The sequence below is a fragment of the Pseudoalteromonas sp. Of11M-6 genome (genome assembly GCF_022347905.1).
Classification (GTDB): Bacteria; Pseudomonadota; Gammaproteobacteria; order Enterobacterales; family Alteromonadaceae; genus Pseudoalteromonas.
This window is the reverse complement of the sequence record NZ_JAKRFW010000009.1, coordinates 57,672-112,369: the sequence shown is the minus strand read 5'-3', so window position 1 is coordinate 112,369 and position 54,698 is coordinate 57,672. Positions and strand designations below refer to the sequence as shown.

Here is a 54,698-nt window from a genome sequence, read left to right as displayed (position 1 = left end):
GAACTTAGCCGCGTGCTTATTCGGGTACCTGGTTGGGGTGGTCAAGGCGGTGTTGCTATTATCGGCATGCCAGACTGGGATGAGCGAAAACGCTCTACTTGGGAAGTCATGGATGAGATCAGCGGTAAAATGCAAGATGTTACAGATATTCGCGCCTTTGCTATTATGCGCCGTGGTATTGGCGGCGGCGGTAACTCACGCCCCATTGAGTTTGTACTACAAGGCAACGACTATGACGAATTGGCCGCATGGCGTGATCGCATCCTAGAACGCGCACGAGAAAATAAAGGACTGGTTCGCCTCGATCACGATTACAAAGAAACCTTCCCACAGTTTTTGATAAGCATTGATAAAACCAAAGCCGCAGATTTAGGCGTGTCGGTAAGTGCCATCGGCCAAACGCTAGAAACCATGCTGGGACAACGTCGTGTTACCACCTTTATTGACCGCGGTGAAGAATACGATGTGATCTTAAAAGGCACCAAAGCCGACTTCTCTGCCCCAGATAATATTTCTGATATTTATGTGAAATCTCGTAGCGATGAGCTCGTGCCGTTAGACAGTTTGATCACCATAAAAGAAGAAGCCACAGCTTCTCGATTAAACCGCTACAACCGTATGCGCGCAATCACTATCACGGCAAACCTCGCTGGCGACTATACACTGGAGCAAGCGCTCGACTTTTTAAATAAAGTTGCCGCCGAAGAGAATGATATCGACGGTGCCATCGACTACAAAGGCGAGTCACAGCTGTTTTATGAAGGTGCATCAGCGATGACCTATGTATTTATTCTGGCGCTCACCGTTACTTTCTTAGTATTAGCCGCACAGTTTGAAAGCTTTGTCCATCCACTGGTTATCATGCTCACCGTACCGCTGGGCTTAGTCGGTGCGATGTATGGATTATTTATCACCGACAGCACGCTAAACATTTATAGCCAAATTGGTATTGTCATGTTGATTGGCCTTAGCGCCAAAAACGGTATCTTAATCGTGGAATTTGCTAACCAATTGCGTGACAAAGGCATTGCCTTCGAACAAGCCATTGTTGATGCTGCTGCGCAGCGATTAAGACCTATTATTATGACCTCGCTAACAACCGTGATGAGCTCTATCCCGCTTGTGTTTGCAACAGGCCCTGGGTTCGAAAGCCGCATGGTGATCGGTGTCGTGATTTTTGCCGGTGTCAGTGTTGCCACCATTTTAACCTTGTTTGTTATCCCAACCGCCTATACTTTACTAGCTAAGCAGACGCAATCTCCAGAAGAGACGACAAAACGTCTTGAGGAGCAGTCGAAACAACATCCTGAGCAGGAGGTATAATGGCAACTTTACAAACCGCAACTTTTGGTGGTGGTTGTTTTTGGTGTATTGATGCGGCATTTCGCCGCGTCAATGGTGTTGAGTCAGTGCAGTCAGGTTACGCAGGTGGCCACACAGATAATCCCACCTATCAAATGATATGTCGGGGAGACAGTGGTCATGCTGAGGTAGTCCAACTGCAATTTGATGCCGATATTGTCAACTTTGATACTTTGCTTAATATGTTTTTTACCCTGCATGACCCAACGCAGTTGAATCGCCAAGGCAATGACATTGGTACTCAGTACCGCAGTGTAGTGTTTTATCATGACCAGCAGCAACAGCAGCAAACTCAAGATTGTATTGCGCAGCTTCAAAATCAGTTGAGTGAAAAAATAGTGACTGAGGTTAGCCCAGCGCCTGAATTTTATCCTGCTGAGCACTATCACCAAGATTATCACACTGAAAACCCAAATCAAGGCTATTGCAGTGTGATGATTGCCCCTAAAATTGCAAAATTTGAAAGCTATTTTGCGGCAAATTTAAAGCACTAAACTTGTGTGCCGAACGCAATAGATTGCGTTCGGCTTACGCCTTACGGCAACATAGGTATAGCAAATACATAAAAACTAGTGCGGCCATCTTTAATCCGCAAATGCCCACGCGTTACTTCCATTTCTAAATTCGCAGTATCACCAGGTCTTAAGGTATCTAAGCCTTTAAGCGGAACAACACCTGAATTGATTAACTGGGCATTGTGTTTAATGACCTGCGGAATATCTTCGCTCATATCCACACCTAAGAATTCAAACACATCAATCACAACACGGCTAAATTCTGTATAAAGCTTGTCAAAAATCCCCGGAGTCAAGGTATCTATCAAATCGAGGATCCACGGCAGCTCTACTTTTGTCGTCACCACAGGCTTAAAGCTAGAAATTAAAGGATCTAACTCAAGCTGCTGGGTACGTACATCATACTTACCTTTGATGGTGACATTTTCGTTGTTAATATAGACATGGATATAAATATTCATCCCAAGCTGCTTCTTACGGAACTTAGCGTAAGACTTCAAATCGAAACCATCGATCAACACCGGTACTTTATTTTGCGCATCAACTCTACCTGCGATTTTCATATGCATAGTGCCGTAGAGGCTAGTCGTGTGGCTCACTTTATTTGAACTAGATTGTGCGGCAATATTGTTGACGATATCGGTCGTCAACTCTTTGTAGTTATGTTCCACATTCGAAAATTGCTGATGAATAATATCTGAAACCTGCGTATACATTTCCTGTGGACCTTGGCTAGATGTTGTCCTGCCAGTAGACCAACACTCGCCACCGGTATAAATCACAGGCACAGATATAGGCGTTAGGTGATCGTTGCCGGGGTGACGATAGTACATCATGCTGCGGATCCGACTACAGGTTTGCGATGGCGCGTTAAACCAAGCGAAATCGCCCGTCATTGATTGTGTTGAAAATTGAGGTTCAAGCTGGTTTTCAGGTAGCGAAGCTTGCGCTGATGTGACAATCCCAAGCGTGAGTAACCCAAATAATAGTGACTTCATGTTCTTTTCCTTAAGGTAGTAATAATACAAATCAAATCTATTATCAACTACACGTAAGGCAGAACACCTGTTACAAATGTAATGCAACTAAATGATAAATAAGAAAAGTGATCCATTACTCACGATGGATCACTCTGGGTATTGAAAAGCTTTCAACGTATTAGAAGCTGTAGCTCACACCAACGTAGGCTTGTCTACCTAGTGGCTTATAGCCCAGTAAAGAGCCATCTTTTGCTTCGCCCGCTGTGGCATTGAAATAACGCTTATCGGTTAAGTTTTCAATACGGCCATTTAACTTGAATCCGTCGAAAAACGTATAGTTAGCAGCTAAGTTAAACAGCGTATATGACGGTAAAGTCACTGTATATGCACCTTCAGCTCCCCATACTTTATCGTCGCGATTACCTCTATGGACTAAGGTCAGTGTTGCGTCGACATTTTCCCACTCTTTACTGACTGAATAAGTTAAGGTACGTCTCGCTCTGCGCTGTAATTGCTTATCGGTATCAGCGTCTTTAGCACTCACATAGCTCGCATTTACTGTATGCTCGATACCAAAGTTGTCTTCAATTTCAACAGAAAGATCAGCACCTTCAAAGTCAGCGCGCTGAACATTGTAAGGGACATATTTCCATTTATCATTTTGCTGATTAACGATTTTATCGGTAATACGGTTATCGTATACCGCAGCTTCCACACGGAAGTTCTCGCCGCTCCATGTAACAATAATTTCGTTATTAGTAGCTTCTTCTGGCTTAATATTTGGGTTAGGTAAATAGTAAGGACTATCAATCACAAACGCCTGTGATAAAGAAGGTGCTCTAAAGGCAGTACCATGATTCAACTTAACACTTAGGCCATCCATGAGTTGCTTGCCTACAGCAACCGTGTAGGTGTTTGCACGACCATGAAAATCATAATCATCCGTTCTCAGTACAACCTCTGCCAGCCAATTTTCATCGTTGTAAAACCCACCGAGTGCTAAAGATAAATTATCACGCTCAGGCTCTGAAAAAGAGGCGGTAGAATCACCAACATCTTCATTTAGAAAGGTAAAGTTACCAGTGAAGATCAAAGCTTCAGTTAAACTATATTGCGACTGATATTCAAATTGACTGCGTTTGGTGACATAAGCGTTATCGTCAGCACTATTACCGATTTGAACATTTTGTTCCTTACCTAAGCTGTATGACGCACTTTGGCTAAACTTATCAGTACGTCTTTTCCACGCCAACTTATTGGTGTAGTTATGGAAACGGTAAGCATCACTACCAAAAGAGTCATACTCCCCCTCACCCTCACTGTACTGTGAACGTAAGCTAAAAATGCCACTTTCTTCATCACCATACTGCACATTTAAACCGGCATTACCGTTATAATATCCATCACGGTCATGGTTTTTTGTGATTGCAGCTTCAGGGTCTTTCTCAATCACATCATAGCCATCGGTATGAGTGTAACCCGCATTAGCTGCAATACTAAACTTGTCTTTTTTGTAATTTACCGTCGCTTCGGTCTTGGAGTAATTGTTACTCCCAGTCGTAAACGCGATAGTATTGTTATTCCCTTCGCGACTAATAATGTTAATCACGCCAGCAATGGCATCTGAACCATAAATCGCAGCTTTGGCACCACGAATGATCTCAATTCTTTCGATGCTATTAAGTGGTAAATTAGTGAGCGAATTGTCACCGGAGTTTGCATCCGTCACTCGAACCCCATCGATTAACACTAGCGTATGCTTAGCGTCATTACCGCGTAGGAATAAACTCACGCTTTGGCCAAAGCCACCGTTTCTAACAGCTTGAATACCAGCGACATTATCGAGTAGCGATACGACATCTTGAACATTGCTTTTTTCAATTTCAGCGCGACCTATAACCGTAATGGCAGACAATGCGCTTTCTAGAGATTGTTCAAATTTATTAGCAGTAACAGTGATATGTTCAACATTTTGATCCGCAAATGCTGAAAAAGAGAGCGCCGTCGCTATCGCCGCGCTTAGAGCAGTTTTATTTAACATGGTTTCCCCTAACTTGTACCCACCGTACAAGAACACAAAGTGACTGTTTCAAGGCCGGTCTCCGGGCTCAGTAAATCTGCAGATTAGCAGTTCACTCTACCGTTGCGGGGGCAGCGCTGGCATAGAACCGATCCAAGCTAATCATGTGTAATAAACTGTCTTACTCAATTTATTATTGATTCACGCAATTAGATGTTCCCTTGTGTTCGCACCAGTTTCCCGATTATCTATACACTTAGCAACCACACTAGGTTGTGTACAGCACCTTGAAAATGCGAGGCTATTGTCTTGGGTTTCGGAATGATTGTCAATGGACGTCTAGAAATCCAAAAGTGCAATCTATGCACTTTTGGAATGAAGTAAAGCGTAATTAGTCGCGGAAGTTTTTGAATTGAAATGGTTGGCCAAGCTCACCGGTACGAACCAATTGCATCGTTTCTTGCAAATCGTCACGCTTTTTACCCGTTACACGCACCGTATCGCCTTGAATTGATGCTTGAACTTTAACTTTTGAGTCTTTAATAAGCTTAACCAGTTTTTTCGCCATCTCTTTGTCGATGCCTTGTTTTAACGCCACCTTGCGCGATACGTATTTGCCTGAGCGTTCAATGTCTTTTAGCTCGAAGCTTGCCACATCAAGGCCACGCTTTGCCGCTTTACCCACTAACATATCAAACAACTGCATAACTTGCTGTTCTGCTTCCGCTTTAAGGTTGATCATTTCACCGTTAAGCTCGATTGATGCATCTACGCCACGAAAATCAAACCGCGTATCAAGCTCGCGAACCGCGTTGTCTACGGTATTTTTTGCTTCTGTCATATCAATTTCAGATACAATATCAAATGAAGGCATGCTTCTCTCCTAAAGTCATTTTGGCTCGATTATAGCAGTTTATGCCTAATTTGAGTTACTTTAAGTTTTTAAACAGCGTATTAGGATGTTCACCCAATGGACAGTTTTCGATGGTATACTGCTCGCTTAGTCATACAGAAGTAGGATGTATTGTGACACGGCGCGTTTATAAAGCTCTTTTGATTATCTCTTTAATTATATGTACGGTGCTATTCGCAAAGGAAATTAGCTTGTCTCCAAAGCTGTTCCCAAATATCGATAAAGTGGCACATTTTGGTGTATTTTTTGTGCTTGCGTTTATCTCTCACCATGCTTTTAAAGTAAAGGTATGGACACACATAGTGCTACTGTCCTTGTACGGTGCAGGAATTGAGTGGATGCAGCATTCATTACCGTACCGCCAAGCATCTACCGCTGATTTTTTAGCTGATTTAGCCGGTGCGGTCAGTTATTTTGTTCTATTTTATATTTGGACAAGTTGGCGCAACAGAAAACATGGCTAACATACATATTTTAGGTGAAGGGGCGATAGGATTACTGCTCGCCCAGCACCTTAGTCAATCTCATCAAATTACGCTGATCACTCGAAATAAACGCGCGGCGACTTATCGCTATCAAACAGCAAGTATTCAACAAACCATCCCATGCAGCACCAAAACACTTGCAGAACTCCCTGCCAACAGTATAGATACGCTAATCATTCCCGTTAAAGCATATCAGGTCATCGAAGCACTCCGAGCGCTTCGCCCTGCACTTTCAAAAAATGGCACGCTAATCCTTAGTCATAATGGCATGGTAGATTGGTCTGGTGAGTTAGCAGCGCTTGAAAAAACACAATCCGCCTACTTCTTAAGCACATCCATTGCTGGCTATAAAGTCGCAGACACTGTGCACCATACAGGACAAGGTGCAACTTGGTTTGGGCCGTTAAATGCACCAGCAGAATGCCACTACCAGCGCGTATTCTCGCAACTGTTTAGCACATTTGACAATGCTCAAACCACGTTTGACATCATGCCAACACTTTGGAAAAAGCTGGCGGTTAATATTGCCATTAACCCGTTAAGTGCATTGGAACAAGTCGCAAATGGTCAGCTAAGACAGCCCAAATACGCGGCCCAAATCCTTAATTTAATGAATGAAGTACAACTTGTGGCCACAAGTACAGGCGTGAACTTAGCGCTTAGCGAGCTAGTCACGCTTGCTTACACCGTAATGGCGCAAACTGCAAACAATCGCTCTTCAATGAATCAGGATATCACGAATAACAGACGCACAGAAATTGACGCCATGTGCGGGTATATTTGTGAGCTAGCAGCGAAGCAAAATATCGATGTGCCGTTTAATCAACAGTTACTTGAGGAAGTGAATAAGCGCTGGCAGCTAGCGCGACAATAGACTTAACTTCTCGGCGGGTAAACCGCCCCCCACAAAACTATTTACACAGCGATTCCTTTAGAAACTCAATCATCTTTTATTCATAGCCTTATGATAAACATCACTACGTTCACGCTTTCCCACTGCTAGCACAGTTACAACGATAATGTCGCCTTCAACTTTGTAGACTAGGCGGTAACCTGATTGGCGTAGTTTTATTTTGTACATGTTGTCAGCACCAGATAGCTTCGACGCTGGCACATGGGGATCCTTGAGGCGTTCAATTAACTTTTTCTTGAACTGTGATTACAGGGTAGAGCCTAGTTTACTCCATTCTTTGAGTGCACTCTTTTTAAATCGAGTTTATAAATCATTAATATTTATTGAGATACTTTCTTCAGATTCACGCTCTTTAGCAATAGCGAGTAGCTCAAGGTCCTCGAGTCTGTCCATCATTATCTCGTATGCTTCTGCAGGCACACAATAAAAAGCAGGTTCATTTCGATTAAGCACAGCGACAGGTTCTCCGTCAGCACTTGTTGCAACTTTCATAGGGTTTGCTTTTAGTTCAGTAATGCTCGCAGCAACATCTGCTAATATTCTAGTGGTCATAAAATCAGTCTCTTAACTGGTCTTTATATCGACTATATTAGTCGTATAAATAAGCAATAACAAGCGCCCTCTTGCCTCCCCACAAGACGTACGTTGGGTAAATCCTAAAGTCTCACCCAACGCTTGTTAACACGCTTTTTAAGGACGGTACACCTTGACGTTTGCATAGCCATTTTCATGCAGAATAAGTGCTTGTAACTGGCTCATTACGCCTTTCGAACAGTACAAGTAGTATGCTTTGTCCTGTGGTAAGTCGCCAAACTTAGTGGCTAATCTAAAGAAAGGTAAGTGGATCACTTGTGCACCATCTAGCTCTAGAGGGTTTGCATCTTCCTCTTCTGGAGAACGAATATCCAGTACCACCGCGTTGTCCGGTAATTCACTTACCGATTCCGCTTCTTTCACCTCTTCTTTTGCTTCAGCTTCAATGTCGCGAATATCTTTTACCGTCGCGTTAGCTACAACCGTATTCAATACATCAAAGTCAAACTTTTCTTCTTCAGCTAATATCTTGTGAAGCTGTGCTTTTACCGTTGGTTTTTGAGAGATCACACCACAATATTCAGGCATTGCTTCTGCCATTTCATTGGTGCCAATCGCTCTGGCAATACGAATGATCTCTTCTTTATCGTGTTGAATAAGCGGTCGTAATATCAGCATCTCTGTGACACGGTCAATCACGTTAAGGTTAGCCAAGGTTTGGCTCGATACCTGACCAATACTTTCACCAGTTACCAGCGCAGGGATCCCTAAACGCTCTGCAACCACAGCACCTGCACGCATCATCATGCGCTTTAGTACCACGCCCATTTGTCCGCTTTCGATATTTTCAAGAATTTCTGCAACAACCGGCTCAAAGTCAATCGTAATAAATTTAACTTTGTGGGTAGAGCTAAATTGTTTCCACAAATAGTGGCTCACTTGCTTAACGCCAATTTCGTGGGCTGCGCCACCTAAGTTAAAGAACAAAAAGTGCGTTCGCGCGCCTTTTCGCATCATTTGATAAGTCGCAACACCCGAGTCGAATCCGCCAGAAACCAAAGACAGCACGTCTTCTTGCGTTGGTAGTGGGAAGCCACCTAGACCAAAGTGCTGGTGACGAACGATGTAGGCTTTATTGTCTTTGACTTCGATTTTAACCGTCACATCAGGTTTTTTCAGCCTTACGCTGGCACCCTCTACATTTTGGTTTAAACCGCCACCAACATAACGCTCCACGTCGCTTGAAGTAAACTCATGCTTACCTTGGCGCTTTACACGCACGCAAAACGTTTTGCCCTTGATCAATGGCTCAACCAAAGCAATCGTTTGTTGGTAGATATCATCAAGCGTGTCGAACTGTGTTTCTTGCACCTCAATAAACTGCACAATACCTGGCGTGCGTTTAAGGTGGTCAATTAGACCAAGACGGGTTTTCTCGTCACTTAGCTCGCTCGTCACTGAGATATTGTCCCAGTTATTTTTAACTTTTACGTTTTCGTCAACGCGAACCAACAGCATTTTGATGTTTTTCTCTAATACTTTGGTAAAACGCTTACGGACGGATTTGCTCTTAATAGCAATTTCGGGATGTAATTTGACGATAAATTTAAGCATAAAAGTCACTCTACTACAGATCGATTATCGGTTGCGATGACGCACTGATTTGACCTAAGCGGACTTTATCGTGGCGCACACTGACCGAGGACAGTTCGGGCGCGCGAGTATATCAAACTCAGAGCCGATTAGGAAATAAACAAACCTTTTCCCTTTGTGCTCTACAAAGCCTTTTGCCGTGCTCAGCCAGGCAAAAGGCCCGCTTAATTATTTCAGGCTAAGCAATACTCGGTAAGCTCGCCTCTGCTAGTGCTTGATAATGCTGCTGAAGTTGTGCCACTTTCGGTGCGCTCATGGGCGTCGCGTAAGGTTTAAAAATCATCAGAACTTTAACAATACCATTGTATATATCTTGTTGCTCAAGGACGCCTGTCATTCTTCTGGCTTTAACATAGGGAGTCCAGAAACTAACGGTCATTTTCAACATATGCGCGAGCTCTTTAGCATCGTCATCATCTATGGTGATCACGCCTGTATCTCTTAGGCCAATTACCACAGCTTTTACTTGCTCAAGTAAGCGTGACTGAAAAGCAATGTAGTTTTTTTTCAATTCATCATCACGAGCCAAGATGTCTGTCAGATTGTCGTAGAAAAAGTGATAACGCCACATCAGGTCGAACAAGGAGTCTAAATATTGAGTTAGCTGCTCAAGCGGCTCATTGTGCTGCTCCAGTGGCTTAAAGTGCGTATTTAAATGCTCGCTATAAAGCGCGAATATTTGCCGAATGATGTCTTCTTTATTTTTAAAATGATAGTACAAATTGCCAGGACTAATCCCCAAACTGGACGCTATATGGTTTGTCGTAATCGCGCGCTCTCCATGCAAATTAAATAACGCGATGCTGGTACGTATTATTTTTTCCTTGGTATTCATTACGATTCTCTATCTTTGTTGATAACGTGGTCGCGCTATTGCTAGTGTTAATAGGCTATTGCTCGCTCCATGTGAAAAAATAGCACTAATTTTACCTCTAGATAAGCTTAGATCCGACAAAGCTGACCAGTGTTTTTTCAAAAAAACCTTGTTACCATACAAAAAAATTCAACATAATTACGCTTATGAAAGTCATCGCCCTCTACCCTGGCACATTTGATCCCCTCACTAATGGACATGAAGACTTAATCAAACGTGCAGCAAAAATGTTTGATACCGTGATCTTGGCAATTGCCCATAACCCAAATAAACAGCCTTGTTTCTCACTAGAGCAACGTGTTGCTTTGGCTGAAGAAATTTTAAAGTCACATAAAAATGTAAAGGTGATTGGGTTTTCAGGATTACTCGTTGATTTAGCGAAAGAGCAAAAAGCCAACGTGCTGATCCGCGGTATTCGCGCGGTGTCTGACTTTGACTATGAGTTCCAGCTGGCCAATATGAATCGCCGTTTACATCCCGATTTGGAAAGCGTATTTTTAACGCCATCTGAAAAGAATTCATTTATCTCGTCAACTTTAGTAAAAGAAGTTGCACTTCATAAAGGCAATGTCAGTGAATTTGTTCACCCGCTGGTTGCCAAAGCTTTAGAGGAAAAACTACACGGATGAAAAAGTGCCTATTATCCCTAGCCGTATTGGTTGGTACTTATGCGCATGCTTCACCTTGGATAGAGGTGTCACAAAGTGAGCTTAAACACAGCATAGATTTACTGGTTGCAGAAGGCGTGATAAATCGCCCAGTTAATCAATATCCTCTGTTGTGGAGCGGCATTGTTAATGACCTTGCCGCTATTGATGACAGCAATCTCTCTGAAACCGCAAGCTTTGCATTGGCACATTTACGCCATGCGCTAAAACAAGCAAAAAGAGAAAGATACAGTAGTGTAAAAGCACATTTTAACGGTGCTGAAGAGCGCTCAACAGGCTTTGGTGAACGTCAAAATGAACGTTCAGGCTTGCGTACTTATGGCGTTATTACAGGTGGTGCTGTTAGCGCTAAAGTTGCGGTTAACTACGCAGATGAAAGCCAAGATGGAAAATACGTGAATCACCACGGCAGCCACCTTGCAGTGTTGTTTGGTAATTGGTCTCTCAGCGCTGAGCGACTGAGTTACTGGTGGGGCCCGAGCAACGAAAATGCGCTGATGCTTTCAAACAACGCAGCCCCCATGAAGGCGGTTCGTTTAAGTCGTGCCAATAACAACTATATTGGACCGAGCTTTTTCTCTTTCGTTGGTCCTTGGCAAGTGACGGCCATTATGGCAAAACAACGCCCAAATATAGCCAGTAAAAAGGATGGCGACTTTTGGGGGTTTAGAGCGGCTGCTTTTCCAATTCAAGGGCTAGAGCTTGGCTTTAGTACAACATCCAGCGACTTTGTTTATCAACAACAAAACCTTGAAAGCGAAAAGCAAACGCAACGCCTCACCAGCGTTGACTTCAAATACTCCACTCGGATAGCAAGTCAACCACTCGCTTTATACGGTGAGCTTGCAGGCAATAACGACAGTGGTGCATTACCAAGCAATCCAATGTACACCCTAGGGATTGAAAGTTATTGGGGTGGTAAAGACTATCGCCTTAAAAGCTTTATTGAATATTCAGATACAAGCATTGATTGTAAAGACGAGCTAAAGCTCGCGCTTTGCCCAAGAGACAATACCGTGGATTCAGCGAACTACCGTGAACGCGACCTCTGGCTTGGAGCAAGCTCGGGATTGGACGCTAAAAACCTCACTTTCGCGTTAGATTACTTCAGCACAGATGGCATTGGTGCTTATGCCAAACTGAAGCGAGTTGAATTTGACACATTAGACGTTGAGCGAAACCAGCTCGAGCTCGGTTACCAACAAGGTGTGTTTGGCGCGCTTGCTAAAATTGGCGTAAAAGCATGGCAAGATAAGTCTCAGGAAGAAGACGAAAGCCACGCAGCACTCACGTTGAGCGTGGAATATCAGTTTTAACGAGTGGCCATCGCCGCTCTTTTATTATGGCGTATAATCCAAGAAAGTCCTTAGGAATAAGCCAAACGACAATTAAAAGCCAATCGGTTATATACATTTCGACAATGTATAACCAGCAAGCACGAAAAAGCGGTACAAACACAAAACTCTGATAAATAAGTAAAAATTACAATTTAAATCGACTAAAGTTTCAAGCTACCTTAGCTCTCACTCTACTCATAGCCCATTTAATACCTAACCAATCTTTATTAACTAATAGAGAAGTAACCATAATAAAGTCTACAAAAAACACTGTATATGAGTATAAATACCATAAGAACCAGCGCGTTATGTTCTCATAAATATATGTATCAATATACATAGAGAAGAACATAACCGTATTAATAGCCAAACCTATCATAGTATATAAAACGCCAACTTCGAGCTTTTCATCTTTAAAAAAAGTATACGCGACTAGAAAAAGAACTAATAAGGTAAAGAGATCAAACAAGGCGAATATTCCGTGAATAGCCGTATTGTAGCTATCAGAAGCAATGATAAAATCACTTACAAAGTAGGAGGTAAATAACAGGATAGAGGAAAAGAGTAGCTGTAAATTTTTCTGGACTTTTAGTATATAAAAAAATAGATGTAGCAGTGTGGCCATCAAGAAGCCCCATATTACAAGGGCTCCTATACTCATTCCAAAAAAGTCATAAATTAACATTAATCATTAGTACGGTTCTTTAGACCCTGGTGGAGTAATTGAGCTTCCACGTGCGCCAGATACCATCTCAAGTTTACTTCCAGATTGAATTACCTTATCAGAAAGTGACTTTGTTTGACCAGTTGTTTTGGCTTGATTTTTTCTCGCTAAGATTGTTTTTATCATGAAATTTCCCTCAAAATTTACACTTGGAACCTTGTTCCCAAAAATGAACTACCTAAAAATTATCGGGATTAATTAAGCACAGGGTATGCCAATATTTATTAAGATAAATTCAATCGGTTGATTTACATACAGAAAGAGCGCTTGTTAGCGCTCTTTTTGATTCTATAAAAGCTTGGTGTTAAGCCACAAATTTACATGGAATACTTAAGCTAGATGTTTGTTTTATAATGAAATCCATCGCAATTTCATCACAGTTATCTTTGCGTAAACACAACTCGCAATCTTTCATCACTTTTTCAGGCAAGCTATCTTTGGTACAATTGTTAAAACCTTGTTTCATAAAGAAGCCAGGCACTCTAGTTAGTACAATAATACGATTGAGTGCCAATTTTTTGGCTTTCATCAGTAAATGCTCGACTAAAAGTTGCCCTTGTCCCTTTATTTCGCTCTCGGGATTTACACCCAAAGAGCGAATTTCAGCAAGCCCAGTGTCGTAAATATACAAAGATGCACATCCTGTTACTTTGCCATCGACCTCTGTCACCGCAAACTCGTTGATACTATGGATCATGTCACTTTTCGCTCGCGGTAGGTTCTCACCTACTTTAGCCCAATATTGGATCAGTCCGGCAATGGCTTCAACATCATCTAAATTGGCATCACGCACTAGGATTTTTTGCTTTTTTTTTGCCGTTTTAATGGCATTGGTCACTTGTGGCAATGAGGTGCCGCCTAATGCTTTACGAGCGGCAATACAAGCGTCAATTTCTAGTACTGGGTAGACATCCTCTGCAATTACTGCGCTGACTTGCTGGAATTCTTCTAAGCTCAGATCCTCGAGGTTTTGCCCCTTACTAATTGCTAACTGCACTAATTCACCGACGATGTGATGGCCTTCCCTAAACGGTATTCCCTTAGCAACGAGATAATCAGCAAGCTCTGTCGCATTGGCGTGACCACCTTTTGCAGCCGCTAACGTCTTATCACCATTAACCTTAATGCCTTTAACGCATGCTTCAGCCATATGAATACACGCAAGCCAAGTTGGCATGGCATCAAATAGGCCTTCTTTATCTTCCTGCATGTCTTTGTTGTAGGCCAAGGGCAAAGCTTTAAGCGTCATCATCATGCCGCTAAAGGCGCCAAAAACTCGACCTGTTTTGCCACGGATCAACTCTAAGGCATCAGGATTCTTTTTCTGTGGCATCAAGGATGAGCCGGACGTCACGCTGTCGGCCAAATCAATAAATCCAGATTCACCAGAGTTGTAAAAGATCAAATCCTCTGCAAAACGAGATAAATGCATCATCGAAATAGACGCACAACTGAGTAGCTCAACCACAAAGTCACGATCAGAGACCGCATCTAAACTATTACGAGAGGCTTCTCTAAAGCCAAGGTTTACAGCTAACATTTCACGGTCGATAGGATAAGCAGTCCCCGCTAGTGCACCTGAGCCAAGTGGGCACACATTTAACCTTTCAAGCGCATCATTTAAGCGCGACTCATCACGCTCAATCATCTCAACGTAGGCCATACACCAATGACTAAAGAGCACGGGCTGAGCACGCTGTAAATGGGTGTAGCCTGGCAATATAGTACCAAGCTCCTGCTCTGCGAGTACCACAAGAGCTTGCTTGAGTGAACTCAGTGCCACAAGCAATTGCTGCGCCGTTTTCCGGCTCCACAATCTAAAGTCTGTGGCTACTTGGTCGTTACGGCTTCGACCTGTGTGCAGCTTTTTACCTAAATCACCCACTTTGTCGATAAGTTTAGCTTCAACATAAGAATGAATATCCTCATGTCCCGCGGTTGCTACACTGCGCGGATCAGCAATCACTTCATCCAAAAGCTGTTTCAGCGCTGAGATGATCTGCTGATGTTCGCTTTCAGTTAATACATCTACTTGCTTTAGCGCACCCGCCCAAGCGATAGAGCCAACAATATCTTGCTCTGCCAATTGATAATCAAATGGCAGAGAATCATTAAATTGCTTAAATGCCTCATCAGGACCTGATGAAAAACGGCCGCCCCATAATGCCATCTCGTTCTCCTACCTTAAGATTGCTTTTGCTTGTTTAACGCCGCTATCCGGCTAGATAGTGAGAATAGACGAATGAATCCCTCCGCATGAGATTGGTCATATACGTCATCTTCACCAAATGTGGCAAAATCTTCGCTGTATAAGCTATTGATTGATTGCTTTTGCACTGCATGTACATGGCCTTTATAAAGCTTAAGTACCACCTCACCAGTTGCCTGCTGTGCGAAAGACTCTGCGGCAGCTAGAATTGAATCTTTCAGTGGGGTAAACCAACGACCGTCATAGACTAAGTGTGCAAACTCTTCGCTAAGCGCGGTTTTCCATTTACGACAAGATTTGTCTAAGATCAGCTCATCAATCGCTTGTAACGCAGCCATCATCACAGTGCCTCCCGGTGTTTCATAACAGCCACGAGATTTCATGCCGACCAGGCGGTTTTCAACGATATCCACACGACCAACACCGTGCTGCGCTGCAATCTCGTTTAACTTAACTAGGCACTGATAAGGGCTGTAGCTCTCACCGTTAACACCGGTGATTTCACCCTTTTCGATTAATACCGACACATATTCAGGCTGATCCGGAGCTGCTTCTGGAGAGTTAGTCATGGTCCAAACCTGATCGCTTGGCTCATTCCATGGATCTTCCAATTCGCCACCTTCGTGAGAAATATGCCAAGCATTGGCATCACGACTGTAAATTTTGGTGGCAGAGGCTGCACAAGGGATATTACGCTCGGCCAAATAGTCAAGCAAAGATTCACGACTTGATAGTGACCATTCACGCCATGGTGCAATCACTTTAAGGTCAGGCGCAAGCGCTGAGAAGCAAGATTCAAAACGCACCTGATCATTCCCCTTGCCTGTACAACCATGCGAAAGTGCATCCGCGCCAACTTTACGAGCGATTTCAACTTGTGCTTTGGCGATAATAGGACGCGCCATCGAAGTACCCAGTAAATATGTCCCTTCATAGATAGCACCAGTTTTAAGAGTTGGATAAATATAGTCGCTAACCATTTCTTCTTTTAAGTCGACGATATGGCACTCAGAGGCACCCGATGCGATTGCCTTTTCTTCAACCCCAACCAGTTCTTCTTCACCCTGACCTACATCGGCAACAAAGGCGACAACTTCACAACCGTAGTTCTCTTTTAACCATGGCACAATCGCTGATGTGTCTAATCCACCAGAGTAAGCCAGTACCACTTTTTTAATCTTGCTCATGTTCTTTAACCTCAAACGTAATCTTTGTTTAACAGCGATACCAGCAATGCGTTTTGAGCATGCATGCGGTTTTCAGCTTGTTGAATAATTTTTGACTTTGGCCCGTCCATCACTTCGGAAGTAATTTCAAACTCACGATGTGCTGGCTGGCAATGCAAAATGGTTTGTGCGCCACACGCTTCAACCAATTGTTGGTTGATTTGATATGGCATAAAGGTGTCTTTCACCTGTTCAATTGGCGTTTTATTCCCCATCGAAACCCAAGTATCAGCGTAGAGCACATTGGCACCAGCCGCCGCTTCTACCCGATCACTGACCAGAACTGAGGCGCCATTTACCGCCGCAATTTGTTCAGCTTGCTTTACAATCTGTGCATCTGGAGAATGACCTTTAGGACAAACCGTCACAAAATCAGTACCTAACGTTGCCGCAAGCAACATTAATGAATGTGTTACGTTGTTACCTTCACCGAGATAAGCGATTTTGATCTGACTGACATCGTCGTAAGTTTCAAATAAGGTGAGAAAATCAGCCAACGCTTGGCAAGGGTGATATAAATCACATAGGCTATTCACAACAGGCACAGACGAAAACTCAGCGAGCGTCTCAAGCGTGCTATGATGATTTACTCGGGCCACAAGGCCGTCAGCCCAAGTAGAAATATTAAGCGCAAAATCTTTTACGGATTCACGCGCCCCCATTGCACCGTTTTGCTGATCTAAATACACAGCATGGCCGCCCAGTTTATGGATACCTATATCGAACGACAGCCGCGTTCTTAAGCTCGGCTTTTCGAATAACGTGACAATCGATTTGCCTGCTAAGGCTTGGTTATATTCTTGCGGTTGATTTTTAATATTTTTTGCAAGCTTTAATAAGTTCAAAACGTTAGTTTGGTCTAATTCCAAACCAGTTAAAAAATGCTTAGTCATGGTGTTTTCCTACGGCAGAATTTGTGTACCTACGTGCTCACCATTGAGCAACGCAATTAAATTTTCTGGCTTTTGCCAGCTAGAGATGTACACCCCTCGTCGTAAGTGTTGGGCAGCGTGAAGACTGGTCTTAACTTTGACCTCCATCCCGCCCACAATGACCTTTTGCGCGATTAACGTTGAGATCTGTTCCGCGTTAAGTTGATTTAATGGCTGTTTATCGCCATCAAGTACCGCCTCAACGTCAGTCATAAAAATAAGTTCTGCACCAAGCTTACTGGCGATAGCTGCTGCTGCTTCATCCGCATTCACGTTGTATAAATGGCCGTCAGCGCCAATACCAACTGAACTAACAACAGGTAACCTGTCAAACTCCAACACCGCTTCAAGCATGCCCCCTTCACTCGCTTCACAGCTACCCACACGGCCAAGCGCTTTAAGCTTTTGAGTTGTGGTAAATCCTGCATCATATAAGCACAGCCCAACGGGCTTGAGCGTGGCGGTAATGGCATCCGCCATCAGTTGCTTGTTAGCACAGCCTGCAAGTGCACCAACAATATAGGGCATTTGCTCTTGCGGACTGATCCGCAGTCCTTGATGTTTTGCAGTAGCAAAACCAGCATCGGTCAGCCACTTATCAACCAGCGCCCCGCCACCATGAACAATCACAAACTGCTTGTGTGGTGCGTCCTGTTGAATTTGCTTGATAGCTGAAAACAATGCTTGCGCTGCACCCTCTTGATTCAACACCGCACCACCTAGTTTTATCACCCAAGTTTGTTTGCTCATGCTGATACTCCTAAACCTTGATAATGCTCAAGTCCCGCCGCCAAGTTCATACATTGTAATGCTTGGCCTGCAGCCCCTTTAAGCAAGTTATCAATCGCGACAACCACGATCAGTTGATTGCCCTTTTGCTGCCAACCAATATCAACAAAAGGCTGATTTTCAACGGCTTTGATTGATGGAAGTTGACTCCCCTTTAATCTGATCAGCGGCTCATCGGCAAGCACTTGGTAAGCGGCATCGACTTGATTTGGTGTGACATTTTCTTTCAGAGTGACGTAGATCGTTTCCAAGATACCACGCTTAAAATTCCCTAAATGCGGCGTAAACAACGCTGGGTGCTCAAGGTACTTTTCTATTTCTGGACTATGTCTGTGCGTAAACAAACCGTACGGTGCAAGAGATACTTCGCAAAAGTGTGTGGCGACATTCGCTTTTCTACCTGCGCCAGTAACACCTGAAACAGCATTGATGATAACTGGCTGCTCTGTTATCAGATCAGCTTGTTGTAATGGCTTAAGTGCATTGAGTGCCGCAGTCGGATAACAGCCCGCGACCGCCACCAACTTCGCCGTTTTAATAGCATCGCCGTACCATTCAGCTAGTCCGTATTGCGCTTGCGCTAACCAGTCTTGATGCGGGTGAGAAAAGCCGTAGTAATTTTCGTAGTCTTCATTGCTAGATAAACGGTAACCTCCAGATAGGTCAAAAACCCGTTTCCCCATCTGTAAAAATACCGGTGCAAGCTCTACGCTAACCTTGTGATCCGTGCATAAACACACATAATCCGATGATTGCTCTATCAACGAAAAAGCTTGCTCATTTAAGGGTTGCAGCTCAATATCTAGCAAGCCCGAATATTCTGGATATAAATCGCTGATGAATTTGTGTTTGTCTAAGCTTTGCTCAGATACAAAGCAATGTGCAAGTGTGAAGGCAGGATGCTTGGCAACCAGCTTAGCAAGCTCAGCGCCACTGTAGCCGCTCGCTCCGATTATAGATACTTTCAACATAGTGTTCTCAAGATTAAAAAAGTTTGATTAGGGTTGGTTCTGCTAATTGTTGAAGTCAAATCGTCGCATTGCTGTTCCAAATATATTTATGCTAAAAAAGTGAATTGATATTCACTCTAAACATCTTTATATTTTTATGCAAGAACTTTGAATAAGTATTTTAGGAATTTTTATGAAATTGCCCGCTTTTATGGAAATGTATCAGCAACTGATCGCCGCGCCATCTATCAGTGCATTAGAAGAAAGTCTCAACATGAGTAATCAGAATGTGATCCACCTACTCGCACAGTGGTGCGAAACGTTAGGATTTACTGTCGAAGTAACAGAGCTTGAACATGCAAAAGGAAAATATAATCTAATTGCAAGACGAGGTAATGGCGATGGTGGATTAATGTTGGCCGGCCACACGGATACCGTGCCATTCGACGATAGCCGCTGGCAATTTGATCCTTTTAAATTAAGCGAGCAAGATAATAAATTATATGGTCTTGGAAGTATTGATATGAAAGGTTTTTTTGCTTTCGTATTGAATGCAATCTCAGAGCTTGATGAATTACAGCAAAGTGCTCCTATCATGATTTTAGCCACCGCCGATGAAGAAACCACCATGGCTGGCGCTCAGGAAATTGCTAAACATCCAAGCTTGAAGCCGGCGCGCTGCGTTATTGGTGAACCCACCGATATGGTGCCGGTATTTACCCACAAAGGCCATATGACGACCGCCATCCGTATAGTTGGTCGTTCAGGCCATAGCTCAGATCCAGAGCGTGGCTTAAATGCTATCGAAATCATGCATCAGGTGATTGCAAATTTATTAAAATTAAGAGAAGAATTAAAGAATAAATATTCAACTCCACATTTTGCTATTCCTTACCCAACTTTAAACCTTGGACACATTCATGGCGGCGACAATGCCAACCGTATTTGTGGCTGTTGTGAATTACATATTGATATGCGCCCTTTGCCAGGTCTGAGCATCAAAGAACTACAAGCCATGCTCACGGCAGCCGTAGCACCAATCAATACACATTATCCGAATAGCGTCTCGGTTATAGATATGCACGAACCTATTCCGGCTTTTACCGGCTCGACGGATTCTGCTTTGGTGAAAATGGCTGAGCGCCTGTCAGGACAACAAGCAATTGCTGTAAACTATTGTACCGAAGCACCATTTCTACAACAGCTAGGCTGCGAAACTATCGTCATGGGCCCAGGTTCAATTAATCAAGCACATCAGCCAAATGAATATCTCAATATGGAAAAAATAAAACCATCTCAAGCGATTATTAAAGCGCTAATCAAAGATTGCTGCTTTAGTTAAACATTCCGAACGAACAAGAAAAGCCACCTTAGCTGAAGTGACCCATTAAAGTTGGACATTTCTATTATGCGACTTCCAACGCCTGATTCCGGTATTCTACCGGAATCAGGCCTTTTAATTTGACCTTAATCCGATCGTTATTGTAATAATCAATATATTCATCAATGCATGCCATAAGTTGCTCGGCACTGTCAAAGTAGTGACCATGGTACATTTCTGATTTTAAAAGCGTGAAGAAATTTGCAGCCACTGTATTATCAAAACAATTTCCTTTTCTCAATACACTCCGATTAATTTTTTATTTTTCAAAATATTATGATAACCATGGTGCTGGAATTGCCACCCTTGTTCGCTATGTAGAACCAAGGATCATACTTGACTTAATTCACTCATCGCTTTATCTAGCATCTCAGTCACGAGATGCAATTTAGGTGTGGTCGCGACAGTATGGCTAACGATTTCTTGATTAAATAAATCGATAATAGGAGATAAATACATTTTTTCACCTGCCACTTTTCATTTGGTTTAGTCCATGTGAAGTTTCGATTCATGATATTTGGTGCAATACGTCCAACTAATCCTTTATATGAACGATATTTCTCCGGCCTTACAGTCGATTTTAACCCTAGTTTTGCCATTAAACACTGAACCGCTTTATGATTAAGTAGATACCTTCTTTACGCAAAACATAATGAATACGCCAACAACCATACCGAGCATTTAAAGTCTGCGGAATTTTCATAATCAGAGGTAAAATGAAGATGAACCATGGATTATATAAACAGAAGTCCAATACCTAATCAGTCTAAAACTGATAGAAAACTCTTGAGTCGATGATTCACCATCAAGACAACGCTGTGCGATGCACAGCTTTAATTCTCTGATGTATAGTAGACATAAAATAACCCCCAATGTTGGTGTCCAACTATTGGGGGTCAGTTCAAACTGCTAGATTTTTTCTAAAGCGTGTAGTGCTTAGGAGATGATGTTTATGTCGGGTAGCAGCAGTGCATTACTGCACCGCCGCCCCCTAAGAACCGTACGAGCGAGTTTCCCCGCATACGGCTCAAGCCTTTATAAATCTGAACCTAAGTACAGACCAGCGACTTTATGGTTGAAACAGTGTCAATAATGAACTCCAATCTATCCTCTGTGATGAGAAAAAAGCAATAGAAGTACCACCAACGCAGAGCCAAAGCCTCTTCAGAGAAAGAAGTATTCGTTCAATCGTATTTAATAACCGACCAAAACTTAATAATATTACCTCAAACTCTTTTATATGCGCTGCAATATACTTGCCCCAAATTGGTTTGTTCATTTTTGACGCCTAGTTAAATCTAATGAAACTAAATTACAACTAGAGAAACTGACTTGTATACCGAAAAGTCACTATTTGTTAATTTAGTCATATTTGCCGTTTTACTTGGCCACTAGATTATCAACTCACCACTTGAACACCACATGTAAAGTAACTTCCATCTAGACAAACCTCAAAAAGTGTGCAGTTGCCTATGACAATTAGGGTGCAGCAACACTAAGTTACTCAGTTCATTACCGCCACCTTTTACTCGTTCAACAATATGATGGATATTCCACCCTGTTTCCTTAGTAATACGATGGCGACACATGGCACAGCTTTGCTGCTGCCTGAGTCAAAGCATAAGCAAAGTTCGTTTACCTTGCATTGACTCTTTCCAAACCCGCTCAAGGCGCTGTTCAAAATATGGCTCAAATGCTAAGTCATACGGGTTTGCCTCCGCTTTTAACTTAATATGTCGCTTTATCATGGTATCATTGGTATAAATCAGCCTCTTGGTAAAACCATCGACTGTTATACCTGAAAACGTCCAGTTTCGTGCGCCCACTGATTTAAAGTATTTCGCTTTAATCCAGCGTTTATGACGATTGTTATGTCGTCGTCGGCACCACTGCCACAAAAGTTTCCAAACCCGATAATCCACGTAATTAAATGTCTCTTTCGCCACAATATGACGATGATAGTTAGCCCAACCCCGAAGAATTGGATTTAACTGACTGATCAGCATATCTGCCCTCACAGTCTTTTGACCTTTAACTATGTCGCGAATTTTCTTTAAGACATTCTTCACGCTTTTCGCACTTGGTTTGATTAACATCTTACCGTTATTGTACTTACGTAAATTCTGTCCAAGAAAATCAAACCCCTCGGTTATATGCGTTATCACCGTTTTCTCTGGTGATAACGTAAGCCCACGGTCAGCCATAAAGGCTTCAACGATTGGCTTCACTTCATTTTCCAGCAACTCTTTCGAGATCCCTGTAATAATGAAGTCATCGGCATACCTCACATAATTGACTTTAGTCTTGTAGCTGGCTTTGGTGTTTTTCTTACCAAAGTGGCTTTCCAACATCTCTTCCAAACCATCAAGCGCTAAATTTGCCAATACAGGAGAAATAATTCCCCCTTGTGGTGTACCCGCCTCCGTTGGGTTTAACTTACCAGATTCCATGAATCCCGCTTTCAGCCACTTTCTAAGTACCTGTTTATCCAATGCAACATTGGCAAGTAACCAGTCATGACTGATGTTATCAAAGCAGCCTTTAATATCGCCTTCTAACACCCACTCCGCAGAGCTTTTACGACTTAAATTGACAAAACATTGTTCTATCGCATCAGCCGTTGAGCGCATTGGGCGAAAGCCATAGCTATTTCGATCTGCCGTAGTTTCCGACACAGGTTCAAGAGCCAACAGGTATAATGCCTGCATTGCTCTATCTAGCATGGTCGGTATTCCTAAAGGACGACGTTTGCCGTTACTTTTCGGAATATAAATTCTACGTAGTGGCTTAGGTTTATACCCTTGCCGCTTCAATCGAAAAGTAGCCTGCCATTTACTTTCAGGCGTACTCCATAACTCCCCATCGACACCAGCAGTCCTTTTGCCTCGATTTTCAGTTACCCGTTTTACCGCTAAACATTTGGCAGCAAACGAGCGCACCAACATACGTTGCAGAGCTTTCACCCTACGCCATTGTTGTTGCTTAGTCGCCTTCGCGATCCGTACTTGTAGCTCTCGCACCGTTAACTCAACCGAATACCAATTGATGGTATGCCAGCTTTGCGCTTGGTGGGAGAACGCAGGTACAACAAACGCTGTACTCATCTTGCTTTTCTCCTGTTAGTCATGACCTAACAAGAACAAGACGCAACTATCCCCTAACGGGAAGAATTGTTCTTATCCCGTTAGGATCAAATTGATGACAGCTTTACACGTCTATCACACGATTAAAGACCAGTTGGAAGTCTGCACGGTTTCCCGTTGAGGCAAAGTTTGAACCTCTATCCAAACCATTACAGTTTGACATTCGCTTTTTCCAACCTCCTTTACCCACTTATTCAACAGTTCGCCTTACGACTCCCCTGCTTAACTTATTCAAATAACAATAAACTAAGCGAATAATTGGGCTTACCGAGTTCCATTAAAATTACACAAACAACTTAGGTTCTACCTATCCACCGACGGCTCAATGACGACGTATTCCCAGATGTAAAAGGAATAACCAGCCGCGCACCTTTTGGTTTAAGCGTATCAACAACATTTCGCTTATTGCGGTTGACGGTGTTTATCAGTAGTTCACTTACGTTAACCCTATTGTTTAGCCTAGCTCTCAGTCCGTTCGTTATTAACAGACTATATTTAACCCTCACGAGTTAACTACTGCTTTCGCAGAGATACATTGTCAGGAAGCTTCGCACAATACCGTTACCAGTAATGCACTATCCCTAGGCTACAACCTGTCGTAAGGTTGGTCTCGCTACATATGAATGAATATGTTGAGACAATAACTCTAATGGCTTACGCCCGTAGGTCGTAAACTCGTCGAGATACAGAAAACATGATCAAAACGCTGCTTAAAAAAGCTTTGTTTCCAGATTTTTGAAATCGAAACTACTAAATGACAGAGCACCCTTTGGTTACGCGATGAAATACCTTCTCGCTATTATTCGGAGGTAAACCCGAAACTCTGAAATTGTTTGTTTCCGTAATGCCGATGACTGATGTCTCGGTGACTTGTTTTCCAATCGTAAAGACACGATTGCGCGACCTTATCACTCAGATAAGTCCGGCATTCGGTTTTACCCCCGAATACCGGAGTCGACTACTAGTTTTGCAGGTTGGGAAAGTGAGTGCTATAGTTAGCACTCACTCTGAGCTAGTCCTGCTAGGCTAGTGACCTACGCGACTCTCGTCGCACTACATCATGCCGCCCATGTAGAACTTAATCCTTTGTTTCTATTGAACTATTAACATGGGAAAAAGTAGCGATACCCCACTTTATACCCCCACTGTGAAATAAAGGGCAAATTTATTTATATTTCAACCAGTTACCTATATCAATAGCGCGCTAACAACTCTAAGGCTCTGAAGCAATTCAATATAAATTATTTAATAACAAATTGTGATGATACTGGCAATCATATAATTAAAAGTAAATTTCGAACTACCTGGTATTGTAATAGGAACATAGATAAATTAAAGTTTTCTCCGAGTTTGATTCTGGGAAAAGGCTTTCAAGAGTCAAGTTACAAAATCACTCTCTTTTTCTCATCATACAAAATAACTTCAAGGACAAAGGAATATTATGAAAGTTACCGGTTTATTAAAATCACTTATGTTAGCGACATTGGTTAGCACTTCTGCTATATCTTATGCTCAAGCCGAAGGTGGATTAGTTCAAAGAGCTGAAGCGGTCGCTAAAGCTGAAGGTATTACTATGGCTGAGCTGCTAGACCGTTCTGAAAGTGGCGAACTAGACGTAAATCAAAGAGCCGCTGAATTAAATGCTGAATGGGGACGCTGCGAGACCTATAAATATACAAAGTATGCAAGTGCTAAAGTAGATCAAGAAATTACTCTTACCAATTTTTCAAGCTTTGGCGGTACTTGTAATTCTTACTTTTTCACAATAGAAAAAAACTATGATGGCCATGATATGGAATTAATTTTATACCGTGATGATAGCGAAATTGATCGAGGTACTCATATCGGAAGATACCTTCCTCGTGGCAGCTATAGATTAACTCTGAAAAACAACGGTGGCGGTACAAGTATACGTGGCGGTGTACGTTACGAATACCGCGAGAATTAATTTATATTACGCAGGCTAATTAAGCCTGCGTATCAACAAGTTTAGTTTCTTGGCTTTTTAGGAAATTGATCACCTTCTCTTGATACTCTTGGAGAAAAGATTCTGAAGTGATTTTAGCAACTGTTTGCTGTTTCTTTTGAGCATTACCCAACACACCATGAAATGAGCGGTAGTTCTCTTTTTCCATTTGCGCCGCGCCTTCTACATGATCTACAAAGAAGTCGATAATATTTATTTTTTCGTCAGGCTTGAAACCTTTTTCCTCAAAATTGACACCATCTAAAGAACCTTTCACCCCCATTACATCATCCCAAAATGTGTCACGTAAGCTCCCCGTATACCCACTCGAGCGTGCCATATCAGACTCCAACGTTCGAATTGCGTCAACAATACCTTTAAATTCATTGATAGACATATTCTCAAAATCAAAGCCCTCAGGATTAAGTAGAGCGCTGTATGGTGAACTGCTCGGCGCATCACCTGTAAATGCAGCAATAGACACAGACTCGTCAGATACTTGTTTCTCTTTGGTATCTTTAACCTGATTTGGTTCTGGCTCCTTTTTTACGGGCGCAGCAAACGGTTGTGTAGGTGTTGATGTTGGCGCATTAGTTGTTGACGCCGAATGGATATTAAAATGAATAGTCATAAAAGCTCCTTTTCGTATTGCCTTAGTATCGGCAGTATTCCTATTTTACTTTAGCATATTGTGTTGGATTTTATGGTTGTTATACATTGGTTAGTTAGCCCACCTAAGCATGTTCCTGCTACTAGTCCATTTGTGTGAAACAGCACAAAGCACATTTTTTTACAACACATGGGACTTAAATCGATACCCCACTTTATACCCCTAAAATAATGACGCTTGAGCAAATTTCAGACACAAAAAAACCCTAACATCAAACTGTTAGGGTTTTTATAAAAAGCGATCTGGACCGATTTTTACTACATCATGCCGCCCATACCACCCATTCCGCCCATGCCGCCCATATCTGGACCAGCAGCTTCTTCTTTCGGAATTTCAGCAACCATCGCTTCTGTAGTGATCATTAGACCAGCAACTGATGCTGCGAACTGAAGTGCAGAACGCGTTACTTTAGTTGGGTCTAGGATACCCATTTCGATCATGTCGCTGTATTCGCCAGTTGCAGCGTTGTAACCGTAGTTACCTTCGCCAGCTTTAACTGCGTTAACCACAACTGATGCTTCGTCACCTGCGTTTGAAACGATTTGACGAAGTGGTGCTTCCATCGCACGAAGTGCCACTTTAATACCGTGGTTTTGGTCTTCGTTGTCACCAGTTAGCGACTCAATCTTGCTCGCTACGCGAACTAGCGCAACACCACCACCAGGTACTACACCTTCTTCAACCGCTGCGCGAGTTGCGTGTAGCGCATCTTCTACGCGGTCTTTTTTCTCTTTCATTTCAACTTCAGTTGCTGCGCCAACTTTGATTACTGCAACACCGCCTGCAAGTTTTGCCATGCGCTCTTGTAGTTTCTCTTTGTCGTAGTCAGAAGTTGCTTCTTCGATTTGTGCTTTGATCTGAGATACGCGACCATCGATTGCTTCTTGCTCGCCAGCACCGTCGATGATAGTTGTGTCATCTTTAGTGATAACCACGCGCTTAGCTGTACCTAAGTCTTCAACCGTAGCTTTCTCAAGCTCAAGGCCAATTTCTTCAGAGATAACTGTACCACCAGTTAGTGTCGCGATATCTTGTAGCATTGCTTTACGACGGTCACCAAAGCCAGGTGCTTTAACCGCAGCAACTTTCACGATACCACGCATGTTGTTTACAACCAGAGTTGCCAGCGCTTCACCTTCAAGGTCTTCAGCAATGATTAGTAGCGGCTTGCTTGTTTTAGCAACAGCTTCTAGCGTAGGTAGAAGTTCACGAATGTTAGAGATCTTCTTGTCTACAAGAAGGATATGTGGGTTATCTAGCTCAACTTGGCCTTTTTCAGCGTTGTTGATGAAGTACGGAGAAAGGTAACCACGGTCAAACTGCATACCTTCAACTACATCTAGTTCGTTCTGTAGTGATTGGCCTTCTTCTACAGTGATAACACCAGACTCGCGACCTACTTTTTCCATTGCTTCTGCAATAATGTCACCAATCTCTTTGTCAGAGTTAGCTGAAATCGTACCAACTTGTGCAATCGCTTTTGCGTCTGAACAAGGCACTGAAAGCGTTTTTAACTCTTCAACAGCAGCGATAACTGCTTTGTCGATACCACGCTTAAGGTCCATTGGGTTCATACCCGCAGCAACTGACTTAAGACCTTCGTTCACGATAGCTTGCGCAAGAACAGTTGCAGTTGTAGTACCGTCACCCGCTGCGTCATTCGCTTTAGACGCAACTTCTTTAACCATTTGTGCGCCCATGTTCTCGAACTTATCTTCAAGCTCGATCTCTTTCGCAACAGATACACCGTCTTTAGTGATAGTTGGTGCACCGAATGACTTTTCTAAAACAACGTTACGGCCTTTAGGACCTAGTGTTACTTTTACTGCGTCTGCTAGTACGTTTACGCCTTTTAGCATTTTTGTACGAGCGTCACCTGCAAAACGAACTTCTTTAGCTGCCATGTTATAAATTCCTCTTAAATTCTGTTGTCGATTAAACTAAAAAGTATTAATTATTCTACGATGCCTAAGATGTTATCTTCGCGCATGATCAGGTACTCTTGACCTTCGATCTTTTCAGTTTTTTCGATGTAAGAGCCGAACAACACTGTGTCGCCAGCTTTTACTTGTAGTGCTTTAGTTTCACCATTGTCCAACACGCGGCCGTTGCCTACTGCAACTACTTCACCACGTGAAGACTTTTCAGCTGCAGAACCAGTTAACACAATGCCGCCAGCTGACTTTGTTTCTTCTTCAAGACGCTTAACAATGACGCGATCATGTAAAGGACGAATGTTCATTTATATAGTTCTCCTAACAGTTTCTGAACAATGACAGAAATAATGCTTTTTTAAGGCGCTGTTACATCCACAGACTGTGGTTAACACACGCAATTTTAATTGCTTTCATTTATGGGGATGGGCAAATTAAAACCCAAGAGAAAAAACCAAAAAAATTTAGTCTTTTCTTTCGTATTCACCTTCAATCGTTGTTGAAGAATTTCTACCCAATTGATTTTTAAATGGATCTCTAATCTCTTCCTGCTGATCCGCACGCTCGTCGCGTGATTGATTAGCAAACGGTGACTGACCTGAATGCATGCCTGTTTGCACTCTTACGGTGGCATGGGCTAAAAGCGACTGCGCCAGCTTTTTTCTAACGGCTGGGGTTAACAGTAAAAAACCTAATACATCGGTCATGATCCCAGGCGTCATCAATAGCACACCGGCAATGATCACACACAAACCGGTAAATAAATCTTGTGCAGGCAATTGCCCACGAGACATCTGTTGCTGTACGTTGACATAAGCGCCAAGACCCTGCTGTTTAACCAGTCTTGCCCCTAAAATGGCGGTACCAATTACAAGCGCAATGGTAGCAAAACCGCCTATCACCTCGCTGACTTGGATCAGCAAAGCAATTTCAATAATCGGAATAGCGATAAATAAAATAAATAAGAATCTAAACATACTTTCTCCAAATCTACGAAAGATAAATATGGGTGCTAAGGTCTTAATTCAAGCGATACAAGTAAGACGCTTTAGAAAAGAGGAGCTATCCGCTAAGATGCCATTACTAACCCTAAAATGGAAATGGCAATGGGCGTAAGATATAAACTCGTCTTATCTACATGCGATTCAGTTGCAGAAGCGCGTAAGATTGCAACGCAACTTGTAACGCAAAAACTTGCAGCTTGTGTGAACCTAATCCCGGCAGTGGAATCTATTTATGTTTGGGAAGGTCAGGTTGAACATGCACAAGAAACCAAGCTGTTAATCAAGACAAAATCCGAAAAACTAGAGCAAGTGATGGCCGCTATTCGCGACTTACACAGTTATGATGTCCCAGAAGTTCAAGTTGTGGACGTCACCAGCGGCAACTTAGCTTATTTCAAATGGATGGACGAGGTATTATTGTAATGCGACTCTTAGTAGTTCTTTTCTCATTGCTGATGTGGTTTCCCGCGCAAGCAAACAATGCGGTGCTAGACAGCTTACTGGCTCCTAAACAACAGACTTTTTTACCAGTAAAAGAAGCATTCAAGTTCGATTTTGACCAGCAAGGCAACACCTTGTTTGTAGGTTGGGACATCGCCGACGGCTATTACTTATATAAGAAGAATCTTCAAATTATCGCCAAACAAGCCGACATCCAAGTGCCACAGCTTGAAAAAGGGGAGATGATTGAAGATGAGTTTTTTGGTCGCACTGAAGTCTACTTTAATAACTTATCCGTTATCTCTAAGCTCAGTAATATCGAGCAAGGTGCAATCGTAAAAATACGCTATCAGGGCTGCGCCGAAGCTGGACTTTGCTACCCGCCAGAAATTGTAGAAGTGCCGTTAAGCACGATTGCAGGAGAAAAGCCAAAGACCACGCCAACCAAAGCTCCTGAAACAAAAGCACCTGAGACAAAAGCAGAAGCTCAAAGCGAAAGCGCGCCTGTGGATGACGATAATTTGTCTTTCACTGAGCAGTTAATGCAGCGCAGCTTACTTGCGAATATTTTGACGTTCTTTGGCCTTGGTATTGGCCTTGCGTTTACCCCTTGTGTATTCCCGATGTTCCCAATTTTGTCGAGCCTCATCGCCGGTCAACAAGGCCTTTCGACTAAAAAAGCCTTCAGTCTATCTTTTGTTTATGTGCAAGGTATGGCGGTCACTTACGCTGCGCTTGGGTTAGTCGTTGCGTATTTCGGTGGCCAAATTCAAGGCTACTTGCAGCATCCAGCGGTACTTATCAGCTTTAGTATATTGTTCGTCGCACTCGCGCTATCTATGTTTGGAGTTTACGAAATTCGCTTGCCTAGCGGCATGATGGATAAACTCACTCAGCTCAGTAACAAGCAAAAAGGCGGCAATTACTGGGGCGTATTCATTATGGGTGTACTATCTGGACTTATTGCATCGCCCTGCACCACGGCTCCACTTTCTGGCGCGCTATTATTTGTCGCGCAAAGTGGTGATTATGTGGTGGGCGCGGTAACACTATATGCACTTAGCTTGGGCATGGGCCTACCGCTATTACTGCTAGGTACCTCAGGTGGAAAATTACTACCAAAAGCAGGAGGCTGGATGGATCAGGTCAAAACGCTATTTGGTTTTGTGATGCTCTTCGTACCGCTTATCCTTTTAGAGCGCATACTCGATGCGACAGTGATTATCTCACTTGCCGGTGGCCTCGCCGTAGCGACAGCACTCTACTTGCATTATTGGCAAAGCCAATTACAGGCAAGCAAAGGTAAAACCACATTGTGGGGCTTTGCGATCACCCTGTTTATTGTTGGCTTATACGCATTAAAAACAAGCTTGTTTCCTGCACCTACAGCTGTTGTAAGTACTGCATCGACTCAAGCAGAGGCCGTTACCGGAGAGCAGAAGTTTAAGCTACTACCTGACTTAGCCGCGCTTAAAGTCGCCGTTACTGAGGCCAATGCCAAGGGCAAAGTGCCTATCGTTGATTTATACGCAGAGTGGTGTGTTGCGTGTAAAGAGTTTGAAAAATACACTTTCCCGAAACCTGAAGTACAAGCACAGTTCAAAGATTATGAGCTATTAAAGCTCGACTTGACCAAAGCCAATGACAACACCCAAGAGATCATGGAAGCATTTACGGTGTTTGGTTTACCGACTATTTTAATCTTTGATAGCCAAGGTAATGAGATGCCAGCACACCGCATCACAGGCTTCTTAGATGCAAAAGACTTTGCTGCCCACCTAGAAAAGGCCAAGCAGGACGCAAAGTAACCATTTTAGGGGCAAGCTTGTTTGCCCCTCTCTCTTCTGATTAGACCAGTATTTTGCTGCTATTTACCTCGAACTCTCTATAATACTCCACGAAATGGAGAAATATTTGCTATTTGCTGGAATTCGGCTTAAGTTAACAAGCCATACAGTCTAAATTTTTGGCTAATGCTTTAGTTAAAGGAAGTTCGCGTAATATGTCTGCAAAATTAAAGATTTTATTAGTAAACGGCCCTAATTTAAATATGCTAGGTCGCCGTGAGCCGCACAAGTACGGCACGCAGACTCTCAACGAAATTGTTGACGCATTAACTGAATATGCAGAAGCACAGCAAGTCAGCTTGTCACACATTCAAAGTAATAGTGAAGCGCAGCTAATTGAGGCTATTCACGCTCAATATGAACAATGCGATGCGATTATCATTAATCCTGCCGCATTTACCCATACGAGCATTGCCCTTCGAGACGCTTTACTCAGTGTGGACATCCCTTTTTATGAAGTACACATCACCAATGTGTACGCCAGAGAGCCATTTCGTCACAAGTCTTATTTTTCTGATGTGGCGGAAGGCGTGATATGTGGATTAGGCGCGTTGGGCTATCGTGCTGCATTTGATGCAGCGTTAGCGCAATTGCGAAAACAAAATAACTCAAATTAACTAACAGGCGGGTCATTGTATGGATATTCGCAAGATCAAAAAACTTATCGAGCTAGTAGAAGAATCAGGTATTGCAGAGCTAGAAATCACTGAAGGTGAAGAGTCAGTACGTATCAATCGCCACAGCAGTGCACCAGTTTATGCACAACCTCAACAATACATGGCAGCTCCAGCGGCACCTGCACCAGCAGCACCAGCGGCACCAGCGGCGGCTCCTGCAGCAGTAGAAGCAGCACCAGCAGAAAGCAGCGCACCAGCAGGTCACCAAGTTAAGTCTCCTATGGTTGGTACTTTCTACACCGCTTCTTCTCCAACAGCAGCGGCATACGTTGAAGTAGGTTCAAAAGTAAATGTTGGCGACACACTTTGCATCGTTGAAGCCATGAAGATGATGAACCAGATCGAATCAGACAAAGCTGGTGTAGTGAAAGCAATCCTAGTTGAAAACGGTGAGCCAGTAGAATTCGACCAACCGCTATTCATCATCGAATAATTACGCAGAAGGTCAACGTTATGTTAGATAAAGTAGTCATTGCAAACCGAGGTGAAATTGCACTTCGCGTATTGCGTGCCTGCAAGGAGCTAGGTATTAAGACGGTTGCTGTGCACTCAACAGCTGACCGCGACCTAAAACACGTTCTTCTTGCAGATGAAACCATTTGTATCGGAAAACCTGCGGCAAGCGAAAGCTACCTTGATATTCCTCGTATTATCGCGGCAGCAGAAGTCACAGACGCGGTTGCTATTCACCCAGGTTACGGTTTCCTTTCTGAAAATGCCGACTTTGCTGACCAAGTTGAGCAAAGTGGCTTTATCTTTATCGGTCCAAAGGGCGACACTATTCGCCTAATGGGTGATAAAGTATCAGCAATTGAAGCGATGAGAAAAGCAGGCGTACCTTGCGTGCCAGGTTCTGATGGTCCATTGACAGATGACAACGACCGCAATACGCAGATCGCTAAGCGTATCGGCTACCCAGTTATCATCAAAGCGGCTGGCGGCGGCGGTGGTCGTGGTATGCGTGTCGTTCGCAACGAAAAAGAACTTGCAAACTCTATCGCCTTAACACAACAAGAAGCGAAGCAGTTCTTCGGTAACGGTATGGTTTACATGGAAAAATTCCTAGAAAACCCACGCCATATCGAAGTTCAAGTACTCGCTGACGGTCAAGGCAATGCAATCCACCTAGGTGAGCGCGACTGTTCAATGCAGCGTCGTCACCAAAAAGTAGTGGAAGAAGCACCTGCACCAGGGATCACAGCAGAAATGCGTAAATACATTGGTGATCGCTGTACTCGTGCATGTATCGAGATTGGTTATCGCGGTGCAGGTACGTTTGAATTCTTATACGAAAACGGCGAGTTCTACTTCATTGAAATGAACACTCGTATTCAGGTTGAGCACCCAGTAACAGAAATGGTCACTGGCGTAGACTTAATCAAAGAGCAACTTAAGATTGCTGCTGGTCAACCGCTTTCTATCACACAAGAAGACGTGGTGATCCGTGGTCACGCAATCGAGTGCCGTATTAACGCAGAAGACCCAGAGAGCTTTATCCCTTCACCGGGTAAAATTACACGCTTCCACCCAGCAGGTGGCCTTGGGATCCGTTGGGACAGCCATATTTACGCTGATTACACGGTACCGCCACATTACGACTCGATGATCGGTAAGTTAATCACTTATGGTGAGAACCGTGATGTTGCGATCGCTCGTGCTAAAAACGCACTAAATGAGCTAGTAATTGACGGGATTAAAACCAATACCCCGCTTCACAAGAAGATCTTGTCAGACGAGAACTTCCAAAACGGTGGCACAAATATCCACTACCTAGAGAAAAAACTAGGCATGCACCAATAACCTAATTCGTTCTCCTAAAAGAGGCCGGCCAATTGCCGGCTTCTTTTATCTCTGCCCTACTTCCAGCGAACGTTACTGCTTGCTCATCTTGTGTTTACAACAAAAATCCAACCCGAATGCTAAGTAACTCTATTTTTTACACTGTAAAACCAGACTAATACTTACCTCGCCATTTTAATGATCCGCACAGCTCAACACCCTAACCACTACAACATTGGCTTATTATTGAGCAATCAATCCATTCGCCCCGACTTTTTCACGTTTTAATAGTGACAAGCCTGTTAAAAATTTTTATACTGCCTGCGCTTTCAGTGATTTACCTTTAAATCACTACAGCAAATAGCCCTATAGCTCAGTTGGGCGAATCAAGACCGAAGCAGCGCTTCGCAGCTTGATGAGGTGGAGGCAGGACGCCGACAGGATATTGCTTCATGGATGAATTTAATGAGCACTTACAATACAAAATGGCCCTATAGCTCAGTTGGTTAGAGCGCACGACTCATAATCGTTAGGTCCCTGGTTCGAGTCCAGGTGGGGCCACCATTTTTAAGATTAAAAACAATAACTTATAAATCAAACTTAAGCCAAGCACGTTAAATCCCCTTAGTGTCAATCAAGTGTCAAACCCCTTAAAGTGTCAATTTAGTGTCAAGTAGACACAAAAAAACCGCATATAAATATGCGGCTTCTTATAGATACTCAAGCTATGCAACTTTCAGTTCTTTATGCCGTGGCTCTTTGATTAACATGAAGATTGAAAACAGCTGTATTGCTATTACAACGCGCTTCATTGTGGGATAACTGTAATAGATCCAATCCCAGCTCCAAAACTGTTTTGCAAAATCTTCGCTAATTCCTAGGTGCTCTAGGTTGCGTATAAAGTTCTCCCCAAGCGCCAATAGATTTATACCGATGAAAAGTACATATACACTTATCAATAAAATTTCAGACGGCGTCATGTATATCTCAGCCTTTCTATCAGGGAGTATTGTCCTTGAAATTGCAGGTCTCAACATCATAGTAATCAGCGCTATAAGATCGAAAACTAAGTAAGTTGAATAAATAATTGTATTTTTCCATACATTTAGCATGTCACCTGAAGGGACTAGCACCTGAGAAGCTTGAATCATCGTTTCAACAGAAATGATAAAAAGCAGAATGAGAGCTAAATGCAACCCATTTACACTAGACCTATTTGAAATAATTGCGACTATCACTGCCGCCAGCAAAATAGCTTCTGTATAAGCTGATGCATCTATATAAATCAACAAACAAGCAGAAAAGGCTAAAAGTACAAAGTTAATCATAAAACTCCTAACTGGTTCCCTGTTTCTTTGGGGGAGCATAGGTAGTGCCGCTTGCACGCTCTAATTTAGGCCCATCGCCGTTACGATCACCGCTACCGCCAGTAATTTTTTCTAGTAATTTAGCTTCTATTAATTTCATTGTGTTTCCTTTTTCCATTGATGTTAGTTTTGGATTTATTACCACGTAACTGTGAGAATATCGAGCTAAAGTCGATGCAGTGATATGTGCATAAGGAAATAAACTGGTTAATTTTCGGCTGAGTTATGTCATTTTCCCAATTTTCATACGTTTGTCGAGTTACTCCCAACGCATCAGCTACTTGTTTAGTAGTTTTGCGTCTTGCAACACGTATACGGCGCAAATCATCACCTGTTATATTGTTAAATACATTGAGCAAAGACTTTTCCTTAGCCGTCAGTTAATAATTGAGAAAATAGAAACACCGCGCAATATTAACAAACAAAACACATATTCACATTTATTTTGCAAAAAAAATTTGTCATCAACTGAGGTAACATCCTTGTATCAATCACATGGAGTTACAATAGTGAGTCAAAACAACCAATTAATTCATGAACTCTCTACAGCTGCAATAGAATTACTTCTTAGAAGTGGAGAAAGTGACGCAGATTATACAGTAGCGATAGACTTTTTATTACGAGAAATCCAATCACTCACCGCTAAAGAATAAAGTTTATCGAATAAGAAAAGCCCATCAACTCTCAATGCTGATGGGTTTTTTATTTGCTAAAAATTCTTAATAACGGGGGTTCAAATCCCCCCAGCTCCACCAAATAGCGACACTAAAACCCCATCAAAACACTGTTTTTGATGGGGTTTTTGTTTATTTATGGTTTGGGAATTGGTTCAATATGGGGTAGATCTGGGCTTGGAATGTCCCCAGTGTGCCCCCGAAATCGTATTCACTTTCCGAGTTTTATGCGCAACTCTTTGAGTTCATTCTGTAGGGCTTCGAGCCATTCTTTTAGGCTCTCTTGCTGTGTTTTTAGGTGAGTAATACTTTGCTTGTTTGTCACTATAACCGTTGTGACCATAACGGCCTGTGCAAGCAGAAAAGCAAAGTCACGTAGGTTTAGTGACATTTCCATTGTCAGCCCCTTTCCTTTTAAAGTTATGAATAAATTCAGGCACTACATTTTTAAGCGATGCGATACCCCACACCCCTCCATTAATGGCAACCCATGTTTGCACTAGCCAGCTGGGAACAGATTCTAAGTTAGTAAAAATCTGGTTTCCGTGAGTTGGGCTGATCACCGTTATCAGTATTGGTGAGGTGAACATGAAATAGCTGATAAAGCGTAGAATTTTGTCTTTATCTTGCAATGATGCCATTTCCCACTCATGGTTGTAGTCTTTCGTGCTTTGTGCAAGTCGGGCTTGGTTATTGATAATAGCCAAGTCTCGTTGATGTGCGGCTTGCTGCTTTTCGCCGCGATTTTTGAGCCATTGTGTGATCGGGCTGAAAATAACCCCAAGCCAGCTAAATTTACTCATCGTCCAAAATCCCTTTGGTTCGCTTTTTAATCTGGTAAACCACGAACGCGCCAAGTACCGCGCCCGTGATTGTTGTGATTAACCATTTTCCATTCATGCCAATACAATCCCTTGTTTTGCCTGTTCAATGGTAAACGCGCCTTTTGCACCTTCCATGTTGGCCATGTGTAACATGAGTTCTGCATAGCGCTCGAGTGGTACGGTATCGCTCCAGAAATTCGTGATTGTTGGTTGTAAGTCCATCTTTTCGCGAATGTAGTTGATATAACCCTCTGTGTGGTTTTCGTTATCTGGCGCCCATCTGCTGACAATACCCTCAATGGTGTCTAAACCGTGGTGGTTTCGGTATGTCATCAGGGTGCGATAGGCCGCCCGAAAGCCGTACTCAGGAGAGATGAATTTCACAAACCCACCGCTATGCCCTACTTTCCCCTCCCAATCCGTTCCATTTTCACGGATATTGAGTGGGTTATTGTTCCGAACGTTTAAGTTTGGTCGTTCCATTAAGAATATCCCTATTGCTACTACTGCAAATCCTATTGCGATTAGATGCTTAGGCATGGTCTATGCCTAAGCGGGTTTTGGGTAACGCTGTTTGATTTCAGCAACCTTGTCACGCCATGCCTGTTCCGCTTCTGGCGTTTGGTCATATTGCCATGCCATATATAATGCATCTGACTCAGCTCGATATGCGTGTTCACGCTGCTCTAAAACGACTCCTAGTTCACTAATTATTTCCATGACCCCCCCTTATTTTGCTATTTTCGGATACAGAGTAACTTCATCAATCGAAAAGTGTGCACCGCCACCAAATTCAATGATGTTTTGAGGCATTTCACCATCTGCATACCCAACATTTTTAAATCGTACATACAGACGCTTATAGCTATGTTTATCAGCAATATTGATAATATCCACAGGGATTGTTAATGGCGTAACTCCCCATGTGCCAAATATGTTCAGAGATATGTTTTTCTCTGCGATAACAGCATCAATCTCTTGGCTTGTTGCATTGTCATTAGCCATGATGAACTGCATAAATGTTCGGGATTTATCTTCTAGATAGTCAGGGTAACCACCTGACGCAGAATAACAACGTCGAGTCTTAACATAAGCTAACGCTCCAGCATGGATCCCACTCATCTCTCCTAATGTGCCAAGAGGAACTGGTACCCAATCACTGATGGTCTGATTTTCCGCATTTGCTACGATATTCAAGCTACTTTTTCCGTGAATAGCTCCATCGTAGTATGCGTGCACAGAAAAGGTCTGAGCGATTTGATCTTGTAAAAGCGCATCCACTGCCGCACGTCGACTGGCAACAGCTGTATCATGCTGCTGCATCTGCGCATTGTGTGCTTGTGCAAATTCCGCCTGTTGTGCATCATGCTCGCTCTTGAACTCAACTTGTTGCGCTTGGTGTTCTTGCGCCATGCGCGAGATTGCGCCGCCGCGAATGTCGTCTAGTAATTGATTGCCGGTGCTGACTAAATCAGCCATGTTTTGCAAATCACTCATACATCATCATCCTTAATTTGTTCGTTAATCTGTTCTAGTCGAACGGTTGAGAGTTCGACTAGTGTTTCCGTTGCTGCATTCAGATCAGCGCCTAGTGTTAGGTTTTGTGCTGCGTTTTGGCTCACAATATTGGTCAGTACATTGTTATCACGCCACGTTTGCAGCTCGCGGGTGAGTAATCCAGTTACCGCCGTTGCGAGTGCCGTTTGCGAATTGGCAATACCGTGCATGAGTGTCACCGCATCGGTTTGCGCGGGGTCAATCTGCATGAGTATTTGTGCCAGCACATCGGTATTCATTGGCTCAACTAAGTAGCTCATTGCAACACCTCTACTATGCTAAGTTTGGCCTGACTATCACCTGTGTTATAGGCATAAATTTCAGCGCCATTAGTGAGTGCAAGCGTGCCGCCTTTAACAACTGGCAAGCCGTTGGTTGCCCCGCAATCACTACCGCCAACACGAACGGTTTCATTGTGTACGCTGATATTTTTGATTATCAGCTCATGGCGTAACTCATTGGCTACCACCAATCGCTTGCGGCTATGGGGTTCGATAATGATGTCATCCAATGAATTAAACCGAGTGGCCGACACATTGACCGCACGCACGTTTAATGTGTCCAGCACTCGGGCAATGGTCAGTGCATTCGTGATTTTGACGTTGTTAGACGCCGTTGAAGTGATCCGAAGATTTGCCACTTCATATTCTATGTGCAGCAACTCGTCACTTTCATTGATGAATGTGACCGTGGAAATGTCTTCTAAATCATATTGACGACCAACCGCGCCCACTACGTCCGTAAATTCATTACACTCAATTGCAAAGGTGTCTGACGCATTGATAATGGATAACCAACGCGCCGCGGTACTTACCGAACGAGCCGAGTTAGCTGCTACGGTTATTTTTGCCATCGTTACTTCTTCCCTGCTATCAGTGCCACTGCAACAACGGCAACCGTTAAGCCCAGCGCGACTGAGATATACTTAATCATGCTGCTAGCCGATTGCGCGACTAAATCCTGCCCCTGCAACGATGTGCTTTTTGCCAGTGCAGCGACCTTATCCAGCGCTAATGTGTTTGCTTTCATATTCTCGCTGGCACTGGTAGCCAAGAACTGAGTCACATCTGACTGCGTACCACTCAAGTGCGCCAAATTAGATTGATGCGCCTCACTCAAATCCTTAGACATGTTTTCAATCAAGCTGCTGTTACTGCCCAGTACACTTTCAGCAAGACCGTTTATCGCGCCTAGATTTTCCGTGTGAGAATCCGCCAGCCCCAACACCAAGTCGTTGTTTCCAGCTAGTACTTTATCTGTCAGCTCAGTGACAGCATTTAATCCTGACGTCACCGCATCCAGACTTTGCGAATAACCATCATTGAGTGACGTTGCAATGCCCTCAATGCTTTCTAGCCCACCTGTAAACGAGTTACCTAATGTTTTGGCAATCCCATCACTGAACCCCGTTGCGACTGACAGACTATCCCCTGCCATTTCGCGCATCATTTCCAGTGTGTTTTCAGTCGAGTCACTGAGCGCGTCACTATACACATCAGCTAAATCGGCATTTAGTCCCGCCATGCTGCTAATTGCATTTCTAGCAACTGCCGAGTTTGCATCTAGTGACCTATCAACCGTTTCTAATGCCGTTTCGACCGTATCAAAAGCACCTAAGCTAATCTCTTTCGCTGCTTCAATTGCCCCACCATCCAACATGTTGATAATGCCGCGGTTACCAGCAAAATCTCCATCATTGTTAATTGAGTTATCCGTATTAAACGAGTCACTCCACTCTTGCTCTAGTGAGTTATCAATTTCGAAATCATATGCATAGTCTTGACGCACTGAGTTGTCTATGTCGTAGTCATTACGTATGTCCGTACGACTTGCATCAACATTGCTCGCCCCTGCAAACTGACCATCGTTGACGACACTGGTAGAGGTTTGATGGGTCGCAGTGCTTTGACTACTTTTGGATTTACCGCCCATTTAACACCAACCTATAAACGTATTCGTCATGAAAAATCCCTCTTCGTTTTTCAACCAGCTGTGCTGGTAAATTGGCAAATCCGTGCCGAATGTATTCAGGGTTACGTGTATGCCACCGCATTGAGCCGCATTGCTGCTGTTGCGCATAGCGAATAAGCGATGGTACTGCATCTAAAAGGTTGCGCCCCGCGACTGCGACTATCACCAACTCTTGCGCTTCCCTGCGCGTCACCACGTACAATTGCCCTATTTGGTGAAGTTGCGATTTTCCTTGTCGTATCTCGCGTTTAATTGTCCCTTTCGCATTAAAAAGCGCGGGGCGCAGAACACGTAAAACCGAATCAGTTAGCTCAACGCTTTGCACGGCCAAATACCAGTACAAGCGCCACACCAACGGCCGCAAAAATTGCCCACTGTGGGATGCCTTTGTTGTAGGTCATGCCGCCAAATCGGGTGTGATTGTTATAAACAGTGTCACCGTTCCCCGACTTAGCATGACCGCCATTGATCGGCATTTGCCCCGTATTGGTAAAGTTTTGTGGCAGGGGAAGCATTAGCCTTGCCCCCATAACAAAAATGCACCATAGGCCAGCCCTGCAACGGTGGCGATTTTAACCACGGAGCGCATCAAACTGCCCATTGAGCTACCCACGATTAAACCACCAATCCCTGTTACAAGCGGCCAAACAAATACAGGCATAAACTATTTCCTTAGTAGTAAGACCAATATAATTGCCGCACCAATACCACCAAAAATCATGGTGTTTTGGCTAAACGGCATTTGTACGCTTGGTTGCGCGACCACAGTCGAACCATCCTTATTTCGACCTTTGACTGGCTCAGCTCGCTTCAACACCTCAGGGTCTTTCGCGGCTTCTTGCTCGTATGCTGTACGACCAATCCCAAGTAACTCGTCAATTTTGCCTAGGTGTGGATCAACATACTCGTTATACCAGCCTGATACGCTCTCAAATCCGTCTGATAGGAACTCAGGCAAAAAATTAGACATTACGCCCCCTTAGGAACGGGAAACGGCTTTACTTGATCAAAACCTTGAACATAGGTTTTAATCGCGCCGTTGCTGTCCACTTCAAATTCAAAGTTAAGGCCGAGTGTTGGCATTGCGTTGGCAGAGCCAAAACGAAATAGTGTGAAATCCAACAGCAAGAAACCCGGTTGTGGCTTCACACCTTTGTAGCGCTGCAACTGATAGTCGATGTCGTCACGGGTTAGCGTTTCAACGGTTCGGCCACCACGCTTAACACGGACTTTGGTGATTTTGACTTCTGACTCATCAAACACCATTTTTTGCACCCAGCGATTAGGACCCGTGTTTGGCATTGTCCAAGAGTGCTCACCCGCAGCCGCAGCATGTTGCGTTAATTCGTATCGTGTTGGTTTAAAGATACGGCCTAGCTGGTTTGTGTCCGTCACAAACGCCTTACCCATAATCACGGGTGACGTAGGGTCGTTTGCGCCTTTCGTGCCGACTTCAATTTTTAGGGTGACGTCATCCGTTAGCAACGTAACCAACTCAGTCATAAAGATACCGCCATGTGTACGGTACTCGTGTTGGCTAAAGTCCAATACAAAACGTCCTGTTTGTTTGAACTTTTCATACATAGTGTCTAGCAAATCCAACATTTTGTTAGTCACTTGCACGATAGGCGTACCGCCAATATCCAGCGTGATTTTTTTAATGGTCTCAACGTGCTTTAGGTTGGTTTCTAATTCAATCGAATGATAGGTTAAACCCGCCTGAAGCTTGATTGTCCACTCTTCACTGTAGTTGCTGCCCGTTGGCGATGGCAACTGCAATACCGACGGTCTAAAATGCTTAATTACACTCATGATGAATTACCCAATTACGTCTTCGACTGCATCAACGTTGTTTGATGCCCATACCACTGCCGCCGCGATAACCGCCGCAATACCAGCAGTAATCAAGTGTCCTTTCATCGCTTTATTCATTTGGTTCATGTCCCTTTGGTTGTTGCTTTCCTGATAGAAGTTTTACAAGTACAAACGCCACAACCGCAGAGCCCGTACTTACAGCTAGATATATTTGATTCATTGGTTAAGTGTTCTCTCGTTGTGGTGAATGTGCTTTTTAACGTAGAGAAGCGTTTCGGTTAGCGTCAATGGGGAGTTGGCAGGGGTAACCTATTAGGTTAAATTGACCAAAATAAATTTCCAATAAGGCGCTTTATGGATAAAAAAGGTTCGACAAACGAAAGGATTTTTTTGCTCACTGCATTACTTACACCCATTGCTCTATACATTTTCAACTTTGGCTTTGGCCTTTGGTCGACTCACGATAATTGGGCAAAGATGGGAAGCGCTCTAGGTGGTATTTACTCAGCTATATTTGCTTTTTTAGCATATCGGCTCTTAGCTACTCAAAAGGAATTGCTACACAATCAAGTTGAAACTCAACACAATCAATTCGTAGTATCTCGAACATTGGATAGTGTTAACAATGCTCTGCAAGCTATTGCCCGATACATCGAAGAAAATCCAAATATACTTAGGGAAATAAACAGTATTGGAGCCAAACAATTTGACGGCTTTTTAAAGGCTCATCAGGTTTTATTTTTCAACTTCAATACAATTCAAAGCGGATTGATAGGGCTGAGAAGCGGGTATATTGGAACATCATATGAAGTATACATATATCAAATTGAAAATGAATCTTCAGCAATATTGGGAAGGAATGAATATCTAAAGCTCGTTCAAATGTTCAATCAAGTCGTATACTTAAAAAAGCCGCTCTAAGCGGCTTTTTTTCTGAAACTCAACTTCCCTTTTTTATAGTTCCCTCGACCAGGAGACTTAAAGTAATATTCAAGCGGGATAAGTGCATCAATATCACTCAGCGGCACGCCTGTCTCTTTAGCCATACGGTTTGCATCTGCATCAGACTCTTGATAACCAACCCATTTGAATTGCGATTGTGAGAGCGTTGTTTTACTCATTTCAACCACTCGCTGACCTACTGAATGGATCACAAATCCAAACTTGCGCCCTACGCTTAATAGCCAACCATACGCGCCAACTTCTTTACCCACAGACTCCGTGACTTGTGGAACTTCCTCGCAGACTACGTGCAAACGCTTTTTATGCTTGCCGTTACCAAAGCCTTTCACAATTTCGCAAAATTTTAAAAAGTTCTTGCGGGACTCCGGCACTGTAAGTGCGATTTTAAACCCTTGGTTTGTTTTCCTGCCAGCGAGCAAGGCATTGAAGAACTTAGTAAATGAGCGATAGCGCCTGACTTTACGCCCTTTAAACTCATCGTAATCTTCATGAGGATCCCAAAACACAATCTGGTCTGTCGCCTTTGTGGTATGCAGCATTTTAACGGCACTGGTTTTGCCAGAACCTGTACCGCCCACGTACAGACAATTTTCAGCGTTTAGCGCATTATTCGCATTAATTGGCTGCATGTGCTGCTTCCTCCGTAGGTTCAGCCTCCGCATTCGCTTGAGCATCGGCCATTTTTAGCGCTTTAATTTGTTTGGTAGCATTAAAAGAGAATGAGCCAAAGAACATGGCGGCCATGATCTCATCTTTGTAGCTACCAAACATATCCAATGCCGCTGGCGCATACTTTTGAATGATTGGTTTCAGCCGCTTGGCACCTTGTTTTTTCTTACCGTCTGCAATACTAAAGCGCTCATGCCCATGGTCTTGAAGTAACGACTCAAGCATATCCATTGCATCAGCGGCAGTAGCTTCTGCACCCTCATCACTGATCACTGCATCTTTTACTTGTGTGAGCGCGGCTTGTTGCATTTCTTCAGGCATTGCACCAATGGCGGACATTGGGTCAAAGTCGAGTTCCTGCTCTGCATCAAACTCTTTTAACTCTGCGGCCATTGCAGCCGCAGAATATTCGTTGATCTGCTCTGTTTGGATTGGCTCGTTTTGCTCTAGTACCGCATCGTTGTTGGTTTCTGTCGATTCTGTAGTGGTTACATCAGTCATTGTCTGTCCTTTAAGAAAATATTAGTTATCTTGCAAGTGCGAGTAAGCAACCCACAACACCGCCACCTATCGCGCTTAACACGAGTTTTAGGGGTTTAATTGGGTCGTTAGCTGCTTTTTGAGGTGTGTTATTTATTGGTTGTGGTTTAGGTTCAGGCGCTAATTGCTCAACAACCTCGGCAACCACGTTTGATGGGGTTGCTGTCGGTTGTTCGGTAACAGCTACCTGTTCAGTCATTTCATCCAACTTCTCAACTAATTGGTTTTGGTCTAATACCGCATCGCTATTGGTTTCTGGCTCAATCTCAGTCACGGTATTTTCGGTTAATTTAACCGACACAGGCTCCCCCTCAGCGGCTAACAATGCTTCAATGTTTGGCTGCATATTTGCTCGGATTTTCTCTTGATACGGCTCACGAGCACCTTGGTCTGTACCGCACTCGTCACACAATAAATAGCGTAAGTGCGCCTTTCGGCCTTTTGGTTGGTGAACGGTTGCAATGCTACCGCAATGGTGACGAAATACGCCTAAGACAGGGTTTTTGCTACCTCTGAGCGGCACAGTGCCGCCGTTTAGTGGTACGGTCTTCATGATTTTAATTCCTCTACTTGTTTTTCAAGCTGGGCAACTTTGTCAATCAAACCGCCTATTACGCCAAACGATAAATTAACCGCCTTGTCGGCCAGCTCTAACTTTTCTTTCATGTCCCAAGCGCCAAGAGAATCCGCTCTCTTCTTTAGTGCAATGCACTGCTTAAAATTCTCTATCACTTGCTTCATAGTGCTCCTCCGAAAATCCGTAGTTATAAATAAGTTTTTGGCGCTCAAATAACGTGATCCAAAGCACCTTAAATTTAGTGCTTTGCACGTGGTAAGGAATATCGCTTAACCACTCTTGATGCCTTTTTACTTTCACTTCAATGCTTATCATTTAATCGCCTTTTCATACTTTTACTCCCCCGTCACCAGTGACATAGCGTGATACTCTTCGTTGTTAGGGCTTACCCTCTCAAACCTTGAATACCAAGCCATAACACTCTCAATCGACTCATCAATCACTTGCTGCGCTTTAACAAGCAAGTTAGTCACTGTATTTTCTTCTTGCCTTTGCTCTTTGCGGTGTTGCTGGTCGTCATCTAACCCAAACACAGTGCGCAAGCGCCAACCACGAACGCCAATCGCCCAGTTAATGAAGTCTAAAAATTTTGAGTCGTTGGAGAACTTCGCAACACCACCACGGGCAAAGTTGCCATTTAGGTCAGTTGCCATTGACTGCACTTTTTCAGTCATTGCAGCAATTTGGGATTCCAGCTTTTTGAGTAGCTGATCACGCTTTTCGGTTGGGTCTTTCTTGTTGACGGCTTTCATCTTTTCAGCAAAGCCAATTGTTGATTTCAGGCGCTTTTCAGCTTTGGCCTTTCTTAGCCTCTGCTTTTCGAGCCCCTGCATATATTCCTGAATTAGCCCGTACATGTGTTGGCTTTCATGAGTGGCGCAATTCTCCCATGCTTCAGCACGGGCATACTTTGAAATATTGTAGCGGTTGCCACGTATCTCACCTTGCGAACCGTCACCGCCTTTGGTCATATAGCCAAGCGCTTTTAGTAGGTATTTAGCAGCCGCAGTCGCATTTTTAATACGCTCAATAGTGACAAACCCCTGCCCCCACTTTTCTTCAATTAATGCCGCCCACTCATGAAAATAAACAGGCTCAACGTTCCATCTCATCAACAAATGAGCGTGATAGTTCTGATGTCCGACTGACGAAACTTCGCCCCACGGATAATCACGCGTTTCATGTATTCGGGGTGGTGCTTCCGCTACCCAAATGTAATCAAAAACAGGGCGCTTGCTTGGATCTTGCTCGCATTCGATTTTGCAAATTTCCATATCATCATTCGTGATAGCACGCGCTTCACATTGCTCAATGCACTCCACAATGCCCCACGGGTAAACACGTTCATTGTTGTGCATTAGATCGGTATGTACACGGCCTTTCGCTCCAACCGACGACACTTTACCCCACGGATAAAGACGGTCAGAACGGCCAATACACTCAACTTTGCCCCAGGAGTATTTTTTGGCGGATGGTGTTTTTGATATTCTGCCCGATGCAGTCCAACCCCGTTTGTGCATTTTGCCGACGAGGTCTAAAAATGGGCTCAGCTCTTGCCCTATGGTCGAGCGCTCAAACTCCACCGCTGTATAAGCGCCGCTTGTTGTAATTTCCTCATGCAGTAAATTGCCTTCAGGCGAATAAATCGCAGCGAGCGTGGTGCCAGCCTTGCGCTTAGCAACCTTGCGATAATGGTCGTTATCCATGCGCCAGCGTGCTTTTTCGTCTAATGTGACCGTGGTAAATGCAGTAAAGCCGCCTTTAACAGCCGCCATGTAAAGGCCACTGTCGATAATTTTTCCACGCGCTCGACTGGTTAATTCTGTGGTTAACCTATCACCCGTGTTTGCGTCCGGTGCGTCACTGGTTGTCGTCATTTGCGTGCAAACGATGCGATAACCATCACACCAGTTGCGAGTTTGGAAGTGCGCACGATTATTTTGATAGTGTGGTTTGAGGATTTTCGGCTTTTTGTTTGATTTTGGATTAGCCTCACGCTCAATTTTGCCCACAACTGGCGATTCGAAGTGATTTTTTTCAACTTCGGCAACAAATTTCGGGCGAACTTCACCAGTTTCTATGTCCAGACATTCATTGGATTGGATCCCTAGCCACTCTGCGCGCTTCTCAGGGCTGAGTTTTAAAGCTGCGTCAGTGTATAAACGCTCTAATTGCTGCGCTTTGTGGTGCTGTGCGGCCTCTCTTTTGGACATTTGAGGCTTTCTTAAATCGGATGTCGGACTTTTGCACCTTATGACAAGCCTAGCTTTTTCAATCCCCTGCGGGGCTTGCGCTTCGCGATTAGATCGAGCAAATGATTCAACGTACTCCTGCCACGTTATCGAGTTTTCGATATCGGTTTCAGAGACGTCTGGAATTGAATCACGAAAAAAAGCGCCTTGCTGGGCGCTTTGGATTGCTTCATGGAGAATAGAATCTGTTACTTGGTTTTTCATTTATTCAAACGGCTACTTTCTAAAATCGGTAAGCCCGCTTCAGTTGGTAGGTAAATGATCTGATTTTCTGTCTCTTTAATATTTTCGACAAAAAGCCAGCGGACATACTGATCTGTTAAAGACTCATTGATGATACGGTTAGCCTCAGCAATGCCTTTGGCTCTTTCAATATCCGCTTCAGCCTTGAATCTGGCAGATTCAAGCTCCGCTTTTGCCTCTTCTATTTTTATGCGCTTTTCACTTTGGGCTTGTACAAGTGCAGCTTTACCAGCTGTTTCATAGCGCCATTCTTTCGTGGCGATATTGATACCCATGCCACCAATCAACAATGCAACTGTTCCACCAAAATAAATTATGGGGATCAGGCGTGTATTACTTTCAAAATCTATCATTCTTCAATTTCCTCTACATAACAGGTGTTAACTGGTGCGGCTAACCAAATACCGTCCGCGCGGCCGCTGGCGGCGCGTGCTTCTTCGTGTTGTTGGGTAACTATTTCAGCAAAGGCAAAGTCTGCCTCGTTTGGCTGGCTGCGGTTGTTTGAATACGCATGGAGTTGCGCGGTATCGTTTACAAAGTCGGTGCGAGTCATAGCCAACCCCTGTTTGCCAAAATTCGAGCATGTGCCAAACCGTGTAACTGACTATCTCCGTCAATGCGCGGTATGGCTACGTCTTGCTTTGGTTGTACTTTTGGCATTGGGTTCGAAAAGCGGGTCTTTGCTTCGTTGTAAATCTCACGAATTCTTCGAGCCTGACGCTGCCAGTGTTCGGGGTTTTCGTTTGGGTCAATTAGCTGATCCACTTCGACAATGTACTGGCTCATTTTCAACCTACCACAGCTTGAGAAGCAGCCATTTGGATGGGGCAACTATTTCGCATAGATGGTTCATAACGTGATAACCATTTATTGATATCAGATGCCAGATACATTTCCCCTATTGGGGTTTTCTTAGGTTTTGGCGAGTCTGGATCTTCATCTAGCTTTTTATTGAGTGTTGGTCTAGATACACCAGCTGCACGAATAAACTCTCTTTTACTAACTAGCGAGTCCTGTCTAATATCAAAGCTCATAGTCACTCCGTTATTGAGTAAATACCCTGTTTCTGCTTTAATGATTTATTAATCATTTGCGCTGTTTTACGCTCTTTTTCACAGCAAAAGATCGATAAATCGAATCCTAGATCGATATTTCGATTCAATCAAGCGCTTTTTTAATCATGCGTTCAGCATTTTTGGCAGGATAAATAATGGAATCTTATAAAAATCAATCCGATAGGCTAGATTTTGCATTTCAAGAAAGTAGAAAAAAAATTGACATCAATGGGACGATGACAGCCAAAGAAGCCTATAAAGCATTAGAGTTGAGCCAATCAACATTTAGTGCTTACAGAAAAGGCTCAGAACCAAGCGCCGCAGTTTTACGCAAATTAACGCAATTTACAGGCATCAATATTCACTGGTTAGTCACTGGTGAAGGAGATATTTATACCGAGAAAAGCACTCTCAAGCATATTACTGGCAATGAAACACTAGACATTGATAAAACATTATTACCAAAGCTTAATGATAAAATTGTGTTCGACCGAGCGACTAACGATGATTCAAAGGTAATGCTAAGAAGAGGTGATATTGTTGTTATTGATACTAAAAGCGAGAATCAAGAGGGCGTTTTTGTTGTTGAAATAGCCGCACACCGGGCGATAGTTAAACTGCAATTAAATAGCGATGGCGCATCAACAATATCAAACGAAAAGATATCACAACAGCTAGATAACACCGTAAATATATTAGGTGAAGTCATTTGGTCGTGTGGTAACGTCAATGGCTAGAAAACTCTTCATCAAGGACGAAAAGCGAGGTGTTTGGGTCGGTCAGTTCCCACCATCAGGCGGCTGGCAAGCTGGTAGAAAAGGTGTAAGAAGAACTCTTTGCAAACTAACAGACATAGCTCACTTAGATCAGACAAGTAAAACTCAGAGGCTCGTTGAGTTATATGAGCAAGTAAGCTGGGAAATAAAAAACAAAGCAAAGTTAGAAGAGCAAGCAATCAATGAGCAAAAGAAGCAACGAGCAGAAATGCCTTTTCTTGCAGCAGCTAATATGTGGCTCAGCGAAGTAAAGTCCCTCAAAAACTCTAGAACATACAACAGCTACAAAAGCACGATAGATTATTATAGAAAAGCTATTCCAGACCACCCTCTCAAGCAATTTGAGCGCTCCCATAACATCCGATTTTTAGAATACTTGCAAGACCAAGCGACTCACAGAGGCAAAAAGCTTGCAGCAGCTACACAAAATTACCACATGCGCCAATTGCAGATTTTTATTACGTGGGCGTATGACAATGAACTATTTCACAAACAAATTAAGCTGAAGAAGCCAGCCAAACCAAAAAAAGACATGGAAACTTACGACATTGAGCATTTAAGAATATTAAAAGCTCACATCACAAAACGCCTAGAAGATGAAGTCAGGGAGAGGGAAATATTAAACCTGCGAAATATGCAGCGTGCGTTTTATATGGCTACAAATTCACTGATGAGAATAGGGTCTATTGATGCAATGAAGTTAGAGTGGATTGATATGGAAAAACGTGTAATCCGAATTTCAAGCAACCCTGATCGTAGTTTCGTCAACAAGAAGCTCAAGCACCCCATAAAGCCAATCAATGATGAACTCTACAACTTCTTGAAACAGGATTTAAAGAGTCGAAACAAGCGAGAAGTTTACTTTTTGGATAATGGTAAAGGACAGCCTTGGTATGCAGACAGATCAGGACCTAGCAAGTACGCATCTAAAATATGCAAAGAGTGTAATTTACCTAAGCTAAAACCTTTTCACTGGGGGATGCGTGCAACCATGATTACATACTTGCTAAATAATGGAGCTAATATCAAAGACGTTCAAGAGCTTGCAGATCACGATGATATTCAAACAACAATTATGTATCACAATAGCCGTACTGTTAAACAGCGTAACGCTGTTGATGCAATACCAAAAATATAAAAGTGTCAAAATAGTGTCAAAACTGGAAAGAACAAAAATCAAGATGCTGATTTTTGTCCATTTTATTGCCGCATCACTTTTTACTCATAATCGTTAGGTCCCTGGTTCGAGTCCAGGTGGGGCCACCATTTCACCCTAAAAAAGCCTTTAAAATCAAAGCCTAAATCTAAGATTAAGAAGTGTTTAACTTTTTTACACTATAATACGTTACCCTAAGCAAATTCTTTTATCTATCAAACTCTGAAATAGCACTTTTAAATCTCGATGGATTGTTTCAATCTGCTTTATCGTTTTGTCTTTCACTGCAGAGGCTTTTCGATCGATATTCAAAAGCCAGACTAACGGATTACTCCCTTATTCTCTTAGCCTTTCATCTAGTCGATTCATGATGTGATTGCCCGATTTAATCACATCATGTTATGATTTGATTAAGAGGGTTTTCGCATCATAGGTATGAAAATGTGGATTTGGGAACAAGTTCGGTGGCCCAATTTTACTTGGGACAAAGATAAAATCGAGCCTCAATTAAGAAGCGTCCGTTTACATCAAGGGGTCCTTCTAGGAAAAGTGCTCAGCCAAACAGCAAACCACAAGCAAAGCATGTTGGATACCTTACTTGCAAACATTGTTCATTCGAGTGCTATCGAAGGCGAAAAGCTAAATGCCTTTTCGGTGCGCTCATCATTAGCGAACAAACTCGGATTATCTGAAGAAAGGCCATTTCCGACTTCCGCTCGTACCGATGGCCTTGCTGAAATCATGCTGGACGCAGTGGATAACTTAGAGGTGCCATTGTCGATAGAGCGACTCTTGCATTGGCACAAGCGCCTTTTTGTAGAAGACGATACATTGTTCAATTCAGTTGTTGGCGGCCAACTGCGCGGTGACGAACCAATGCACGTTGTATCGGGTAGACTTGATAGGCCAACAGTCCATTTTGAAGCACCGGGACGAGAACTTCTTGATCGTGAGTTAGGAGTATTTATTTGTTGGTTTAATGAGTCGCGCATACAACCGAGTTTAGATCCCCTACTTAGAGCTGGAATTGCGCACCTCTGGTTTGTCACTTTACATCCATTTGACGATGGTAATGGCAGGCTCACTCGTTTATTGACTGATTTAGCGCTTGCTCAAGCTGAGCGCCAATCAGTCCGGTTTTATGCAATGTCGGTTTCTATCTTGGCTCGACGAAAAAGCTATTACGACATATTGGAGCAAACTCAAAAAGGCTCGTTAGATATAACTGACTGGCTGGTCTGGTTTTTAGATACATTAGATGAAACTTTTGCTCAGGTGCTTCAAGAGATTGATAAGACAACAATCAAAACAAACTTCTGGCGTAATATCAACCAAACTCAGCTAACCGCAGAACAAGTTAAGGTGCTTAATAAAATGCTTGATGGTGAGTTCGAACAAGGCATCAACACCTCACAGTACCATAAGGTAGCAAAAGTGAGTAAGCCAACCGCGACACGCCACTTAACTTGGCTGGTCGAATTAGGGTGTTTGGTTAAAAGCGAAGCTGGTGGGAGAAGTACTCGATATACATTGGCGCAAATGGAAGTCGATAAATAGATAAGTCGGTTTCAAGCAAGTTGCTGTCGTTGATTTGTATGCGAGGGCTGACCCCTCGCATGTTTAAAGTTGGGCAGAATATTAATGCCAAGAAAGAGCGTGAATCGAACGTTGATAAAGCCACTATTTGCATGCAATGCAGCCTAATTTAGCGAGTAGTGCACTTCGGGGTTGAATTCGCGCTTAAGCTTACGCCTAACTTCTTGTTCATCTTTTCTATTCATTTAAAACCTCAACTAACACATTATAAATATACAGAAATGTGTCAGCCAAGGTCTAAAGATTCACAACTTACAACTGGAAAAGCCATAAGCGCATAAAGCTTTTTACCTAATGTTGGCGAATAGAAATGATTTTCCCATATCAACATACTGTCCACTTCCTCTCTAATAACTAGAACCTCTAATCACTTGAACTCCATTCATCTAACGCTGGCTAAACTCTAAGTATTTATATCCACATCACGCACCACTCCAAATAGCAGTTGCAGTAATTAGATAATTGCCAAAACCAGAAAAATCAAAAAGTTGCATGAAGTTACATTTACCTTATATTGAGACTGAATAAAAAACAAACACAACTGTAAAGGAAAGACTATGGTTACATTCAACACTCGACTACTTGCGATGGCATTGGCTTGTAGTTCCACTTCTGTTTTGGCTACTCAGGTATTTTATGATCAGGATGGTGCTGGAGATCATTCGCAGTATCAGGGCGCACCTGTTGATTTTATCTCAGCTCGTGCAGGCACAACTGAGTACTTTAATGCGCTCACGGGCGGCTTAGCGGCGGATGAATGCCATCAATTTGAAGTGGTTAATACACAAACCGGCGATTTGATTGCTCCTCTCACATTCAACGCGCCCTTTATTTCTGGCCCACTGCCTGCGGAGCATAAGCTGACAGAAAAGTCGCTTAAACTCAGCTGCACCTTACCCTCAGGTGAAGAGGCGGTTGTTTATCACAAGATACCCAAGGCTCCCGCCGTTGTATGGCACAGTGAAATCACAGTGGCTGATTGGCAAACGCCGAGCAATGGCCCAGAGTATTTTGCGGATGTTCAATATACCGGCTTGATTAATATTAATAACAACTCGCACCAAGGCCAGTGCCGTAAAACCAACTACGTCAGTGGTAACCCAGAATTTTTCAATGAAAGACATCAAGGTGGATTTTATAGTGATGTCTTGAATGTTGTGGGTGAGGCTAAATACAGTGGTTTTTATAAAGTACTGGTGACAGAATTAATTTGTAAAAACTCGGGTGGTACGGCTCGCCTTGTCGAAACTTGGCATATTAACCAAAATTCACAATCCCGCGAGCTTTCTTCCGAGCTATTTTAAACACAAAAATAGTGCAGCCTTGCTGCACTTACTTTACTGAAGTTTAGCTCACACAAATTCCGTATTTGGGTAAAATATCATCAATGATACAGAGGCGATGCTTTTTGGCTGCATCGTGAAAATACTTCCAGTTAGAAGTTAAGAATTCACTGCGAAATGAATAGCTATCGTCGTCACCTTTAGCACGGGTTGTACCTAGCGCTTGGTGTTTCCACGACCCTTCACCTTTTGCAATGTAAGTTAGGGTATAACTTCCAAGCCCAAATCGGTTAGCTTCAATGGCATCAAGCCATAGTTGATGACGTTCTTCACCATCATCCATATCAAATTCAGCAAAGCACTGCGCTATTTTTTGCTTTAATGACTCACTCAAGCCACTTGTAGCCTCGCCTAGATAGTCTTGATAGACTTTACAGAGCTCATCGGCTGCGACCAGAAAATCGCTTGGATTATCTCGCACCACTTTCTCGCCCAATCCGTTGATGTAACTCCACTGCTGATGAGGCTGATCAGGGTGGGAAAGCGCCTGCCCATGTCCTAAACTTGGAATATCATCTTGAAAAACATCAGAAAAGTATTCGCTTATTCGCTCGCGCCAAGTCTCTTCTGCTTCACCATTCAAGTCCATTATTTCAGTCACTTCATTGACTTCATGCTGTATGCCAGCAAATCCCTGATGCCCCCAAGTATCAATAAAGACATGAGAGGTAATACCAAGACGGTGCAATCCATAAGGCCTATGCTTATCTGCAATACACTCAGCGACCATATCTTTTGCTACATGGGAATGTGGCTTACACACTAGCTTTTGAATAAAGGTGCCTGACGGATTTTGCCCAGCAGGTAAACCGCCATTACCCGGTAGGAAATGAAAAGGTACCCACACTTTCATGTTCTTTAAGCTGTCTAGGTTTTTATAATCGAGCATCTTATGGGCAGTTGCGATGCGCTCGTAAGCAGCACCGTTATCAAACTTGATGTGACCATAGTTTGTTGCATCATCAACGTATTGTGCCGCGTGAGCAATAATTTCAGCCTCTTGGTCAGTGAATCCCGCTGCGCGTGCGACCACCCACGTCATGCCATGATGTAAATCAATTTGCATTTTTCGTTGTCCTTCTCTTTTCCTTTATCGCCACAGTGTAGTCCGTGACACTGAAAATGTAACTATTCCTTACTTTGATTTAGCTGCATTAGGTGTTTGTGGCTCTTGGCTTTGTGGATCCATAGCATTTGGGTTAACCGAAGCAGGCAAAGCAGATGTGCTGCCCTCCGTATTTAAAATCAATGGTAGACCATCTTTACCACTGCCTATTACCACCACTTTTGCGTTATTAGATTTCGCCAATTCTATGGTTGCTTCTATGCCGCGCCATCTTAGATAAGTTTCAGAGATCCCACCACTCACCGTTTCTTGAAAGTCGGCTATCCCC

Annotated in this window: 66 protein-coding genes, 1 tRNA gene, 2 pseudogenes and 1 riboswitch (2 of these 70 cut by a window edge); of the genes and pseudogenes, 20 read left to right on the top strand and 49 right to left on the bottom strand. The window is 43.3% G+C overall.

The annotated features are described in order from the left end of the window. Both MHN32_RS06860 and msrA read left to right on the top strand, forming a co-directional pair. Positions 1-1,323 carry the end of an efflux RND transporter permease subunit gene (locus tag MHN32_RS06860; protein WP_010607137.1) on the top strand. It extends 1,776 nt beyond the left edge of the window, so only the last 1,323 of its 3,099 coding nucleotides appear in the window; its start codon lies off the left edge, out of view; it ends in the stop codon at positions 1,321-1,323. Beyond that, positions 1,320-1,856 (top strand): peptide-methionine (S)-S-oxide reductase MsrA, encoded by a 537-nt coding sequence (gene msrA / locus MHN32_RS06855; RefSeq protein WP_239421358.1) that lies wholly within the window; start codon positions 1,320-1,322, stop codon positions 1,854-1,856. Before MHN32_RS06860 ends, msrA begins: the two co-directional genes overlap by 4 nt. A gap of 41 nt (positions 1,857-1,897) precedes the next feature. On the opposite strand, the gene MHN32_RS06850 is transcribed toward msrA, so the two are convergent. From MHN32_RS06850 to MHN32_RS06840, 3 genes are all read right to left on the bottom strand, one after another. Next, the gene (locus MHN32_RS06850) at positions 1,898-2,875 is read right to left on the bottom strand and encodes a hypothetical protein (RefSeq protein ID WP_239421327.1); all 978 of its coding nucleotides are present in this window, start codon (positions 2,873-2,875) and stop codon (positions 1,898-1,900) included. A 160-nt stretch (positions 2,876-3,035) separates the two neighbouring features. Further along, on the bottom strand, positions 3,036-4,898 hold the full coding sequence (locus tag MHN32_RS06845; RefSeq protein ID WP_239421325.1) for a TonB-dependent receptor: 1,863 nt from the start codon (positions 4,896-4,898) through the stop codon (positions 3,036-3,038). Positions 4,899-4,932: 34 nt separating this feature from the next. Beyond that, a riboswitch (cobalamin riboswitch) is annotated at positions 4,933-5,179 on the bottom strand. An 89-nt stretch (positions 5,180-5,268) separates the two neighbouring features. Next, positions 5,269-5,751: a YajQ family cyclic di-GMP-binding protein gene (locus tag MHN32_RS06840; RefSeq protein ID WP_102057584.1), complete on the bottom strand. Its 483-nt coding sequence runs from the start codon at positions 5,749-5,751 to the stop codon at positions 5,269-5,271. 152 nt (positions 5,752-5,903) lie between these two features. On the opposite strand from MHN32_RS06840, the gene MHN32_RS06835 reads away from it, so the two are divergent. Further along, a complete protein-coding gene (locus tag MHN32_RS06835) occupies positions 5,904-6,254 on the top strand; it encodes a VanZ family protein (RefSeq protein WP_239421315.1) in 351 nt (116 codons plus the stop codon). Then, positions 6,247-7,149, top strand: a complete 903-nt coding sequence (locus tag MHN32_RS06830) for a 2-dehydropantoate 2-reductase (protein ID WP_239421313.1) — start codon at positions 6,247-6,249, stop codon at positions 7,147-7,149. The genes MHN32_RS06835 and MHN32_RS06830 overlap by 8 nt, the downstream gene beginning before the upstream one ends. A gap of 69 nt (positions 7,150-7,218) precedes the next feature. Here MHN32_RS06830 and MHN32_RS06825 read toward each other — a convergent pair. The 4 genes and pseudogenes from MHN32_RS06825 to MHN32_RS06810 all read right to left on the bottom strand — a co-directional run bounded on the left by MHN32_RS06825 (position 7,219) and on the right by MHN32_RS06810 (position 10,210). Beyond that, positions 7,219-7,502: pseudogene (locus tag MHN32_RS06825) on the bottom strand (type II toxin-antitoxin system RelE/ParE family toxin). Beyond that, complete coding sequence (locus MHN32_RS06820; protein ID WP_010607130.1) at positions 7,492-7,740, bottom strand: type II toxin-antitoxin system Phd/YefM family antitoxin; 249 nt, start codon at positions 7,738-7,740, stop codon at positions 7,492-7,494. Before MHN32_RS06820 ends, MHN32_RS06825 begins: the two are co-directional and overlap by 11 nt. 138 nt (positions 7,741-7,878) lie before the next feature. Beyond that, positions 7,879-9,336 (bottom strand): tRNA uracil 4-sulfurtransferase ThiI, encoded by a 1,458-nt coding sequence (thiI, locus tag MHN32_RS06815; protein ID WP_010607129.1) that lies wholly within the window; start codon positions 9,334-9,336, stop codon positions 7,879-7,881. Between the two features lie 217 nt (positions 9,337-9,553). Next, the gene (locus tag MHN32_RS06810; protein ID WP_010374241.1) at positions 9,554-10,210 is read right to left on the bottom strand and encodes a TetR/AcrR family transcriptional regulator; all 657 of its coding nucleotides are present in this window, start codon (positions 10,208-10,210) and stop codon (positions 9,554-9,556) included. A 185-nt stretch (positions 10,211-10,395) separates the two neighbouring features. Here MHN32_RS06810 and coaD point away from each other — a divergent pair, with 185 nt between their 5' ends. Beyond that, the gene (gene coaD / locus MHN32_RS06805) at positions 10,396-10,878 is read left to right on the top strand and encodes a pantetheine-phosphate adenylyltransferase (protein WP_010374242.1); all 483 of its coding nucleotides are present in this window, start codon (positions 10,396-10,398) and stop codon (positions 10,876-10,878) included. Further along, the gene (locus MHN32_RS06800; protein ID WP_174170587.1) at positions 10,875-12,233 is read left to right on the top strand and encodes a capsule assembly Wzi family protein; all 1,359 of its coding nucleotides are present in this window, start codon (positions 10,875-10,877) and stop codon (positions 12,231-12,233) included. The genes coaD and MHN32_RS06800 overlap by 4 nt, the downstream gene beginning before the upstream one ends. A gap of 712 nt (positions 12,234-12,945) precedes the next feature. Here the strand turns inward: MHN32_RS06800 and MHN32_RS06795 are convergent. The 6 genes from MHN32_RS06795 to argC form a co-directional block, all read right to left on the bottom strand. After that, positions 12,946-13,104, bottom strand: coding sequence for a hypothetical protein (locus MHN32_RS06795; protein WP_239421305.1), 159 nt, complete (start codon positions 13,102-13,104; stop codon positions 12,946-12,948). Between the two features lie 178 nt (positions 13,105-13,282). Beyond that, positions 13,283-15,148 (bottom strand): argininosuccinate lyase, encoded by a 1,866-nt coding sequence (gene argH, locus MHN32_RS06790; protein WP_239421303.1) that lies wholly within the window; start codon positions 15,146-15,148, stop codon positions 13,283-13,285. A 14-nt stretch (positions 15,149-15,162) separates the two neighbouring features. After that, entirely contained in the window at positions 15,163-16,374 is a 1,212-nt protein-coding gene (locus MHN32_RS06785; protein ID WP_010607125.1) for an argininosuccinate synthase, read from the bottom strand. Positions 16,375-16,385: 11 nt separating this feature from the next. Next, positions 16,386-17,306 carry an ornithine carbamoyltransferase gene (locus MHN32_RS06780; RefSeq protein WP_239421294.1) on the bottom strand — a complete coding sequence of 307 codons (921 nt, stop codon included), beginning with the start codon at positions 17,304-17,306 and terminating at the stop codon, positions 16,386-16,388. Between the two features lie 9 nt (positions 17,307-17,315). Further along, a complete protein-coding gene (gene argB, locus MHN32_RS06775; RefSeq protein WP_010607124.1) occupies positions 17,316-18,095 on the bottom strand; it encodes an acetylglutamate kinase in 780 nt (259 codons plus the stop codon). Next, on the bottom strand, positions 18,092-19,102 hold the full coding sequence (argC, locus tag MHN32_RS06770) for an N-acetyl-gamma-glutamyl-phosphate reductase (RefSeq protein ID WP_239421349.1): 1,011 nt from the start codon (positions 19,100-19,102) through the stop codon (positions 18,092-18,094). Before argC ends, argB begins: the two co-directional genes overlap by 4 nt. Before the next feature lie 175 nt (positions 19,103-19,277). On the opposite strand from argC, the gene argE reads away from it, so the two are divergent. After that, positions 19,278-20,426 carry an acetylornithine deacetylase gene (gene argE / locus MHN32_RS06765; protein ID WP_239421292.1) on the top strand — a complete coding sequence of 383 codons (1,149 nt, stop codon included), beginning with the start codon at positions 19,278-19,280 and terminating at the stop codon, positions 20,424-20,426. Positions 20,427-20,490: 64 nt separating this feature from the next. Here argE and MHN32_RS06760 read toward each other — a convergent pair whose 3' ends face one another. The 4 genes and pseudogenes from MHN32_RS06760 to ltrA all read right to left on the bottom strand — a co-directional run bounded on the left by MHN32_RS06760 (position 20,491) and on the right by ltrA (position 23,569). Beyond that, positions 20,491-20,721: an IS3 family transposase gene (locus MHN32_RS06760; protein WP_328265963.1), complete on the bottom strand. Its 231-nt coding sequence runs from the start codon at positions 20,719-20,721 to the stop codon at positions 20,491-20,493. A gap of 74 nt (positions 20,722-20,795) precedes the next feature. Further along, a complete protein-coding gene (locus MHN32_RS23720) occupies positions 20,796-20,924 on the bottom strand; it encodes a hypothetical protein (protein ID WP_275440267.1) in 129 nt (42 codons plus the stop codon). A gap of 610 nt (positions 20,925-21,534) precedes the next feature. Continuing rightward, the gene (locus MHN32_RS06755) at positions 21,535-21,744 is read right to left on the bottom strand and encodes a hypothetical protein (protein WP_237116637.1); all 210 of its coding nucleotides are present in this window, start codon (positions 21,742-21,744) and stop codon (positions 21,535-21,537) included. 172 nt (positions 21,745-21,916) lie between these two features. After that, positions 21,917-23,569, bottom strand: a pseudogene (gene ltrA / locus MHN32_RS06745) (group II intron reverse transcriptase/maturase). Positions 23,570-25,049: 1,480 nt separating this feature from the next. Here ltrA and MHN32_RS06740 point away from each other — a divergent pair. After that, on the top strand, positions 25,050-25,556 hold the full coding sequence (locus MHN32_RS06740; protein ID WP_138582893.1) for a hypothetical protein: 507 nt from the start codon (positions 25,050-25,052) through the stop codon (positions 25,554-25,556). A 19-nt stretch (positions 25,557-25,575) separates the two neighbouring features. On the opposite strand, the gene MHN32_RS06735 is transcribed toward MHN32_RS06740, so the two are convergent. From MHN32_RS06735 to MHN32_RS06720, 4 genes are all read right to left on the bottom strand, one after another. Further along, entirely contained in the window at positions 25,576-26,205 is a 630-nt protein-coding gene (locus MHN32_RS06735; RefSeq protein ID WP_138582892.1) for a hypothetical protein, read from the bottom strand. A 296-nt stretch (positions 26,206-26,501) separates the two neighbouring features. Further along, positions 26,502-28,148, bottom strand: coding sequence for a chaperonin GroEL (gene groL, locus MHN32_RS06730; protein WP_239421289.1), 1,647 nt, complete (start codon positions 28,146-28,148; stop codon positions 26,502-26,504). A gap of 50 nt (positions 28,149-28,198) precedes the next feature. Further along, complete coding sequence (locus tag MHN32_RS06725) at positions 28,199-28,486, bottom strand: co-chaperone GroES (RefSeq protein WP_010368755.1); 288 nt, start codon at positions 28,484-28,486, stop codon at positions 28,199-28,201. 156 nt (positions 28,487-28,642) lie between these two features. Further along, complete coding sequence (locus MHN32_RS06720; protein ID WP_239421279.1) at positions 28,643-29,155, bottom strand: FxsA family protein; 513 nt, start codon at positions 29,153-29,155, stop codon at positions 28,643-28,645. 129 nt (positions 29,156-29,284) lie between these two features. On the opposite strand from MHN32_RS06720, the gene cutA reads away from it, so the two are divergent. The 6 genes from cutA to MHN32_RS06690 all read left to right on the top strand — a co-directional run bounded on the left by cutA (position 29,285) and on the right by MHN32_RS06690 (position 34,490). Then, positions 29,285-29,605: a divalent-cation tolerance protein CutA gene (gene cutA, locus MHN32_RS06715; RefSeq protein WP_174170579.1), complete on the top strand. Its 321-nt coding sequence runs from the start codon at positions 29,285-29,287 to the stop codon at positions 29,603-29,605. Then, complete coding sequence (locus MHN32_RS06710; RefSeq protein ID WP_239421277.1) at positions 29,605-31,431, top strand: protein-disulfide reductase DsbD; 1,827 nt, start codon at positions 29,605-29,607, stop codon at positions 31,429-31,431. Before cutA ends, MHN32_RS06710 begins: the two co-directional genes overlap by 1 nt. A 194-nt stretch (positions 31,432-31,625) precedes the next feature. Then, positions 31,626-32,087, top strand: a complete 462-nt coding sequence (aroQ, locus tag MHN32_RS06705; protein WP_010368763.1) for a type II 3-dehydroquinate dehydratase — start codon at positions 31,626-31,628, stop codon at positions 32,085-32,087. 19 nt (positions 32,088-32,106) lie between these two features. Further along, complete coding sequence (gene accB / locus MHN32_RS06700) at positions 32,107-32,580, top strand: acetyl-CoA carboxylase biotin carboxyl carrier protein (protein WP_174170576.1); 474 nt, start codon at positions 32,107-32,109, stop codon at positions 32,578-32,580. A 20-nt stretch (positions 32,581-32,600) separates the two neighbouring features. After that, positions 32,601-33,947, top strand: coding sequence for an acetyl-CoA carboxylase biotin carboxylase subunit (gene accC / locus MHN32_RS06695; protein WP_045987969.1), 1,347 nt, complete (start codon positions 32,601-32,603; stop codon positions 33,945-33,947). 466 nt (positions 33,948-34,413) lie between these two features. Beyond that, positions 34,414-34,490: transfer RNA gene (locus tag MHN32_RS06690), tRNA-Ile, on the top strand. 161 nt (positions 34,491-34,651) lie between these two features. Here MHN32_RS06690 and MHN32_RS06685 read toward each other — a convergent pair. Genes MHN32_RS06685 through MHN32_RS06680 form a run of 3 tightly spaced genes read right to left on the bottom strand, consistent with a single transcriptional unit; the run spans position 34,652 to position 35,616 of the window. Continuing rightward, positions 34,652-35,254 (bottom strand): hypothetical protein, encoded by a 603-nt coding sequence (locus MHN32_RS06685; RefSeq protein ID WP_239421275.1) that lies wholly within the window; start codon positions 35,252-35,254, stop codon positions 34,652-34,654. A gap of 7 nt (positions 35,255-35,261) precedes the next feature. Then, a complete protein-coding gene (locus MHN32_RS23715; protein ID WP_275440265.1) occupies positions 35,262-35,393 on the bottom strand; it encodes a hypothetical protein in 132 nt (43 codons plus the stop codon). Further along, positions 35,374-35,616 (bottom strand): helix-turn-helix transcriptional regulator, encoded by a 243-nt coding sequence (locus MHN32_RS06680; RefSeq protein WP_239421347.1) that lies wholly within the window; start codon positions 35,614-35,616, stop codon positions 35,374-35,376. The genes MHN32_RS23715 and MHN32_RS06680 overlap by 20 nt, the downstream gene beginning before the upstream one ends. A gap of 186 nt (positions 35,617-35,802) precedes the next feature. Between MHN32_RS06680 and MHN32_RS06675 the strand changes: the two genes are divergently transcribed. After that, entirely contained in the window at positions 35,803-35,946 is a 144-nt protein-coding gene (locus MHN32_RS06675; RefSeq protein WP_239421274.1) for a hypothetical protein, read from the top strand. A 232-nt stretch (positions 35,947-36,178) separates the two neighbouring features. Here MHN32_RS06675 and MHN32_RS06670 read toward each other — a convergent pair whose 3' ends face one another. The 13 genes from MHN32_RS06670 to MHN32_RS06610 form a co-directional block, all read right to left on the bottom strand. Next, complete coding sequence (locus MHN32_RS06670) at positions 36,179-36,364, bottom strand: hypothetical protein (RefSeq protein WP_237117305.1); 186 nt, start codon at positions 36,362-36,364, stop codon at positions 36,179-36,181. Next, on the bottom strand, positions 36,339-36,770 hold the full coding sequence (locus MHN32_RS06665) for a hypothetical protein (RefSeq protein WP_239421273.1): 432 nt from the start codon (positions 36,768-36,770) through the stop codon (positions 36,339-36,341). The genes MHN32_RS06670 and MHN32_RS06665 overlap by 26 nt, the downstream gene beginning before the upstream one ends. Positions 36,771-36,863: 93 nt before the next feature. Then, the gene (locus MHN32_RS06660) at positions 36,864-37,331 is read right to left on the bottom strand and encodes a hypothetical protein (protein ID WP_239421272.1); all 468 of its coding nucleotides are present in this window, start codon (positions 37,329-37,331) and stop codon (positions 36,864-36,866) included. 9 nt (positions 37,332-37,340) lie between these two features. After that, positions 37,341-37,511, bottom strand: coding sequence for a hypothetical protein (locus tag MHN32_RS06655; protein ID WP_239421271.1), 171 nt, complete (start codon positions 37,509-37,511; stop codon positions 37,341-37,343). Positions 37,512-37,520: 9 nt separating this feature from the next. Then, positions 37,521-38,288 carry a hypothetical protein gene (locus MHN32_RS06650; protein WP_239421270.1) on the bottom strand — a complete coding sequence of 256 codons (768 nt, stop codon included), beginning with the start codon at positions 38,286-38,288 and terminating at the stop codon, positions 37,521-37,523. Further along, positions 38,285-38,608 (bottom strand): hypothetical protein, encoded by a 324-nt coding sequence (locus tag MHN32_RS06645; protein WP_239421269.1) that lies wholly within the window; start codon positions 38,606-38,608, stop codon positions 38,285-38,287. The genes MHN32_RS06650 and MHN32_RS06645 overlap by 4 nt, the downstream gene beginning before the upstream one ends. Continuing rightward, complete coding sequence (locus MHN32_RS06640) at positions 38,605-39,201, bottom strand: hypothetical protein (protein ID WP_239421268.1); 597 nt, start codon at positions 39,199-39,201, stop codon at positions 38,605-38,607. Before MHN32_RS06640 ends, MHN32_RS06645 begins: the two co-directional genes overlap by 4 nt. A gap of 2 nt (positions 39,202-39,203) precedes the next feature. Further along, positions 39,204-40,280, bottom strand: a complete 1,077-nt coding sequence (locus MHN32_RS06635) for a hypothetical protein (protein WP_239421267.1) — start codon at positions 40,278-40,280, stop codon at positions 39,204-39,206. Next, entirely contained in the window at positions 40,270-40,662 is a 393-nt protein-coding gene (locus tag MHN32_RS06630; RefSeq protein ID WP_239421266.1) for a hypothetical protein, read from the bottom strand. Before MHN32_RS06630 ends, MHN32_RS06635 begins: the two co-directional genes overlap by 11 nt. Then, the gene (locus tag MHN32_RS06625) at positions 40,631-40,834 is read right to left on the bottom strand and encodes a hypothetical protein (protein ID WP_069019859.1); all 204 of its coding nucleotides are present in this window, start codon (positions 40,832-40,834) and stop codon (positions 40,631-40,633) included. Before MHN32_RS06625 ends, MHN32_RS06630 begins: the two co-directional genes overlap by 32 nt. Further along, a complete protein-coding gene (locus tag MHN32_RS06620; protein ID WP_157782808.1) occupies positions 40,834-40,980 on the bottom strand; it encodes a hypothetical protein in 147 nt (48 codons plus the stop codon). The genes MHN32_RS06625 and MHN32_RS06620 overlap by 1 nt, the downstream gene beginning before the upstream one ends. Before the next feature lie 3 nt (positions 40,981-40,983). Further along, positions 40,984-41,289 carry a hypothetical protein gene (locus MHN32_RS06615; protein ID WP_138583327.1) on the bottom strand — a complete coding sequence of 102 codons (306 nt, stop codon included), beginning with the start codon at positions 41,287-41,289 and terminating at the stop codon, positions 40,984-40,986. Further along, entirely contained in the window at positions 41,289-42,131 is an 843-nt protein-coding gene (locus MHN32_RS06610; RefSeq protein ID WP_239421265.1) for a major capsid protein P2, read from the bottom strand. Before MHN32_RS06610 ends, MHN32_RS06615 begins: the two co-directional genes overlap by 1 nt. A gap of 357 nt (positions 42,132-42,488) precedes the next feature. On the opposite strand from MHN32_RS06610, the gene MHN32_RS06605 reads away from it, so the two are divergent. Continuing rightward, on the top strand, positions 42,489-43,055 hold the full coding sequence (locus MHN32_RS06605) for a hypothetical protein (protein ID WP_239421264.1): 567 nt from the start codon (positions 42,489-42,491) through the stop codon (positions 43,053-43,055). Here the strand turns inward: MHN32_RS06605 and MHN32_RS06600 are convergent. The 10 genes from MHN32_RS06600 to MHN32_RS06555 are packed head-to-tail and all read right to left on the bottom strand — an operon-like array spanning position 43,052 to position 48,412. Further along, on the bottom strand, positions 43,052-43,726 hold the full coding sequence (locus MHN32_RS06600; protein ID WP_010606454.1) for a hypothetical protein: 675 nt from the start codon (positions 43,724-43,726) through the stop codon (positions 43,052-43,054). The genes MHN32_RS06605 and MHN32_RS06600 overlap by 4 nt on opposite strands. Then, complete coding sequence (locus tag MHN32_RS06595) at positions 43,713-44,267, bottom strand: hypothetical protein (protein ID WP_239421263.1); 555 nt, start codon at positions 44,265-44,267, stop codon at positions 43,713-43,715. Before MHN32_RS06595 ends, MHN32_RS06600 begins: the two co-directional genes overlap by 14 nt. Before the next feature lie 25 nt (positions 44,268-44,292). Then, the gene (locus MHN32_RS06590; protein WP_239421262.1) at positions 44,293-44,859 is read right to left on the bottom strand and encodes a hypothetical protein; all 567 of its coding nucleotides are present in this window, start codon (positions 44,857-44,859) and stop codon (positions 44,293-44,295) included. Further along, positions 44,856-45,047 (bottom strand): hypothetical protein, encoded by a 192-nt coding sequence (locus MHN32_RS06585; protein WP_239421261.1) that lies wholly within the window; start codon positions 45,045-45,047, stop codon positions 44,856-44,858. Before MHN32_RS06585 ends, MHN32_RS06590 begins: the two co-directional genes overlap by 4 nt. Next, positions 45,022-45,198 carry a hypothetical protein gene (locus MHN32_RS06580; protein ID WP_239421260.1) on the bottom strand — a complete coding sequence of 59 codons (177 nt, stop codon included), beginning with the start codon at positions 45,196-45,198 and terminating at the stop codon, positions 45,022-45,024. The genes MHN32_RS06585 and MHN32_RS06580 overlap by 26 nt, the downstream gene beginning before the upstream one ends. Before the next feature lie 20 nt (positions 45,199-45,218). Next, positions 45,219-47,339, bottom strand: a complete 2,121-nt coding sequence (locus tag MHN32_RS06575) for a hypothetical protein (RefSeq protein ID WP_239421259.1) — start codon at positions 47,337-47,339, stop codon at positions 45,219-45,221. Then, on the bottom strand, positions 47,336-47,731 hold the full coding sequence (locus MHN32_RS06570; RefSeq protein WP_237117287.1) for a hypothetical protein: 396 nt from the start codon (positions 47,729-47,731) through the stop codon (positions 47,336-47,338). Before MHN32_RS06570 ends, MHN32_RS06575 begins: the two co-directional genes overlap by 4 nt. Next, on the bottom strand, positions 47,728-47,931 hold the full coding sequence (locus tag MHN32_RS06565; protein WP_239421255.1) for a hypothetical protein: 204 nt from the start codon (positions 47,929-47,931) through the stop codon (positions 47,728-47,730). The genes MHN32_RS06570 and MHN32_RS06565 overlap by 4 nt, the downstream gene beginning before the upstream one ends. Continuing rightward, positions 47,928-48,164 carry a hypothetical protein gene (locus MHN32_RS06560; RefSeq protein ID WP_239421253.1) on the bottom strand — a complete coding sequence of 79 codons (237 nt, stop codon included), beginning with the start codon at positions 48,162-48,164 and terminating at the stop codon, positions 47,928-47,930. The genes MHN32_RS06565 and MHN32_RS06560 overlap by 4 nt, the downstream gene beginning before the upstream one ends. Before the next feature lie 2 nt (positions 48,165-48,166). After that, positions 48,167-48,412, bottom strand: coding sequence for a hypothetical protein (locus MHN32_RS06555; RefSeq protein ID WP_239421251.1), 246 nt, complete (start codon positions 48,410-48,412; stop codon positions 48,167-48,169). 176 nt (positions 48,413-48,588) lie between these two features. On the opposite strand from MHN32_RS06555, the gene MHN32_RS06550 reads away from it, so the two are divergent. The 4 genes from MHN32_RS06550 (at position 48,589) to MHN32_RS06535 (ending at position 53,265) form a co-directional block, all read left to right on the top strand. Continuing rightward, positions 48,589-49,170 carry a helix-turn-helix domain containing protein gene (locus tag MHN32_RS06550; protein WP_239421249.1) on the top strand — a complete coding sequence of 194 codons (582 nt, stop codon included), beginning with the start codon at positions 48,589-48,591 and terminating at the stop codon, positions 49,168-49,170. Further along, positions 49,163-50,347, top strand: coding sequence for a site-specific integrase (locus MHN32_RS06545; RefSeq protein ID WP_239421247.1), 1,185 nt, complete (start codon positions 49,163-49,165; stop codon positions 50,345-50,347). The genes MHN32_RS06550 and MHN32_RS06545 overlap by 8 nt, the downstream gene beginning before the upstream one ends. A 459-nt stretch (positions 50,348-50,806) precedes the next feature. After that, positions 50,807-51,922, top strand: coding sequence for a Fic family protein (locus tag MHN32_RS06540; RefSeq protein ID WP_211867117.1), 1,116 nt, complete (start codon positions 50,807-50,809; stop codon positions 51,920-51,922). Positions 51,923-52,518: 596 nt separating this feature from the next. Then, positions 52,519-53,265 carry a hypothetical protein gene (locus tag MHN32_RS06535; RefSeq protein WP_239421244.1) on the top strand — a complete coding sequence of 249 codons (747 nt, stop codon included), beginning with the start codon at positions 52,519-52,521 and terminating at the stop codon, positions 53,263-53,265. Positions 53,266-53,308: 43 nt separating this feature from the next. On the opposite strand, the gene MHN32_RS06530 is transcribed toward MHN32_RS06535, so the two are convergent. Beyond that, on the bottom strand, positions 53,309-54,370 hold the full coding sequence (locus MHN32_RS06530) for a DUF6765 family protein (RefSeq protein ID WP_239421242.1): 1,062 nt from the start codon (positions 54,368-54,370) through the stop codon (positions 53,309-53,311). 69 nt (positions 54,371-54,439) lie between these two features. Beyond that, positions 54,440-54,698, bottom strand: the 3' end of a protein-coding gene (locus MHN32_RS06525) for a prohibitin family protein (RefSeq protein ID WP_239421240.1). 821 nt of this gene lie beyond the right edge of the window; only the last 259 of its 1,080 coding nucleotides appear in the window; the start codon falls outside the window, past its right edge — the gene reads right to left on this strand; the stop codon is at positions 54,440-54,442.

What these genes read in the sequence shown, in the direction of transcription:
- MHN32_RS06850 (WP_239421327.1), bottom strand. Translation starts at nt 2,875, where the DNA reads ATGAAGTCACTATTATTTGGGTTACTCACGCTTGGGATTGTCACATCA.
- MHN32_RS06845 (WP_239421325.1), bottom strand. Translation starts at nt 4,898, where the DNA reads ATGTTAAATAAAACTGCTCTAAGCGCGGCGATAGCGACGGCGCTCTCT.
- MHN32_RS06840 (WP_102057584.1), bottom strand. Translation starts at nt 5,751, where the DNA reads ATGCCTTCATTTGATATTGTATCTGAAATTGATATGACAGAAGCAAAA.
- MHN32_RS06830 (WP_239421313.1), top strand. Translation starts at nt 6,247, where the DNA reads ATGGCTAACATACATATTTTAGGTGAAGGGGCGATAGGATTACTGCTC.
- MHN32_RS06820 (WP_010607130.1), bottom strand. Translation starts at nt 7,740, where the DNA reads ATGACCACTAGAATATTAGCAGATGTTGCTGCGAGCATTACTGAACTA.
- thiI (WP_010607129.1), bottom strand. Translation starts at nt 9,336, where the DNA reads ATGCTTAAATTTATCGTCAAATTACATCCCGAAATTGCTATTAAGAGC.
- MHN32_RS06810 (WP_010374241.1), bottom strand. Translation starts at nt 10,210, where the DNA reads ATGAATACCAAGGAAAAAATAATACGTACCAGCATCGCGTTATTTAAT.
- coaD (WP_010374242.1), top strand. Translation starts at nt 10,396, where the DNA reads ATGAAAGTCATCGCCCTCTACCCTGGCACATTTGATCCCCTCACTAAT.
- MHN32_RS06800 (WP_174170587.1), top strand. Translation starts at nt 10,875, where the DNA reads ATGAAAAAGTGCCTATTATCCCTAGCCGTATTGGTTGGTACTTATGCG.
- MHN32_RS06795 (WP_239421305.1), bottom strand. Translation starts at nt 13,104, where the DNA reads ATGATAAAAACAATCTTAGCGAGAAAAAATCAAGCCAAAACAACTGGT.
- argH (WP_239421303.1), bottom strand. Translation starts at nt 15,148, where the DNA reads ATGGCATTATGGGGCGGCCGTTTTTCATCAGGTCCTGATGAGGCATTT.
- MHN32_RS06785 (WP_010607125.1), bottom strand. Translation starts at nt 16,374, where the DNA reads ATGAGCAAGATTAAAAAAGTGGTACTGGCTTACTCTGGTGGATTAGAC.
- MHN32_RS06780 (WP_239421294.1), bottom strand. Translation starts at nt 17,306, where the DNA reads ATGACTAAGCATTTTTTAACTGGTTTGGAATTAGACCAAACTAACGTT.
- argB (WP_010607124.1), bottom strand. Translation starts at nt 18,095, where the DNA reads ATGAGCAAACAAACTTGGGTGATAAAACTAGGTGGTGCGGTGTTGAAT.
- argE (WP_239421292.1), top strand. Translation starts at nt 19,278, where the DNA reads ATGAAATTGCCCGCTTTTATGGAAATGTATCAGCAACTGATCGCCGCG.
- MHN32_RS23720 (WP_275440267.1), bottom strand. Translation starts at nt 20,924, where the DNA reads ATGTATTTATCTCCTATTATCGATTTATTTAATCAAGAAATCGTTAGC.
- MHN32_RS06755 (WP_237116637.1), bottom strand. Translation starts at nt 21,744, where the DNA reads ATGAACAAACCAATTTGGGGCAAGTATATTGCAGCGCATATAAAAGAG.
- MHN32_RS06740 (WP_138582893.1), top strand. Translation starts at nt 25,050, where the DNA reads ATGAAAGTTACCGGTTTATTAAAATCACTTATGTTAGCGACATTGGTT.
- MHN32_RS06735 (WP_138582892.1), bottom strand. Translation starts at nt 26,205, where the DNA reads ATGACTATTCATTTTAATATCCATTCGGCGTCAACAACTAATGCGCCA.
- groL (WP_239421289.1), bottom strand. Translation starts at nt 28,148, where the DNA reads ATGGCAGCTAAAGAAGTTCGTTTTGCAGGTGACGCTCGTACAAAAATG.
- MHN32_RS06725 (WP_010368755.1), bottom strand. Translation starts at nt 28,486, where the DNA reads ATGAACATTCGTCCTTTACATGATCGCGTCATTGTTAAGCGTCTTGAA.
- MHN32_RS06720 (WP_239421279.1), bottom strand. Translation starts at nt 29,155, where the DNA reads ATGTTTAGATTCTTATTTATTTTATTTATCGCTATTCCGATTATTGAA.
- cutA (WP_174170579.1), top strand. Translation starts at nt 29,285, where the DNA reads ATGGGCGTAAGATATAAACTCGTCTTATCTACATGCGATTCAGTTGCA.
- MHN32_RS06710 (WP_239421277.1), top strand. Translation starts at nt 29,605, where the DNA reads ATGCGACTCTTAGTAGTTCTTTTCTCATTGCTGATGTGGTTTCCCGCG.
- aroQ (WP_010368763.1), top strand. Translation starts at nt 31,626, where the DNA reads ATGTCTGCAAAATTAAAGATTTTATTAGTAAACGGCCCTAATTTAAAT.
- accB (WP_174170576.1), top strand. Translation starts at nt 32,107, where the DNA reads ATGGATATTCGCAAGATCAAAAAACTTATCGAGCTAGTAGAAGAATCA.
- accC (WP_045987969.1), top strand. Translation starts at nt 32,601, where the DNA reads ATGTTAGATAAAGTAGTCATTGCAAACCGAGGTGAAATTGCACTTCGC.
- MHN32_RS06685 (WP_239421275.1), bottom strand. Translation starts at nt 35,254, where the DNA reads ATGATTAACTTTGTACTTTTAGCCTTTTCTGCTTGTTTGTTGATTTAT.
- MHN32_RS23715 (WP_275440265.1), bottom strand. Translation starts at nt 35,393, where the DNA reads ATGAAATTAATAGAAGCTAAATTACTAGAAAAAATTACTGGCGGTAGC.
- MHN32_RS06670 (WP_237117305.1), bottom strand. Translation starts at nt 36,364, where the DNA reads ATGGAAATGTCACTAAACCTACGTGACTTTGCTTTTCTGCTTGCACAG.
- MHN32_RS06665 (WP_239421273.1), bottom strand. Translation starts at nt 36,770, where the DNA reads ATGAGTAAATTTAGCTGGCTTGGGGTTATTTTCAGCCCGATCACACAA.
- MHN32_RS06660 (WP_239421272.1), bottom strand. Translation starts at nt 37,331, where the DNA reads ATGCCTAAGCATCTAATCGCAATAGGATTTGCAGTAGTAGCAATAGGG.
- MHN32_RS06655 (WP_239421271.1), bottom strand. Translation starts at nt 37,511, where the DNA reads ATGGAAATAATTAGTGAACTAGGAGTCGTTTTAGAGCAGCGTGAACAC.
- MHN32_RS06650 (WP_239421270.1), bottom strand. Translation starts at nt 38,288, where the DNA reads ATGAGTGATTTGCAAAACATGGCTGATTTAGTCAGCACCGGCAATCAA.
- MHN32_RS06645 (WP_239421269.1), bottom strand. Translation starts at nt 38,608, where the DNA reads ATGAGCTACTTAGTTGAGCCAATGAATACCGATGTGCTGGCACAAATA.
- MHN32_RS06640 (WP_239421268.1), bottom strand. Translation starts at nt 39,201, where the DNA reads ATGGCAAAAATAACCGTAGCAGCTAACTCGGCTCGTTCGGTAAGTACC.
- MHN32_RS06635 (WP_239421267.1), bottom strand. Translation starts at nt 40,280, where the DNA reads ATGGGCGGTAAATCCAAAAGTAGTCAAAGCACTGCGACCCATCAAACC.
- MHN32_RS06625 (WP_069019859.1), bottom strand. Translation starts at nt 40,834, where the DNA reads ATGCTTCCCCTGCCACAAAACTTTACCAATACGGGGCAAATGCCGATC.
- MHN32_RS06620 (WP_157782808.1), bottom strand. Translation starts at nt 40,980, where the DNA reads ATGCCTGTATTTGTTTGGCCGCTTGTAACAGGGATTGGTGGTTTAATC.
- MHN32_RS06615 (WP_138583327.1), bottom strand. Translation starts at nt 41,289, where the DNA reads ATGTCTAATTTTTTGCCTGAGTTCCTATCAGACGGATTTGAGAGCGTA.
- MHN32_RS06610 (WP_239421265.1), bottom strand. Translation starts at nt 42,131, where the DNA reads ATGAGTGTAATTAAGCATTTTAGACCGTCGGTATTGCAGTTGCCATCG.
- MHN32_RS06605 (WP_239421264.1), top strand. Translation starts at nt 42,489, where the DNA reads ATGGATAAAAAAGGTTCGACAAACGAAAGGATTTTTTTGCTCACTGCA.
- MHN32_RS06600 (WP_010606454.1), bottom strand. Translation starts at nt 43,726, where the DNA reads ATGCAGCCAATTAATGCGAATAATGCGCTAAACGCTGAAAATTGTCTG.
- MHN32_RS06595 (WP_239421263.1), bottom strand. Translation starts at nt 44,267, where the DNA reads ATGACTGATGTAACCACTACAGAATCGACAGAAACCAACAACGATGCG.
- MHN32_RS06590 (WP_239421262.1), bottom strand. Translation starts at nt 44,859, where the DNA reads ATGAAGACCGTACCACTAAACGGCGGCACTGTGCCGCTCAGAGGTAGC.
- MHN32_RS06585 (WP_239421261.1), bottom strand. Translation starts at nt 45,047, where the DNA reads ATGAAGCAAGTGATAGAGAATTTTAAGCAGTGCATTGCACTAAAGAAG.
- MHN32_RS06580 (WP_239421260.1), bottom strand. Translation starts at nt 45,198, where the DNA reads ATGATAAGCATTGAAGTGAAAGTAAAAAGGCATCAAGAGTGGTTAAGC.
- MHN32_RS06575 (WP_239421259.1), bottom strand. Translation starts at nt 47,339, where the DNA reads ATGAAAAACCAAGTAACAGATTCTATTCTCCATGAAGCAATCCAAAGC.
- MHN32_RS06570 (WP_237117287.1), bottom strand. Translation starts at nt 47,731, where the DNA reads ATGATAGATTTTGAAAGTAATACACGCCTGATCCCCATAATTTATTTT.
- MHN32_RS06565 (WP_239421255.1), bottom strand. Translation starts at nt 47,931, where the DNA reads ATGACTCGCACCGACTTTGTAAACGATACCGCGCAACTCCATGCGTAT.
- MHN32_RS06560 (WP_239421253.1), bottom strand. Translation starts at nt 48,164, where the DNA reads ATGAGCCAGTACATTGTCGAAGTGGATCAGCTAATTGACCCAAACGAA.
- MHN32_RS06555 (WP_239421251.1), bottom strand. Translation starts at nt 48,412, where the DNA reads ATGAGCTTTGATATTAGACAGGACTCGCTAGTTAGTAAAAGAGAGTTT.
- MHN32_RS06550 (WP_239421249.1), top strand. Translation starts at nt 48,589, where the DNA reads ATGGAATCTTATAAAAATCAATCCGATAGGCTAGATTTTGCATTTCAA.
- MHN32_RS06545 (WP_239421247.1), top strand. Translation starts at nt 49,163, where the DNA reads ATGGCTAGAAAACTCTTCATCAAGGACGAAAAGCGAGGTGTTTGGGTC.
- MHN32_RS06540 (WP_211867117.1), top strand. Translation starts at nt 50,807, where the DNA reads ATGTGGATTTGGGAACAAGTTCGGTGGCCCAATTTTACTTGGGACAAA.
- MHN32_RS06535 (WP_239421244.1), top strand. Translation starts at nt 52,519, where the DNA reads ATGGTTACATTCAACACTCGACTACTTGCGATGGCATTGGCTTGTAGT.
- MHN32_RS06530 (WP_239421242.1), bottom strand. Translation starts at nt 54,370, where the DNA reads ATGCAAATTGATTTACATCATGGCATGACGTGGGTGGTCGCACGCGCA.